This window comes from Candidatus Thiodictyon syntrophicum, from assembly GCF_002813775.1.
GTDB classification, from domain to species: Bacteria; Pseudomonadota; Gammaproteobacteria; order Chromatiales; family Chromatiaceae; genus Thiodictyon; species Thiodictyon syntrophicum.
Window position 1 is genome coordinate 2,462,170 of sequence record NZ_CP020370.1, and the last position, 55,221, is coordinate 2,517,390.

56 protein-coding genes and 2 pseudogenes (2 of these 58 cut by a window edge) are annotated in these 55,221 nt (G+C 66.6%); 31 read left to right on the forward strand and 27 right to left on the reverse strand.

What is annotated here, in order from left to right; genetic code table 11:
- The 9 genes and pseudogenes from THSYN_RS10310 to THSYN_RS33675 form a co-directional block, all read left to right on the forward strand.
- Nucleotides 1–345, forward strand: the final stretch of a protein-coding gene (locus THSYN_RS10310; protein WP_157817581.1) for a DUF2726 domain-containing protein. The gene continues 525 nt to the left of window position 1, outside the view; only the last 345 of its 870 coding nucleotides appear in the window; its start codon lies off the left edge, out of view; the stop codon is at nucleotides 343–345.
- A 283-nt stretch (nucleotides 346–628) separates the two neighbouring features.
- A complete protein-coding gene (locus THSYN_RS10315) occupies nucleotides 629–2,266 on the forward strand; it encodes a thiamine pyrophosphate-dependent enzyme (protein ID WP_100919068.1) in 1,638 nt (545 codons plus the stop codon).
- An 11-nt stretch (nucleotides 2,267–2,277) separates the two neighbouring features.
- A complete protein-coding gene (locus THSYN_RS10320) occupies nucleotides 2,278–2,775 on the forward strand; it encodes a 2-oxoacid:acceptor oxidoreductase family protein (protein ID WP_100919069.1) in 498 nt (165 codons plus the stop codon).
- A 187-nt stretch (nucleotides 2,776–2,962) separates the two neighbouring features.
- Entirely contained in the window at nucleotides 2,963–4,297 is a 1,335-nt protein-coding gene (locus tag THSYN_RS10325; protein WP_100919070.1) for a phenylacetate--CoA ligase family protein, read from the forward strand.
- 39 nt (nucleotides 4,298–4,336) lie between these two features.
- Nucleotides 4,337–4,774 (forward strand): ACT domain-containing protein, encoded by a 438-nt coding sequence (locus tag THSYN_RS10330; protein WP_100919071.1) that lies wholly within the window; start codon nucleotides 4,337–4,339, stop codon nucleotides 4,772–4,774.
- Between the two features lie 185 nt (nucleotides 4,775–4,959).
- Nucleotides 4,960–6,291, forward strand: coding sequence for a phenylacetate--CoA ligase family protein (locus tag THSYN_RS10335; RefSeq protein ID WP_100919072.1), 1,332 nt, complete (start codon nucleotides 4,960–4,962; stop codon nucleotides 6,289–6,291).
- A gap of 28 nt (nucleotides 6,292–6,319) precedes the next feature.
- A pseudogene (gene xrtH / locus THSYN_RS37230) lies at nucleotides 6,320–6,814 on the forward strand (exosortase H); the annotation flags it as partial.
- An 84-nt stretch (nucleotides 6,815–6,898) separates the two neighbouring features.
- Nucleotides 6,899–7,453 (forward strand): annotated as a pseudogene (locus THSYN_RS37235) (exosortase H-associated membrane protein); the annotation flags it as partial.
- A gap of 114 nt (nucleotides 7,454–7,567) precedes the next feature.
- Complete coding sequence (locus tag THSYN_RS33675) at nucleotides 7,568–7,741, forward strand: hypothetical protein (protein ID WP_157817582.1); 174 nt, start codon at nucleotides 7,568–7,570, stop codon at nucleotides 7,739–7,741.
- Between the two features lie 3 nt (nucleotides 7,742–7,744).
- Here the strand turns inward: THSYN_RS33675 and THSYN_RS10350 are convergent, their stop codons facing one another.
- The 3 genes from THSYN_RS10350 to phoB form a co-directional block, all read right to left on the reverse strand.
- Nucleotides 7,745–8,788, reverse strand: a complete 1,044-nt coding sequence (locus tag THSYN_RS10350; RefSeq protein ID WP_216644723.1) for an endonuclease — start codon at nucleotides 8,786–8,788, stop codon at nucleotides 7,745–7,747.
- Nucleotides 8,789–9,034: 246 nt separating this feature from the next.
- On the reverse strand, nucleotides 9,035–10,381 hold the full coding sequence (phoR, locus tag THSYN_RS10355; protein ID WP_335582514.1) for a phosphate regulon sensor histidine kinase PhoR: 1,347 nt from the start codon (nucleotides 10,379–10,381) through the stop codon (nucleotides 9,035–9,037).
- The gene (phoB, locus tag THSYN_RS10360; protein WP_100919074.1) at nucleotides 10,378–11,064 is read right to left on the reverse strand and encodes a phosphate regulon transcriptional regulator PhoB; all 687 of its coding nucleotides are present in this window, start codon (nucleotides 11,062–11,064) and stop codon (nucleotides 10,378–10,380) included. Before phoB ends, phoR begins: the two co-directional genes overlap by 4 nt.
- Nucleotides 11,065–11,218: 154 nt before the next feature.
- Between phoB and THSYN_RS10365 the strand changes: the two genes are divergently transcribed.
- The 7 genes from THSYN_RS10365 (at nucleotide 11,219) to THSYN_RS10395 (ending at nucleotide 16,083) form a co-directional block, all read left to right on the forward strand.
- On the forward strand, nucleotides 11,219–11,803 hold the full coding sequence (locus tag THSYN_RS10365) for a hypothetical protein (RefSeq protein ID WP_100919075.1): 585 nt from the start codon (nucleotides 11,219–11,221) through the stop codon (nucleotides 11,801–11,803).
- The gene (gene hemW, locus THSYN_RS10370) at nucleotides 11,800–13,059 is read left to right on the forward strand and encodes a radical SAM family heme chaperone HemW (RefSeq protein WP_418219912.1); all 1,260 of its coding nucleotides are present in this window, start codon (nucleotides 11,800–11,802) and stop codon (nucleotides 13,057–13,059) included. The genes THSYN_RS10365 and hemW overlap by 4 nt, the downstream gene beginning before the upstream one ends.
- Nucleotides 13,060–13,125: 66 nt before the next feature.
- Nucleotides 13,126–13,326: a 50S ribosomal protein L31 gene (rpmE, locus tag THSYN_RS10375; protein WP_100919076.1), complete on the forward strand. Its 201-nt coding sequence runs from the start codon at nucleotides 13,126–13,128 to the stop codon at nucleotides 13,324–13,326.
- Nucleotides 13,327–13,477: 151 nt separating this feature from the next.
- Nucleotides 13,478–13,795: a nucleotidyltransferase domain-containing protein gene (locus THSYN_RS10380; RefSeq protein ID WP_100919077.1), complete on the forward strand. Its 318-nt coding sequence runs from the start codon at nucleotides 13,478–13,480 to the stop codon at nucleotides 13,793–13,795.
- Nucleotides 13,792–14,178, forward strand: coding sequence for a HEPN domain-containing protein (locus tag THSYN_RS10385; RefSeq protein ID WP_100919078.1), 387 nt, complete (start codon nucleotides 13,792–13,794; stop codon nucleotides 14,176–14,178). The genes THSYN_RS10380 and THSYN_RS10385 overlap by 4 nt, the downstream gene beginning before the upstream one ends.
- Before the next feature lie 169 nt (nucleotides 14,179–14,347).
- The gene (locus tag THSYN_RS10390) at nucleotides 14,348–14,932 is read left to right on the forward strand and encodes a DUF2887 domain-containing protein (protein ID WP_157817583.1); all 585 of its coding nucleotides are present in this window, start codon (nucleotides 14,348–14,350) and stop codon (nucleotides 14,930–14,932) included.
- Between the two features lie 551 nt (nucleotides 14,933–15,483).
- Complete coding sequence (locus THSYN_RS10395) at nucleotides 15,484–16,083, forward strand: Lcl C-terminal domain-containing protein (RefSeq protein WP_157817584.1); 600 nt, start codon at nucleotides 15,484–15,486, stop codon at nucleotides 16,081–16,083.
- Between the two features lie 632 nt (nucleotides 16,084–16,715).
- Here THSYN_RS10395 and THSYN_RS10400 read toward each other — a convergent pair.
- Both THSYN_RS10400 and THSYN_RS10405 read right to left on the reverse strand, forming a co-directional pair.
- Entirely contained in the window at nucleotides 16,716–17,702 is a 987-nt protein-coding gene (locus tag THSYN_RS10400) for a malate dehydrogenase (RefSeq protein ID WP_100919080.1), read from the reverse strand.
- A 216-nt stretch (nucleotides 17,703–17,918) separates the two neighbouring features.
- Nucleotides 17,919–18,530 carry a hypothetical protein gene (locus tag THSYN_RS10405; RefSeq protein WP_100919081.1) on the reverse strand — a complete coding sequence of 204 codons (612 nt, stop codon included), beginning with the start codon at nucleotides 18,528–18,530 and terminating at the stop codon, nucleotides 17,919–17,921.
- A 501-nt stretch (nucleotides 18,531–19,031) separates the two neighbouring features.
- On the opposite strand from THSYN_RS10405, the gene THSYN_RS10410 reads away from it, so the two are divergent.
- From THSYN_RS10410 to THSYN_RS10440, 7 genes are read left to right on the forward strand one after another with little or no spacing between them, the layout of a single operon-like run.
- Nucleotides 19,032–20,105 carry a pilus assembly protein PilM gene (locus tag THSYN_RS10410; protein ID WP_100919082.1) on the forward strand — a complete coding sequence of 358 codons (1,074 nt, stop codon included), beginning with the start codon at nucleotides 19,032–19,034 and terminating at the stop codon, nucleotides 20,103–20,105.
- The gene (locus tag THSYN_RS10415; RefSeq protein WP_100919083.1) at nucleotides 20,105–20,677 is read left to right on the forward strand and encodes a PilN domain-containing protein; all 573 of its coding nucleotides are present in this window, start codon (nucleotides 20,105–20,107) and stop codon (nucleotides 20,675–20,677) included. The genes THSYN_RS10410 and THSYN_RS10415 overlap by 1 nt, the downstream gene beginning before the upstream one ends.
- 54 nt (nucleotides 20,678–20,731) lie before the next feature.
- Nucleotides 20,732–21,337: a type IV pilus inner membrane component PilO gene (locus tag THSYN_RS10420; protein WP_100919084.1), complete on the forward strand. Its 606-nt coding sequence runs from the start codon at nucleotides 20,732–20,734 to the stop codon at nucleotides 21,335–21,337.
- On the forward strand, nucleotides 21,334–21,915 hold the full coding sequence (locus THSYN_RS10425; protein ID WP_335582498.1) for a pilus assembly protein PilP: 582 nt from the start codon (nucleotides 21,334–21,336) through the stop codon (nucleotides 21,913–21,915). The genes THSYN_RS10420 and THSYN_RS10425 overlap by 4 nt, the downstream gene beginning before the upstream one ends.
- Nucleotides 21,916–21,935: 20 nt before the next feature.
- On the forward strand, nucleotides 21,936–24,218 hold the full coding sequence (gene pilQ / locus THSYN_RS10430; protein WP_100919085.1) for a type IV pilus secretin PilQ: 2,283 nt from the start codon (nucleotides 21,936–21,938) through the stop codon (nucleotides 24,216–24,218).
- A 50-nt stretch (nucleotides 24,219–24,268) separates the two neighbouring features.
- Nucleotides 24,269–25,162: a YdcF family protein gene (locus THSYN_RS10435; RefSeq protein ID WP_100919086.1), complete on the forward strand. Its 894-nt coding sequence runs from the start codon at nucleotides 24,269–24,271 to the stop codon at nucleotides 25,160–25,162.
- Between the two features lie 39 nt (nucleotides 25,163–25,201).
- Nucleotides 25,202–29,455 carry a PAS domain-containing protein gene (locus tag THSYN_RS10440; RefSeq protein WP_100919087.1) on the forward strand — a complete coding sequence of 1,418 codons (4,254 nt, stop codon included), beginning with the start codon at nucleotides 25,202–25,204 and terminating at the stop codon, nucleotides 29,453–29,455.
- A gap of 29 nt (nucleotides 29,456–29,484) precedes the next feature.
- Here the strand turns inward: THSYN_RS10440 and THSYN_RS10445 are convergent, their stop codons facing one another.
- Nucleotides 29,485–30,075, reverse strand: a complete 591-nt coding sequence (locus tag THSYN_RS10445; protein ID WP_335582499.1) for an NnrU family protein — start codon at nucleotides 30,073–30,075, stop codon at nucleotides 29,485–29,487.
- 509 nt (nucleotides 30,076–30,584) lie between these two features.
- Between THSYN_RS10445 and THSYN_RS10450 the strand changes: the two genes are divergently transcribed.
- Both THSYN_RS10450 and THSYN_RS10455 read left to right on the forward strand, forming a co-directional pair.
- Entirely contained in the window at nucleotides 30,585–31,628 is a 1,044-nt protein-coding gene (locus THSYN_RS10450) for an ABC transporter permease (RefSeq protein ID WP_100919088.1), read from the forward strand.
- 1 nt (nucleotide 31,629) lies between these two features.
- Complete coding sequence (locus THSYN_RS10455; RefSeq protein WP_335582500.1) at nucleotides 31,630–31,968, forward strand: cupin domain-containing protein; 339 nt, start codon at nucleotides 31,630–31,632, stop codon at nucleotides 31,966–31,968.
- 29 nt (nucleotides 31,969–31,997) lie between these two features.
- Here the strand turns inward: THSYN_RS10455 and THSYN_RS10460 are convergent, their stop codons facing one another.
- From THSYN_RS10460 to THSYN_RS10470, 3 genes are all read right to left on the reverse strand, one after another.
- Nucleotides 31,998–32,192, reverse strand: a complete 195-nt coding sequence (locus THSYN_RS10460; protein WP_100919089.1) for a hypothetical protein — start codon at nucleotides 32,190–32,192, stop codon at nucleotides 31,998–32,000.
- Nucleotides 32,193–32,509: 317 nt separating this feature from the next.
- Nucleotides 32,510–33,433 (reverse strand): LysR substrate-binding domain-containing protein, encoded by a 924-nt coding sequence (locus tag THSYN_RS10465; RefSeq protein WP_100922373.1) that lies wholly within the window; start codon nucleotides 33,431–33,433, stop codon nucleotides 32,510–32,512.
- 78 nt (nucleotides 33,434–33,511) lie between these two features.
- Nucleotides 33,512–33,739, reverse strand: coding sequence for a hypothetical protein (locus THSYN_RS10470; RefSeq protein WP_157817585.1), 228 nt, complete (start codon nucleotides 33,737–33,739; stop codon nucleotides 33,512–33,514).
- A 191-nt stretch (nucleotides 33,740–33,930) separates the two neighbouring features.
- Between THSYN_RS10470 and THSYN_RS37240 the strand changes: the two genes are divergently transcribed.
- Nucleotides 33,931–34,143 (forward strand): hypothetical protein, encoded by a 213-nt coding sequence (locus THSYN_RS37240; protein WP_100922374.1) that lies wholly within the window; start codon nucleotides 33,931–33,933, stop codon nucleotides 34,141–34,143.
- A 6-nt stretch (nucleotides 34,144–34,149) separates the two neighbouring features.
- Nucleotides 34,150–35,121 (forward strand): transaldolase, encoded by a 972-nt coding sequence (gene tal, locus THSYN_RS10480; protein ID WP_100919091.1) that lies wholly within the window; start codon nucleotides 34,150–34,152, stop codon nucleotides 35,119–35,121.
- 329 nt (nucleotides 35,122–35,450) lie between these two features.
- Here tal and THSYN_RS10485 read toward each other — a convergent pair whose 3' ends face one another.
- From THSYN_RS10485 to acnB, 6 genes are all read right to left on the reverse strand, one after another.
- Nucleotides 35,451–36,356, reverse strand: a complete 906-nt coding sequence (locus THSYN_RS10485; protein WP_100919092.1) for a TauD/TfdA family dioxygenase — start codon at nucleotides 36,354–36,356, stop codon at nucleotides 35,451–35,453.
- Nucleotides 36,357–37,142: 786 nt separating this feature from the next.
- Nucleotides 37,143–37,388: a DUF2442 domain-containing protein gene (locus THSYN_RS10490; protein WP_100919093.1), complete on the reverse strand. Its 246-nt coding sequence runs from the start codon at nucleotides 37,386–37,388 to the stop codon at nucleotides 37,143–37,145.
- Nucleotides 37,366–37,599, reverse strand: coding sequence for a DUF4160 domain-containing protein (locus THSYN_RS10495; protein ID WP_100919094.1), 234 nt, complete (start codon nucleotides 37,597–37,599; stop codon nucleotides 37,366–37,368). Before THSYN_RS10495 ends, THSYN_RS10490 begins: the two co-directional genes overlap by 23 nt.
- A gap of 253 nt (nucleotides 37,600–37,852) precedes the next feature.
- Nucleotides 37,853–38,686: a hypothetical protein gene (locus THSYN_RS33680; protein ID WP_157817586.1), complete on the reverse strand. Its 834-nt coding sequence runs from the start codon at nucleotides 38,684–38,686 to the stop codon at nucleotides 37,853–37,855.
- Nucleotides 38,687–39,004: 318 nt separating this feature from the next.
- Nucleotides 39,005–39,628: a hypothetical protein gene (locus THSYN_RS33685; protein ID WP_157817587.1), complete on the reverse strand. Its 624-nt coding sequence runs from the start codon at nucleotides 39,626–39,628 to the stop codon at nucleotides 39,005–39,007.
- 671 nt (nucleotides 39,629–40,299) lie between these two features.
- Nucleotides 40,300–42,888, reverse strand: coding sequence for a bifunctional aconitate hydratase 2/2-methylisocitrate dehydratase (acnB, locus tag THSYN_RS10500; RefSeq protein WP_100919095.1), 2,589 nt, complete (start codon nucleotides 42,886–42,888; stop codon nucleotides 40,300–40,302).
- Nucleotides 42,889–43,081: 193 nt separating this feature from the next.
- Between acnB and THSYN_RS10505 the strand changes: the two genes are divergently transcribed.
- Nucleotides 43,082–43,639, forward strand: coding sequence for a Uma2 family endonuclease (locus THSYN_RS10505; protein WP_100919096.1), 558 nt, complete (start codon nucleotides 43,082–43,084; stop codon nucleotides 43,637–43,639).
- Between the two features lie 16 nt (nucleotides 43,640–43,655).
- Here the strand turns inward: THSYN_RS10505 and THSYN_RS10510 are convergent, their stop codons facing one another.
- The 4 genes from THSYN_RS10510 to THSYN_RS10525 form a co-directional block, all read right to left on the reverse strand.
- A complete protein-coding gene (locus tag THSYN_RS10510; protein ID WP_100919097.1) occupies nucleotides 43,656–44,342 on the reverse strand; it encodes a YceH family protein in 687 nt (228 codons plus the stop codon).
- 30 nt (nucleotides 44,343–44,372) lie between these two features.
- The gene (locus tag THSYN_RS10515) at nucleotides 44,373–45,230 is read right to left on the reverse strand and encodes a secretin N-terminal domain-containing protein (RefSeq protein WP_157817588.1); all 858 of its coding nucleotides are present in this window, start codon (nucleotides 45,228–45,230) and stop codon (nucleotides 44,373–44,375) included.
- Nucleotides 45,196–45,735: a DUF7931 domain-containing protein gene (locus THSYN_RS10520; RefSeq protein WP_236848857.1), complete on the reverse strand. Its 540-nt coding sequence runs from the start codon at nucleotides 45,733–45,735 to the stop codon at nucleotides 45,196–45,198. The genes THSYN_RS10515 and THSYN_RS10520 overlap by 35 nt, the downstream gene beginning before the upstream one ends.
- A gap of 77 nt (nucleotides 45,736–45,812) precedes the next feature.
- Nucleotides 45,813–47,015, reverse strand: a complete 1,203-nt coding sequence (locus THSYN_RS10525) for a JmjC domain-containing protein (RefSeq protein WP_100919099.1) — start codon at nucleotides 47,013–47,015, stop codon at nucleotides 45,813–45,815.
- A gap of 471 nt (nucleotides 47,016–47,486) precedes the next feature.
- Here THSYN_RS10525 and THSYN_RS10530 point away from each other — a divergent pair, with 471 nt between their 5' ends.
- On the forward strand, nucleotides 47,487–48,113 hold the full coding sequence (locus THSYN_RS10530) for an OmpA family protein (protein WP_216644724.1): 627 nt from the start codon (nucleotides 47,487–47,489) through the stop codon (nucleotides 48,111–48,113).
- Between the two features lie 400 nt (nucleotides 48,114–48,513).
- Here THSYN_RS10530 and purB read toward each other — a convergent pair whose 3' ends face one another.
- On the reverse strand, nucleotides 48,514–49,917 hold the full coding sequence (gene purB, locus THSYN_RS10535; RefSeq protein WP_100919100.1) for an adenylosuccinate lyase: 1,404 nt from the start codon (nucleotides 49,915–49,917) through the stop codon (nucleotides 48,514–48,516).
- Nucleotides 49,918–50,156: 239 nt separating this feature from the next.
- A complete protein-coding gene (locus tag THSYN_RS10540) occupies nucleotides 50,157–51,911 on the reverse strand; it encodes a B12-binding domain-containing radical SAM protein (RefSeq protein ID WP_236848858.1) in 1,755 nt (584 codons plus the stop codon).
- 658 nt (nucleotides 51,912–52,569) lie between these two features.
- Here THSYN_RS10540 and THSYN_RS34840 point away from each other — a divergent pair.
- The gene (locus THSYN_RS34840; protein ID WP_172965259.1) at nucleotides 52,570–52,839 is read left to right on the forward strand and encodes a hypothetical protein; all 270 of its coding nucleotides are present in this window, start codon (nucleotides 52,570–52,572) and stop codon (nucleotides 52,837–52,839) included.
- Between the two features lie 378 nt (nucleotides 52,840–53,217).
- On the opposite strand, the gene THSYN_RS10550 is transcribed toward THSYN_RS34840, so the two are convergent.
- The 5 genes from THSYN_RS10550 to THSYN_RS10565 are packed head-to-tail and all read right to left on the reverse strand — an operon-like array spanning nucleotide 53,218 to nucleotide 54,503.
- A complete protein-coding gene (locus THSYN_RS10550; protein ID WP_100919103.1) occupies nucleotides 53,218–53,400 on the reverse strand; it encodes a helix-turn-helix domain-containing protein in 183 nt (60 codons plus the stop codon).
- Nucleotides 53,397–53,669 (reverse strand): response regulator, encoded by a 273-nt coding sequence (locus THSYN_RS10555; protein WP_100919104.1) that lies wholly within the window; start codon nucleotides 53,667–53,669, stop codon nucleotides 53,397–53,399. Before THSYN_RS10555 ends, THSYN_RS10550 begins: the two co-directional genes overlap by 4 nt.
- Complete coding sequence (locus THSYN_RS10560) at nucleotides 53,666–53,938, reverse strand: hypothetical protein (protein ID WP_157817589.1); 273 nt, start codon at nucleotides 53,936–53,938, stop codon at nucleotides 53,666–53,668. The genes THSYN_RS10555 and THSYN_RS10560 overlap by 4 nt, the downstream gene beginning before the upstream one ends.
- Nucleotides 53,939–53,970: 32 nt before the next feature.
- Nucleotides 53,971–54,174 (reverse strand): hypothetical protein, encoded by a 204-nt coding sequence (locus THSYN_RS33695; protein WP_157817590.1) that lies wholly within the window; start codon nucleotides 54,172–54,174, stop codon nucleotides 53,971–53,973.
- Nucleotides 54,171–54,503 (reverse strand): hypothetical protein, encoded by a 333-nt coding sequence (locus THSYN_RS10565; protein ID WP_100919106.1) that lies wholly within the window; start codon nucleotides 54,501–54,503, stop codon nucleotides 54,171–54,173. Before THSYN_RS10565 ends, THSYN_RS33695 begins: the two co-directional genes overlap by 4 nt.
- Before the next feature lie 108 nt (nucleotides 54,504–54,611).
- Here THSYN_RS10565 and THSYN_RS37245 point away from each other — a divergent pair, with 108 nt between their 5' ends.
- Nucleotides 54,612–54,698 carry a hypothetical protein gene (locus tag THSYN_RS37245; RefSeq protein WP_418219936.1) on the forward strand — a complete coding sequence of 29 codons (87 nt, stop codon included), beginning with the start codon at nucleotides 54,612–54,614 and terminating at the stop codon, nucleotides 54,696–54,698.
- Between the two features lie 3 nt (nucleotides 54,699–54,701).
- Here THSYN_RS37245 and THSYN_RS10575 read toward each other — a convergent pair whose 3' ends face one another.
- A protein-coding gene (locus THSYN_RS10575; RefSeq protein ID WP_100919107.1) for a Uma2 family endonuclease crosses the window boundary here: on the reverse strand, nucleotides 54,702–55,221 show its 3' portion. Its footprint extends 344 nt past the window's final position; 520 of the gene's 864 nt are visible here — the last part of the coding sequence; the start codon falls outside the window, past its right edge — the gene reads right to left on this strand; the stop codon is at nucleotides 54,702–54,704.

Here is a 55,221-nt window from a genome sequence, read left to right on the forward strand (position 1 = left end):
CCGGTGCGTAGCGCGCCGCCGCCGCGCCGGGAGGCGGCGCCGGACCTGCATACCCTCTCCGAGGTGGTGGTGGAGGACGCGCGGGAGCCGCGGCTGCGCTCCGTCGCCGCGCGCCCCCGGGCACCGACGCCGACCGCGGTGCGGGTCGCCGCCGTCGCGGTGGTCCCGGTGCTCCCTGCCGCCCCTGCCGCCCCGGCGGTCCTGCCGGCCACGCAGCCCCCGCGCCGCGAGCCGACCCTGGCGGGGCCCGGGGACCTGGACCCGGGGCCGGCCTTCCAGGTGAACGGCGGCCTGGAAGAGGAGGACGACCAGGACGGCCGCCCGGCGCGCGCCTGGCGACGTTGAGCCGGACCCGGGAGCCTTACCGAGAAGGTCCGGCCGGGACCCGGTGGGAGGGGCTTTACCCGCGATGCAACCGCGCAAGCGGTCGTGGCCTCGTCGCGGGTGAAGTCGTTCCCACGGACGGCTTTCATCGTCCGGGGTAGCTGATGTCCTTTCCAGGGCCGTCAGCCGGCCCGCGAAGTCCGCGCCTGGGACCCGCGCGGCACGGCGCGCCTTGCTGCGCCGCAACAACCCGGTAGATAATGATCTACTACCCATCTCCGGCCGCCTGAGGGGCTTACGACGAATGAGTGATTCACCACAACTCTTAAGCGGGGACGAGGCCATCGCCTTGGCCGCCCGCCACGCCGGGGTGCGCCTGGGTACCGGTTATCCGGGCACCCCGTCCACCGAAATCCTGGAGACCTTTGACCGGCTTGGCGGGCGCGCCCAGTGGTCTCCCAACGAGAAGGTGGCGCTGGAGGTGGGCCTGGGTGCCGTCTTCGGCGGGGCGCGCACCCTGGTGACCATGAAGCATGTGGGGCTCAACGTGGCGGCGGACCCCCTGTTCACCGCCGCCTATACGGATCTCGCCGCCGGTCTGGTGCTGGTCTCCGCGGACGATCCGGGCATGGCCTCCAGCCAGAATGAGCAGGACAACCGCCACTATGCCCGCGCCGCCTCCCTACCCATGCTGGAGCCGATGGACTCCCAGGAGGCCTACGACTTCACCCTGCTCGCCTATGAGATCTCCGAGCGCTGGCACCTGCCGGTGATGCTGCGCATCACCACCCGGGTCTGCCACTCCAAGACGATCGTACGTCCCCACGATGCGCCGCTCCCCGGGCAGGCGATCGGGCCCGAGCCCGGCTTCCGCCGGGACATCCCGGCGCGGGTCATGATCCCGGCCTACGCCAAGCCGGCCCACCGGCGACTGCGTCAAAAGCTCGCCGAGATCGCTGCCTGGAATGACGCCGAGGGGCCTAACCGGGTCTTCGCCGGCCATCCGCAGGTGGGCCTCATCGCCACCGGGATCGCCGCCATGCACGCACGCGAAGCGGCACCCCAGGCCTGCCTGCTGACCATCGGTCTCACCTATCCGCTGCCGCTGGAGACCATTCGCACCTTCGCGGCCGGGTGTGAGCGTCTGGTGGTGCTGGAGGAGGGGGACCCGGTGTTGCTGGACGCGCTGCGGGCCGCCGGCATCCCGGCGCAGGGCAAGCCGGAGCAGTACCGCTTCGGGGAACTGACGGTCGCGCGCGTGCGCCGCATCCTGGCCGGGGACGAAACCGCGGAACCGGCACCGCCCAAGGGCAAGCCGCCGGAACTGTGCCAGGGGTGTTCCCACCGGGGCGTCTTCGAGGTCCTGCGCGATATGAACTGCATCGTCGCCGGCGACATCGGCTGCTATACGCTGGGCGTCCTGCCGCCCTTCCAGGCCATGGATACCTGTGTTTGTATGGGGGCGAGCATCGGGGTGGGGCTGGGCCTGCGCCATGTGCTGCCGGAGGAGGAGGCGCGGCGCGTGGTGAGCGTGATCGGCGATTCCACCTTTGTGCACTCAGGCCTCACCGGCCTGGCCGAGATGGTCTACAACCCGCCCGCCACCGGTCATGTCGTCCTGATCCTGGACAACGGCACCACGGCCATGACCGGGCAGCAGGAGCACCCGGGCACCGGGCGCACGCTCAACCATGATGCGACCGGGCGCATCCACTTCGAGGACCTGGCCCGCGCCATGGGCGTGACGAACGTCCATGTGGTGGATTTCCAGGCGGCGGACGGCACCCTGGAGGGACTGCTCAAGGACTTGCTGACCCGCTCGGAGACCTCCCTGATCGTGGCCCGCCAGCCCTGTGTGCTGGCGGCCCCCAAGATCCGCTTCTATGAGAAGGCCGCGGCCGACCGGTCCACGGCCTGCCCGTCGCAAGTCGTTGACGACTGAGGTCGAGCCGCATGAACAGCATCTATAACGTGGTTATTGCCGGGCTCGGCGGTCAGGGCGTACTGAAGGCCTCCGACATCCTCGCCGACGCCGCCTTTCGCGCCGGTTACGATGTCAAGAAGAGCGAACTGCACGGGATGAGCCAGCGCGGCGGCTCGGTGAGCAGCGACGTGCGCTTCGGCCCCCAGGTCTGGAGCCCCATGGTCCCGACCGGGGAGGCGGACGTGTTGGTGGTGCTCGATGAGACACAGGTGGAGGTCAACCGCGCGGTATTGGCCCCGAACGGGGTCCTGATCGGCCCCGACCGGCTCGACGCGGCGGCGCTCAAGAACAAAAAGAGCCTGAATGTGACCCTGCTCGGGGCCCTGTCGGCGCACCTGCCGATCGCCTCCGAGCACTGGCTCGCCGCCATTCACGCCAACCTGGCGCCCAAGCTGCATAAGCTCAATGAGCAGTCGTTCGCGCTCGGGCGTGCCGCCGTGGCCGTGCGCGAGGCGGCTGCCGTCTGAGAGTAAGTAACGAGCCAAGAACAGGTTAAACACAAACGCAATCGTTGGGGATTTCGTTGTCGTTGTCGTTGTCGTTGTCGTGATCGGAGAAGCGATGCAATTTGGGTGCGGGAGAATCTGCGGCGCTACGATAACCTCGATTACGACAACGACGACGACAACGACAACGCTGACCGAGGGGGTCACGATGCAGACCGAGCTGTGGAACGACGCGGCGGGGGGCTTTCACCCCGTCAGCGCCCCGGATTTCCTACCCGCGGCGCGCCTTGAGGAGGTGCAACTGCGGCGCCTGCGTGCCGTGGTCGCGCGCGCCTTCGAGCATGTGCCGCTGTTTCGCCAGCGTCTGGAGAAGCGGGGCCTGACCCCGGACGTGATCGGCAGCCTGGCGGACATCGCCCGGCTCCCCTTCACCGTCAAAACGGATCTGCGCGACACCTATCCCTTTGGCCTCTTCGCGAGCCCGATGGGGGACGTGGTGCGTCTGCACGCCTCCTCCGGGACCACCGGCAAGCCGATCGTGGTCGCCTATACCCGTGAGGACGTGGACGTGTGGGCGGAGGTCATGGCGCGCACCTTCGCCGCCTGCGGGCTGCACCGCGGGGACATCCTGCAGAACGCCTTCGGTTACGGGCTCTTCACCGGCGGTCTGGGCGCCCATTACGGGGCTGAGGCCCTGGGGGCTACGGTGATCCCGGTTTCGGGGGGCAATACGGAGCGCCAGCTCATGGTGCTGCGCGACTTCGGCGTGTCCGCGCTGTGCTGCACCCCGAGCTATTTTGTGCACCTGATCGAACGTGCCAAGGACGTGGGTGTGGATCTGAAGGACCTGCCGCTGCGCGTGGGGGTCTTCGGCGCCGAGCCCTGGTCGGATGCCATGCGCCAACACATCGAGTCTGAGGCCGGGGTCAGGGCCTACGACATCTATGGTTTGTCCGAGATCATCGGCCCCGGGGTGGCCAGCGAGTGCGCCGCTCAGGACGGGCTGCATGTGTTCGAGGACCACTTCTATCCGGAGATCATCGACCCGGACACCGGGGCCAGCCTCCCGGACGGGGAGGAGGGCGAGCTGGTGCTGACCACGCTCAGCAAGAAGGCCATGCCGATGATCCGCTATCGCACGCGCGACATCACGCGGATCATCGGTGAGCCCTGCGTTTGCGGGCGGACGCTGCGGCGCATCCGGCGTATCGGTCGGCGCTCCGACGACATGATCATCATCCGCGGAGTCAACGTCTTCCCGTCCCAGGTGGAGGCTGCCCTGTTGCAGGTGGAGGGCACGCTGCCGCATTATCGGATCATCCTTACCCGCGAGCGCGGGCTGGATCAGATGGCGGTGGAGGTGGAGGTCACGCCCGAGGTCTTCAGCGACAAGATCCGCGCCCTGGAGGAGGTACGTGCGCGGCTCGCCCAGGCCATCGAGCAGATCTGCGGCATCCGGGTCGACCTGCGCCTGGTGGAGCCGCGCACCATCGAGCGCAGCGAGGGCAAGGCGCGGCGGGTCATCGACCAGCGTAACCTTTGAGTCGGCGGATTCGTTATCTCACCAGGGGAGTAAAGAACCATGAAGCTACAGCAACTCTCGCTCTTCCTCGAGAACCGTCCCGGGCGCCTGGGCGCGCCCCTGGAGGCGATCGCCGCGCAGGGCATCAATCTGATGACCCTGTCGCTCGCGGACACCGCGCAGTTCGGCATCCTGCGCCTGATCGTGCGCGAGTGGGAGCAGGCCCGGCAGGTGCTGGAGAAGGCCGGCTGGGTGGTCAATCTTACCGAGGTGGTGGCGGTGGACGTACTCGACCGCCCCGGCGGTCTGGCCCAGGCACTGAAGGTGCTGGAAAGCGCCGGGCTCAATATCGAGTATATGTACGCCTTCTCGCTGCGCCGCGGTGACAAGGCGATCCTCATCTTCCGCTTCGAGGACCCGGACCAGGCCATCGCCGTCCTCACTGCCGCCGGTCTGCATGTGGTCGATGCCGAGGAACTCTTCAGTCACGTCTCGTAGCGTCGGGCCGTAAGAAGGGGGAAGAAATGAACGCAAATAGGTGAGGGCTGGCCCGTCACGCGGACGGGTCTGGGGCGTCAGTGCCGCGACTTGCCGGGATACGCCTCAGCGATATTCATTCTTCTTCATTCGCGTTCATTTGCGTTCATTTGCGGACAATCATTCTTCCTACGAGCACCTGATCTATGCCGACCCCCGGCTTTGCCATCGAAAACCGCGTCTTCGACCCCGCGGAAACCCTGCCGCGTCCGGAACTGGAAGCCCTGCAACTGGAGCGCCTGCGCGCCCTGGTCGAGCGGGTCGCCACGGTTCATTTCTATCGCGAGCATTTCCGCCTGCACGACATCACCCGGCGCAGCATCCGCAGCCTGGACGACATCCGGCGGCTGCCCTTCACCACCAAGGAGGACCTGCGCCGCCATCAGCCGCTCGGGTTCCTCGCGGTGCCGCGCAGGGACGTGGCGCGAATCCACGGATCTTCCGGCACCACCGGTCGGCCCACCTTCGTCGCCTATACGGCGCAGGACCTCAAGACCTGGTCGGGGCTGTGCGCCCGCTTTCTGGTGGCGGGGGGGCTGCGGCCCGAGCACACGGTGCAGATCGCCTTCGGCTACGGGCTCTTCACCGGCGGCTTCGGGCTCCATTACGGGGTCGAGCGGGTCGGGGCGGCCATCATCCCCGCCGCCTCCGGCAATACCCGCCGCCAACTCGACATCATCCATGACCTGGCCCCCGAGGTCCTGGTCTGCACCCCGAGCTATGCCCTCACCATCGCCGACGGCGCCCGCGATCTGGGGATGGACCCGCGCTCACTGCCGCTGCGCTTCGGCCACTTCGGCGGCGAGCCCTGGACCGAAGACATGCGCCGCGAGATCGAGGAGCAGCTCGACATCCTCGCCTTCAACAACTACGGTCTCTCCGAGATCATCGGCCCCGGTGTCAGCGGCGAGTGTGCCGCCCGCAACGGGATGCACCTGCAGGAGGACCACTTCCTGGTGGAGTGCATCGACCCCGAAACCCTGGAGCCGGTACCGGAGGGCGAGCCCGGGGAGTTGGTCATCACCACCCTGACCCGCGAGGCGGTGCCGATGATCCGCTATCGCACCCGCGATATCGCGCGGCTCTATCGCGAGCCCTGTCCCTGCGGGCGTAACACGACGCGCATGGGCCGGGTGGCCGGGCGCAGCGACGACATGCTGATCATCCGCGGCGTCAACGTCTTCCCGTCCCAGATCGAGGAGGCCCTGCTGCGCGTGGAGGGCACCACGCCCCATTATCTGATCGAGGTGGACCGCCCCGGGACCCTGGATCAGGTGACGGTCAAGGTGGAGATCCGCGCCGAGATGTTCTCCGACCGCATGGACCGGATGCAGGCCCTGCGCGAGCGCATCGCGCGCGAGATCCACGCCGTCGCCGGCATCCGTGCGGAGGTGGACCTGGTGGAGCCGCGGCGCATCGAGCGCTTTGCCGGCAAGGCGAAGCGGGTGCTGGACAAGCGCGCGCTGTCGGACAGTTGAACGGCCCGCGGCGCCCGAGACCACTTCAATGACCCGCTTTTTCCTCGTTTTTCTGCTGATCGTCGCGGTGCTCTTCACCGCAGAGCTACTGCCATGGACGCAGCAGGTCCTCGTGATTCCGTTCACCACCGGCATCGCGACGCTGGCCGTCGCCCTGATGCAGATCTGGGACAGTGAGATCGCGGCCCAGGGCAAGGTCATCTGGAACACTGCCAACGGCTTCGCGGTCTCCATCGAGGCCGGCTGTAACGGTGTCGAGGCAGGCATCATCCTGGCCGCTGCCATGCTGGCGTTCCCCGCCTCCTGGGTGCAGAAGCTGCTCGGCATCGCCATCGGCCTGGTGACGGTTCAGGTGCTCAATCTGGCGCGTATCATCACGTTATTCTATATCGGTCAATGGCATCAGACGGCGTTCGAGTGGGCGCACCTCTACATTTGGCAAGCATTGATCATGCTCGACGTGCTCGTCGTGTTTATGGTCTGGCTGCGGTGGGTCGCACCGCGTTCGAGCCTGCCCCGCCCCGGCGTCGGGCCGCGGCGGGATCCGCTGCGCCAGTTCTTGCTGCGCGTCCTGTTCTGGCTGCCGGTGTGTTTCGCGGGTTGGTACTATTTCTCGATCCTCTTTACCATCCCACTCGCCGCCCTGGTCGATGCCCTCATGACCTGGAGCTTTCCCAATCTTGTCGAACAGGTCGCGCAGCAGGGGAATGCGCTGACAGTGGTTACCGCGGTGCCGGCGCAGACCACGGTCAAGGGGGTCGCCCGGATGGGGACGCTGGTGTTCGAGGTCAATCCGCTGAAATATGGTTACTGCGTGCCGCTGTACACCGCGCTGCTGCTGGCGACCCCCGCCTCGGAAGCGGCGAAGGTCATCGGCTGGCTCGTCGCTATGCTGCTGCTGACGGCCGTTCAGGTCTTTGGGATTGCCACCGAAATCCTCAAGACGCTGGCCTTTCAACTGACCCCGGAGGCGCAGGCACTGCTCGGATTTACCAACCTGGGCTATGAGGGGCTGGCGTTGGCTTACCAATTCGGCTTCCTGATCCTCCCGCCCGCGGTACCTATCGTGCTTTGGTTCGCCCAGTTCCGTCCCGCGGTGTCGGGCCTACTGGACCGCAAATCTCACCCGGGGGTTGAACAGGGGCCGTCCATCGATGGATAAGGGGCCGGCGCTCGGGCCCGGGTATTTGCCCCGGCGGTACGCAAGGAGCGCCGGGCTGGTGCGTAGTGCCCTATTCTTCATCAGTTCAAATGGCACTACCGCACCCTTGCGTCCTTGCAGGACTATCTGCTGGTCGCGCAGACCGAGTGCCGGGTGGAGCACGACGTCCGCGCGGCCGCCGGCCGCCGGCTGCTGACCGACGATGGGGATCGCGACGACACGATCGACCTGGCCGCGCTGGGTTGTCGGTTGCGCCGGCGCGATATGTACGAGCGGGTGCCGTTTTAGTCGTCACTGCCGCTGGTAGTCCTCGACATAGCGGTTGCCGCGCCCTTGGAGGCGGCCGATCCGCCGGTCGCGTTCCAGTTCCCAGGCGTCGGGCGGGTCGGCGTTGTTCCACGCGGCGTAGAGTTGCGCGTCCTGGCGGCTGAGGTTGAAGCCGTAAGTGTCGCGCATGTAGAGCATGATGCGGGCGATGTCGCCGCGTACCGCGGGCGGGGGTTGGACGCGGCGGGTGCCGGCGTCGATGCGGATGGCGCAGGTGCCGTATTGGTCGCTGCCGCTGACCAGACCCCAGTTGTAGTCGGAGCGCTGGCCGTTGATGGTGCCGACCGCGGGGACCAGGTTCTGCAGGTCGTTGTGGGCGGCGGCGAAGAGCGGGTCGACCTTTTCACAGCATTGGCGCCGGGTCGGCGGGCGGGCGCCGGTTTGGGCGCAGGCCGGGAAGGCCGCGGGGTCGCGCCAGCAGGGGCGTGCCTGGCCGAACTGGGCGGCGGGGAAGACGTGGTCGGCCTCGACGCGCTGCGCCCGTTTCTCCCCGGCCAGGGCCGCGAGTCCGCACCCGCCGAGATCCGTGCGGTGCTGCGCATCGAAGGCGCAGCCGCAGTAGAAGCTCAGGCGGTGGTCGGCATAGACCTGGTCGTAGAGCCGGCGCTTGGCGGCGCTGAAGCTGGCGGCGACGTGCGGCAACTCCGGGGGCGGCAGCGCGGGCACCGGTCCTGGCGTGCGTCCCCCGGCGGGTGTCTGCGCGGGCACTGGCGGTGCGGGCGCCGGTACCGGTCCCAGGCCCCTGATCAGCCCCGCGGCACCGGCCGCGCTGTCCAGTATCACATCGTGCAGCAGGACCCGGATGTCGTGCGCGATGGCCAGGGCGCGCAGGGCCTGGGCTGACCAGCCGTGGGTCACGGACGCCGGCAGATAGGACAGCGCCGAGATCAGCGTGAGTCCCAAGGTCAGGTCGCGCAGGGCACCGAGGGTGTAGCGGGCGAAGGTCTGGAAGCTGGTGAGGGAGGCGGCGGCGGGTGAGGGGCGGGAGCGGCGTGAGCGAGGGGGCATCCGGACACTGGCGGGCGGGCGTGGCGAGCACGGCCTGGCACTGTAACAGAGCGGGCGACCACATTTTGAAGACGCTTCTCGCGATACCGCGCGGCGCTTGGGCAAGCATTCGCCCGGGACCCGCTCCAGGCCCGCTCCGTCGGCTGGGTGGAGCGCGGCAAAACGCGGCAAGCAACGGCTTGGTTTCCTGCAAGCGATGGGTTTCGCTGCGCTCTATCCATCCTACGGGGGAGGTACGAGAGAGACCTAGCTAATTGACGCGCAAGCTTCCTCGCGGCTACCTACCGGGACGCCGCGCGCGGCCGGGAACTGGCAGGCGAAGCGGGTGCCGGTGCCCAGGGTGCTGGCGATGACAAGCCGGGCGTCGTGGCGGTTGAGTACGTGTTTGACGATGGCGAGCCCGAGCCCGGTGCCGCCGACGGCGCGCGAGCGGCCCTGGTCGACCCGGTAGAAGCGCTCGGTGAGCCGCGGCAGGTGTTCGGGGGCGATGCCCTCGCCGTCGTCGGCGACGCTGAACAGGGGGCCGTCCGCGTCCTGCTCCCAGCGGATGTGGATGCTGGTGCCCGGCCTGGTATGCCGCACCGCGTTGTGGATCAGGTTGGACAGGGCGCTGCGCAACTCGACCTGATTGCCGAGGAGCCGCAGGGTCGGATCGATCCTGGTCTCGATGCGGTGCTGTCCGTCGCTTAAGGCCTGGGCCTCGTGGACGATCTGTTCCAGTTCGGCGGCTACGTCCACCGGCCCCTGACGGGTGTCCTGGTCGTCCATCTCCAGCCGCGAGAGGGTCAGCAGGTCTTCGATGATGGAGCGCATGCGCTGCGCCTGGCGCTGCATCAGTTCCAGCGGCCGGCGGTGGGCGGGGGGGGTGGCGGGGGCGTCCGCCAGGTTTTCCAGGAAGCCGGCGATGACGGTGAGTGGGGTGCGCAGTTCATGGGAGGCGTTGGCGACGAAGTCACGCCGGATCATGTTGAGGTGATAGAGCTTGGTGATGTCGCGCGCCACCACCAGTCGCTCGCCCTTGTGCTCGCCGAAGGGGGCGATGCGCAGCGAGAGCATGAGCGCGCGGTGGTGCTCGGGCGTGATCTCCAGGGGGCGCAGGTATTCGCCGACTTCGATAAAGGGGGCGAGATCCGGTTGGGCGAGCAGTTCGGACAGGCGCCGGCCCTCGTCGCGCGGCCAGTGGACGTCGAGCAGTGCGGCGGCGGCCGGGTTGGCCCACTCGATGCGTTGCAGCTTGTCCAGGATCACCAGGGCGTCCGGCACCGCGTCCGCGGCCTGGCGGAAGCGGCGGCTGAAGCGTACCTGGCGCTTGCGCCCCTTGCGTCCGCGCTGCTGGTAGCGGGCGATGCCGCGGTAGACCTCGCCCCAGGGACCCCGTGGGTAGGGCGGAGTCAGCCGGTGCCGACGGCGGATCAGGCGCACCAGCCGCAGCAGGAGATAGAGATGGCGCAGCAGGTAGGGCAGGGGCACGAGCGGCCAGACCCAGGCCGGCGCCGCGCCGAGGAGGACCAGCGCGACGCCCAGGGCGAGCGTGAGTGCGAGTGCGGCGAACTCGAAGATCAGTGGATACCCCCTGAAAGCCGTTGCGCTCAGGGCTTGGCCGAGAAGCGGTAGCCGACCCCGCGCACCGTCTGCAACAGGCGATCGTGGTTGCTTGCCTCCAGGGCCTTGCGCAGGCGGCGGACATGCACGTCCACCGTGCGCTCCTCCACATAGACCTGATCGCCCCAGACCTGATCGAGCAACTGGGAGCGACTGAAGGCGCGCTCGGTGTGGGTCATGAAGAAGTGCAGCAGCCGGTACTCGGTCGGCGCGACCTCGACCGGCTGGCCCCCGACGCTGACCCGGCGGCTGATGTGATCGAGGTGCAGCCCGTCCACCTCGACCGCATCGGCCGCATCGTCCGGCCGGGTGCGCCGCAGCACGGCGTTGACGCGCGCGACCAATTCCCGGGGGGAGAAGGGCTTGGCGATATAGTCGTCGGCCCCGGTGTCCAGCCCCTTGATGCGGTCCTCCTCCTCGCCGCGGGCGCTGACCATGATGATGGGCAGGGCCCTGGTCTTGGGGTTTTGCTTGAGCTGCTGGGCCAGTTCCAGGCCGGAGCGCCCGGGGAGCATCCAGTCCAACAGCATCAGGTCCGGTTCCTCGGCGGCCAGGAGGCGGCGCGCCTCGTCCGCGTGGCCCGCCTCCAGGCAGCGAAAGTCCGCGCCCTCGAGCGCGAAGCGGATCACCGCGCGGATGTCGGGCTCATCGTCGACGATCAGGATGCTGGCCATGGTGCTTGGGTCCCCGTGGGGTCCGGTTGGGTGCGGTCGCGTTGGCGCAATTGTATTTCCGGGCGGTTACGGTTCAATGACGGCGTGCAGCCCACCGGCACGGCGTCCGGCGTCTTGACCACGCGTTTGGCGAACGCGCTACAATCGACGCCTCATGAACGGTAAGCGCCTGATCGAAATTACCCTGGCCCTGGTGCTGTGGTACTTCCTCGCCGGTCTCGTCTTCGAGCGCGTGCTCGAGGTCCTGCCGCCCGGATACGACCGTGAGGCCTTCTTCCTCGCCGGTGCGGCCCTGCCCTGGTCGGTGCTGCTGCTCGGGTTTCTGGAGCCGCCCCATTCGGCGCTCGGCGGCGTGGTTCAGCAGGCGCTGTTTCTGGTCCTGACCGGGTTCGCCATCGCGCTCAATGCCTGGCTGGTCGATCAGGTGGTGGTACAGACCTGGCGCCTGGTCCGCATCCGCACGGCCGCGGGGCGGCGGCGCGACACTCGCAAGCGCACGACGCCCCTGCCGCCCGGCGGCGTCCCGCCTGAGCGCACGGTGCCCTCGCCACCGCCCGGGCGCGGCCTCCCGCGCGTCCCAGCACCATCCTCCCCCGCAAGTCCGCAAAGGACGCGGCAAGATACCATGAGACCTCGCGCATTCATCCAGGACCTGCCGGCCGACGACCGGGCGCACCAGACCCGGGAGAGGGGCGATCACGCGGCGCTGAGCCGGCCGCCCGCGCGCGACCAGACGTGAACCCGCGGGACAACCCCGCGCGCGGTCCGCGGCCGCGGCCCGCGGACCTCCCCGGTGGGCTGCGGACTCCACCCCTGGCGCTCTATATCCACACCCCCTGGTGTCTGCGCAAGTGTCCGTACTGCGACTTCAACTCCCACCCCGCGGGTGTCGCGCCGCCCTTCGCGGACTATGTGGCACGGCTGCTGGCGGACCTGGAGCAGGACCTGTGCGACCCCGCGGCCGGGCGCCCACTGACCAGCATCTTTATCGGCGGCGGTACCCCCAGCCTGTTTCCCGGGACGGCCATCCGGCGTCTCCTGGACGGGGTGCGCGCGCGCACGGTGGTGGCGGCGGACTGCGAGATCACGCTGGAGGCCAATCCCGGCGCGGCCGATGCCGCGCGCTTCGACGCCTACCGGCAGGCCGGGGTCAATCGTCTGTCCATCGGCGTCCAGAGCCTGGATGCCGGGATGTTGGAGCGCCTCGGGCGCATCCATGACCCGGCAGCGGCGCGCGCCGCCATCGGTGCCGCCCGTGCCGCCGGTATCGACAACCTGAACCTGGACCTGATGTTCGCCCTGCCGGGGCAGACCCTGGCCCAGGCCGCGGCGGACCTGGCGGCCCTGATCGAACTGGCGCCCGCGCACATCTCCTACTATCAGCTCACCCTGGAGCCTGACACCCCCTTCCACCGCGCCCCGCCGCCGCTCCCGGACGGCGACCTGGCCGCCGACATGGCCGCCGCCGGGCGGGCGCGGCTGGATCAGGCGGGGTACGCCCAGTATGAGGTCTCGGCCTACGCCGGCCCCGGGCGGCAGTGCCGGCACAATCTCAACTACTGGCGCTTCGGGGACTATCTGGGGATCGGGGCCGGCGCCCACGGCAAGCTCACCGACCCGTGCTCCGGGACCATCCGGCGCACCGCCAAGTGGGAGCGACCGGCGCTTTACCTGGGGTCAGCGCCGGCAGCCTTGTGCAGCAGCACGCGCGACCTGAGCGACGCCGACCGGGTCTTTGAGTTCGCACTCAATGCCTTGCGGCTCACGGCGGGGTTCGAGCGGGGGCTCTTCACGGCCCGCACCGGGTTGCCCTGGTCGCGGATCGAGCCGCTCGTCGCCGCGGCGCTGTCCGATGGGCTGCTGGCGGTGACCGCCGATAGCGTCGTACCCACCGAACTGGGCTGCGCCTTCACCGACGACCTGGTGATGCGCTTCCTGGTCGAGGACAGCCCCGATCAGGGGCGCGGCATGGTTGCGGGACAGCACGCAGGGTGATATCGTGTCGCGTTCGGCGTTCCCCCCAGATATATAGCGAGCCCGTGCAGGGCGAGAAGGGTCATCATGAAAGAAGGAATCCACCCCGCCTATGGCGATGTGAAGGTGGCGTGCAGTTGCGGCAACGAGTTCCAGACCCGCTCCACGCTGGGTAAGGACGTGCATATCGAGGTCTGCTCCGCCTGCCATCCGTTCTACACGGGCAAGCAGAAGATCGTCGACACCGCCGGACGCGTCGACCGCTTCCGCCGCAAGTACGCGCGCTAGACGGCGCGCGTTCCCGCGCGCGCCGTCTTCTGGTGCTGCGCACAGCAACGCAAGAGGGAGATGCCAATCTGCTTGGCATCTCCCGTTTTGCTTGCTCAAGATAACGGCACAGAACGGCAAGTCGAACCCACACCATACCGGAAGCCAACCCATGGCCGCCGCTGACCCGCTGGTGACATCTAAGCTGCGCGCCGCGCTCCAGACCCTTTACGGGGATCGCATCGAGCGCCTGGTATTGTTCGGCTCGCGCGCCCGCGGCGATGCCCGCAACGACTCCGACTACGACGTCGCGGTATTTCTCAGTGACCTGCACGACCGCTGGGCCGAGGCCGACCGGATCGCACTGGTGGCCACCGACATCCTGGGGGAGACGGGCGCTGTGATCCACGCGATGCCCTATCGGGCCGGGTCCTACCGGGAGCGGACCCCCCTGATGCACGAAGTGCGGCGCGAAGGTGTGGACCTGTGACGCCGGAATCCGCGCTGCACCTCGCCAAGGCGCGTCAATGCCTCGCGAACGCGCAGGTGAGTCTCGGTGTGGCGCTCGTGAACGACGCCGGTCGCGGCGCTTACCTCGCCGCCTTTCACGCCGCTTCGGCCTTCATCTTTGAACGCACCGGAAAGTTCACGAAGACCCATCAAGGCGTGCAACGCGAGTTCCATCGGCTGGCCAGGGGCGAGACGAGACTTGATGTAAGCTTCCCGGCGTTTCTGAGTCAGGCCTACAATCTGAAGGCCGTGGCCGATTATGAGCTCGGTCCGGATGCCGACATCCCCGCCGAGCGGGCCGCCGCGGCGATCGAGACCGCGGGGCGTTTTGTCGAGCGGATCGCCGATTTGATTGGCCCCTGATGCCGAAGAGCGGATGCCCGCGGGAGCCCACGGGCGGATGCCCGCAGGGCGATCCGCCACACTGCCCGGGTCCCGGCCTGACGTTTACAGTCAAGTCGTGGACGCCAGCCCCGCCGGCCGGACAGGGCCTCTGATTGCGCTATCCTGAAGCCATGGGCGGCATCGGGGTATGCTCATCTTCCTGCGCGCTGGCGATGATCCCAGGATGCCGCCGGGCGCCGGAACGCCTCTGTGCTCGGTCGCGTACCTGGACGAGGGCCTGCCCCGGTGGCTGGAGCTTGAGCCGGACAACCCCTATGTTGCGGCGCTGGTCCCGCTGATTATCCCGCGCGCCGAGGACCTGCGGGTCCGCGCACCGCAGGCTTGGCAGGTGATCCGTGCGGCACCCCTGGCGCCGCTGATCCGCGCCACCCTGGAGCGGATGCTCGAATGTTGGCTGATGGAACGGTTTCCATTACCCACCGATGATGAGTTGCGCACCATGTTTCCGGTACTGGTTCCCCTGGAACAAACACGCGCCTATCAGGATATCTTTGCCAAGGGCAAGGCCGAGGGCGAGGTCAAGGGCAAGGCCGATGGACTCAAGCGATTGCTGAAGCGCCGCTTTGGTGTCCTGCCCCGCTGGGCCGTCGTGCGTCTGGACGCGGCCGCCATGGCTCAGTTGGACGGCTGGCTGGAAGGGATCTTCGAGGCCCAGAGCCTGGAGGACCTGCTCGGTCCCAGGCCGCGGCGCGGCGTGCCGAAGGCGCCCTGACGCGCGACGGTGTAGGCTGTTGCGCGGTGCCGTAGGGCGGACGCCCGCAGGGCGATCCGCCATGGCGCCGACGCCGAAGACGGCCGAACCGTTGCGCGTTCCGCCCTACGGGCGTCTCTGCGTCTCTGCGTGAGATTTTTTAAGAGGGTTCACGCAGAGGCGCAGAGACGCAGAGGCGGTGACCCGCGACGCTCGGGTAACCCGCGAGGTCTCGTCGCGGCTGAAGCCGCTCCCACAGCGTCGCTGCGCGACTTTCAAGGTAAAGATGATGGAACCGCTGCGCGTCCTGCGCGCCGGACTGATGCCGCCTGTCGGATCAGGTGTCTTGTCGTTCTCACCCTCCCCCACTAAGGTAGAATCGGGGTCGGCAGCACTCGTCGCCCGCGCCGCAAAGAAACCACCGGGCTCCGCGTTGCCGAAACCTTTATTCAACCGATAGGCCGGAGGCAAGCGATGAAGACGACACTGACGGGCGCGGGGCTGCTGGCGGGGGCGCTGCTGGGGGCGGCGGTGCGGCTCAGGCGGAGCTGCTCGACTACACGGCGGGCGGCGTGGACCTGGTCTGGGACAACGACAATGGTACGACGGGATTGACCTGGCTGAAAAACGCCAACCTGGCCGACACGGTGGACTTTGGCGTGACCGGTATCGCGGCCAACGGCACCATGACCTGGGCCGTGGCTCTGAACTGGATCACGGCGATGAACGCGGCCAACTACGCGGGCACCAACGACTGGCGGCTGTGGTCGGCACGAAATAGCGACGGTACCGGCCCTTGTGTCGGCTACAACTGTGCCGGAAGTGAAATGGGGCACCTGTTCTACACCGAGGGCGGCCTGAGCGACAACCAAAGCATCACTACCAGCGCGACGCTAACTCAACATTTCACCAACATGCAGGTACCTGTGTACTGGTCCGGCACGACATATTCGGTGAATGCACTCTACGCCTGGGATTTCTACACCGTAAACGGCGTCCAAGAACTCGGCAGTAAGGACAACAGCCAGTTCTACGGCTGGGCCGTGCGCCCCGGACAAGCCGCCGCCGCCCCGCTACCCGCGACTGGCCTGCTGATGGCACTGGGCCTGCTGGCGCTCGGTGCTACCCGACGCGGGCGGCGAGCGACTTGGGTTATTCGGTCATGCGGATGATTCAGCGCTTACCATAAAGGTCGCGCGGCGACGCCGTGGGAGCGGCTTCAGCCGCGACCAGGCCTCGCAAGCGCCCGCCACGTCGCCGGTTACCGCGGCCTCGCAGCGCTTCTGCTAGCCGCTCCCAGGCAAGCTTTCATCGACCTGGGTGGCTGAGGTTCCTTCCACGGTCGTTAGAGGGGGATGAGGGGGGATACTTCCCCCTGCTCGCGCGCGCATCGCGTGTGGGGCCTTGACTATAATGCCCGCCCCTGCGTTGTCCGCGAGGTCGCCGGTCCGCGCAGCGGACCCTACGGCGTGGCCAACCCGTCGGGTCCGCGGTGCGGACCGCTACTGGCCTTCTTGCCGATCGAACGGTTTCCCTGACGGCCGAAGGCGCTCGCGCGGCGGTGCTTGCGCCACGCCATGGGTGGACGTGCGCCCGGAGTCCAAGGCTTCAGCCTTGGCGGGGAGGGCGCCAAGGCTGAAGCCTTGGACTCCAGCCTGTCCAGGCCTGCCTGCCGGACGATGGCCACCGGCGCCGCTTCCCTATTCAGCCGTCTCTCTTTACCAAGCGACGGGCCGACGCGACCTCTCATGTCGCGCTACGCCGCGGGCCATCCCTGGCCTCACCGACAAGCGAAGGCCCGTCGCTAAAGCATGGACTTCACGGCTTCCGCCTCGTCCGTCAATTCCTTCAACGTGATATTGATCTTCTCGCGGCTGTAGTCGTCGATCTCCAGGCCCGGGATGATCTTGAAGGCGCCGCCCTTGCACTCGCACGGCATGCCGAACACGATGCCGGCGGGGATGCCGTAGGAGCCGTCGGAGGGCACGCCCATGGTGACCCACTCGTCGGAACCGAGCACCCAGTCACGGACGTGGTCGATGGCGGCGTTGGCCGCGGACGCGGCAGACGACAGGCCGCGGGCCTCAATGATGGCGGCGCCGCGCTTGCCGACGGTCGGCAGGAAGGTGTTGTTGTTCCAGGCGTGGTCGTTGATCAGGGCCTTGACGTTGTCGCCGTTGGAGGTCGTATAGCGGTAGTCCGCGTACATGGTGGGGGAGTGGTTGCCCCAGACGACCAACTGCTTCAGGGACGAGACTGGACGCCCGATCTTGGCGGCCAGTTGCGACAGGGCGCGGTTGTGGTCCAGGCGCAGCATACCGTGGTAGTTGTTCGGGTCGGTGCGGCCGACCTTGCGGGCGGTGTTGCCGGCGATGTACGCGTTGGTGTTGGCGGGGTTGCCGACCACCAGGACCTTGACGGCCTCCTTGGCGTGGGTGGCGATGGCCTTGCCCTGCACGGTGAAAATGGCGCCGTTGGCGCTCAGCAGATCGGCGCGCTCCATGCCCTTGGTGCGCGGGCGGGCGCCGACCAGCAGGCAGACGTCGGCGTCCTTGAAGGCGACGTTCGGGTCATCGGTGCTGATCATGCCGGCGAGCAGCGGGAAGGCGCAGTCCTCAAGTTCCATCATGACGCCCTGCGCGGCGAGCTGCGCCTGCGGCAGGTCGAGCAGCTGCAGGATGACCGGCTGGTCGCGGCCAAGCATGTCGCCCGAGGCGATACGGAACAGCAGGCTATAAGCAATCTGGCCGGCGGCGCCGGAAACGGCGACGCGCATGGCGGGTTTGGACATAGGTCACTCCGGTAGGACAGGGCGTGGTGGGAATGGTGCGATAGCGGCGGCCGGTGCCGGTCGGATTCCTCGGGGAAGATAACAAGCGCCGGAAAACCAAGATGTTAAAAGTTCCTGGTGGTGCTGTCAATGCATCATTGTGCAGCATTGGCAGGACCGGAAAATGGCTGATCCAACCCGATGAGACGCGGGAAAATACCGAAACCTCAATACTGTCTATTCGCCATTCTCGGTTAGCAGACGTTCCAGTTCGGCGCTGTCGAGTCCCCGTTCGGGCCGCTCGGTCACCGGGTCCAGCGGTGGGTTGCGCAGGGCCTGGCGCGGCAGCACGACGAGTTCGATGGGGGTTTCGCCGGCCACGAAGCGCAACGCCGGGTGGGTGCGACGCTCCCCGTTTCCGTAGCGAAAACTGCGCTCACGCTCGTGCCAGGGGATGTGCGCCTCGATCAGCGCGAACACCACGTCCTCCGGGCACTCCGCGTAGAGGCATAGTTGCACGCCCGCGGCGGCCTGGCCTGACCCATGCAGCAGGGGGCCGATCAGGCGGGGGCTGAAGGCGCTGAAGCGGCGCATGGCCTGGAGCGCGTCGCCGCGCAAGCGCCGCAGCGCCGCGGCCTGCGCGGCGCCGGGGAAGAGTCGGCGTTGGGTCGAGAGCGCCTCCTGGATCGCCTCGTTGGTCGGCCAACTGCGCCGATCGAGGATGCCGATGCGGGCGGCGGCCTTGCGGCGCGCCCGGTCGAAGTCCGACAGGTCCTGCTCTACCATGATGCGGGCCGCCTCGTAGGCGATGCGCCAGTGCGCCGCGTTTAAACGGTCTCGTCCTGCCATGAGTTACCTCCGTTCGCGCCGCCCCGCAAGGACCGTCCAGCCGCACGCGGACGCAAGCCAGCCCGCGGCGTCAAGGTCGCGGGTGGCCTGCCGGGCGGTTGTTCGGGGTTTGCGCCCGTGGCTTCCAACCAATTGAATAATGACAGATTATTTGCGTTCATGGGCGGCAATCGAGCCGTTTCGGGCGCCCGCGTGGCGCAGCGCCTCACATGGGGCTCGCGGCGGCGCTGCGATGCAGGCATAGTGACGGGCGGCGAGGGTTAGCCGAACGTTAACATGCACGCCTGGTCGGCGCATTTTTTTGCAGTCGCGATGCGGCGGCCGCTCGCGGGTGCCACGGGTCCCCGGCGGGTCGGCCCTCTGCACGCCACTAATATGGGGGTTGCAGGTTTCGGGTTCCAGGTTCTCCCACAAAACATTCTCGGTTTGATATAGTTAGCGAGCCATTGCGCGGTCCATTGTAGGTCCTCCGCGCAAGCTACCAGGTTTTAAGAGAATCCCATGTTCGGTCTTCGCCGCAAAAACAAGGCCATGCTGGGCATCGACATCAGTTCGACCGCCATCAAGCTGATCGAGTTGTCACAGAGCGTCGGTTCGAGCACGGCCCTGTATCGGGTCGAGACCTTCGCCATCGAGCCCCTGCCGAGCAACGCGGTGGTGGAGAAGAAGATCGCCGACGCCGAGGCGGTGGGCCAGTGCATCCAGCGGGCGGTGCTGCGGGCCGGCACCAAGACCAAGCGCGCCGCGGTGGCCGTGTCCGGGTCCGCGGTCATCACCAAGGTGATCTCGATGTCTGCCGCGCTGAGTGACGCGGAGATGGAGAACCAGATCCAGTTGGAGGCGGACCAGTACATCCCCTATCCGCTGGAGGAGGTGAACATCGACTTCGACGTACTGGGGTCGTCCCAGGCGAGTGCGGACATGGTCGACGTCCTGCTCGCCGCCTCCCGCCGCGAAAACGTGGACGACCGCGTGAACGCCCTGGAGATTGGCGGTCTGACCGCCGCGGTGGTCGATGTCGAGGCTTACGCCATGGAGAACGCCTGCAGCCTCATTCTGGGCGGCCGCGGCGACGAGCACACGGAGCAGACCGTCGCGGTGGCCGACGTCGGCGCCTCCACGACGACCCTGCATGTGCTCCACGAGGGCCAGGTGGTGTACACGCGTGAGCAGAATTTCGGCGGCCAACAGCTCATCGATGAGGTGCAGCGGCGCTATGGGTTGCCGCGCGACCAGGCCACCCAGAAGATCCTCGACGGCGACGTTGCCGAGAACTACGACACGGAGGTATTGAGTCCCTTCAAGGAGGCACTGGCCCAGCAAATCAGTCGGGCGCTCCAGTTCTTTTATTCCGGTTCCACCTTCAGCCGGGTGGATCAGGTGATCCTGGCCGGCGGTGCCGCCAGTATCCGCAAGATCGATGAGTTGGTCGAGGAGCGCCTGGGTCTGCCCACCATGGTGGCGAATCCCTTCACGCAGATGTCGCTCTCCCCCCGGATCAAGGCCCAGGAGCTGATGCGCGAGGCCCCCGGACTGATGGTTGCCGTGGGTCTTGCGTTGCGAGGATTCGACTGATGGCCCGGATCAATCTACTCCCTTGGCGTGAGGCCGAACGGCGGCGGCGGCGGCGGGAATTCGCTATCGTTGCCGGGGTCGCGCTGGGGGCGGCCTTGCTGAGCGCGGTCGGGGTGCATTTTTGGTTCGAGTCCAGGATCGCGGCGCAGCAGGACCGCAACCGCTACATCGACGACCAGATCAGTCAGCTCAACCGCCAGATCAAGGAGATCCAGACCCTGGAGGAGACCAAGGCCAAGCTGCTTGCCCGCATGAACATCATCCAGCAGTTGCAACAGAGCCGCCCGGAGGTGGTCAGACTCTTTGACGAACTGGTGGCGGCAATTCCCGAGGGGGTCTATCTGACCAAGCTGGAGCAGACTGGACGCAACATCGTGTTGGAGGGGCGCGCCCAGTCGAACGCCCGGGTCTCGGCCTTCATGCGCAGCGTCGAGGGGTCCGCCTGGCTCGGCAACCCGCGCCTGCTGCTGATCGAACACAAGGACAAGACCGGGACCGGCTTGAGTCATTTCCGCCTGTCATTCGACCAGATACAACCCGTCGCCGGCCGCGACGGTAACAAACCGTCGTAACAGTGCCGCGACGCGGCACCCGCGACCAGAACGAACCTTCCGGATCAAAGCCCCATGGACCTGCGTGACCTGCGCGAACTCGACCTGAACAACATCGGCGAATGGCCGCTGCTGATCAAGGCGTTTGCCATACTGCTGTGCTGCGGCGCGGTCGCGGCGGCCTTCTATTACCTGGACTGGGAGTCTCAATTGGGCCGCTGGAAGGAGGAAGAGGCCAAAGAACTGGAACTGCGCAAGACCTTCGAGACCAAGCAGCGTAAAGCCGCCAATCTCAATGCCTACCGTCAGCAGCTTGAGGAGATGAAAGAGTCCTTCGGGGCCATGTTGCGGCAACTCCCGGACAAGACCGAGGTGGCGGGCCTGCTGGTGGACGTGTCCCAGACCGGGTTGGCGGCGGGATTGGAATTCGAGCTATTTCAGCCCGAGGGCGAGCAGTCGAAGGATTTTTATGCGGAATTACCGATCAACATTCGGGTGACCGGCCGTTATCACGAATTCGGGCGCTTCATCAGCGGACTCGCCGCGCTGCCGCGCATCGTGACCATCCACAACGTCAAGATCAGCAATCCATCGGGTGAACGCGGCGCGGCGGACTCCAAGCTGATGCTCCAGGCGCAGGTGAAGACCTACCGGTATCTGGATGAGGCCGCGACCAAATGACCAGGCGCGTCCGCCCGCGGTCCGGAGCCATTGCAGTACCCGCGCGGGGGCGGCGTACCGGCTGCCTGCCGGTGCTGTCGGCGATGCTCCTGTCGGCCTTGCTCGCCGGGTGCGGCGGCGCGGACCAGAGCGAATTGGAGGACTATGTTCGCAAGGTCAAGGCCCGTGACCCGGGGGCCATTGAGCCCCTTCCGGAGATCAAGCAGATCAATACCTACGTCTACGAGCCGGCCGAGCGGCGGGACCCGTTCGTGGTGGACGCACGCGGGAGCGACCAGCCTGCCACCGCGCCCGGGAACAGTTTGGCCCCCGATCCCCTGCGTCGCAAGGAAGAGCTTGAGGGGTTTGCCTTGGATGCCCTGCGCATGGTCGGCACCCTGGAACAGAATCAGACCAAGTGGGCACTGATCCGCAGTCCGAATGGCATCCTGCATCGGGTGCGGGTCGGCAACTACTTAGGGATGAACAATGGTCAGATCGTCAGCATCAGTGATGAGTCGATCCAGTTGACCGAAATCGTATCGGAAGGCCCCGGCGAGTGGCGCGAGCGCCAAGCCACGGTCGCGCTCACCCAATAACCCGTGGAGGGCAAGCCGCGATGATGAGCCCAAGTTACCCCCGCCCGCGCCGGTGCGCGCGCGGCGCCCGTCCCGCGCCGCCAAGGTTCCTGATCGCAGGGTTGACCTGGTGGCTGCTGCTCGCCTGTGCCGTCGGCGCCGCCCCGACCCGGGCCGTTGATCTTCAGAACGTGGAGTTTGCCGCCCTGCCCGGCAACCGGGTCGAGATCCAGCTGAGCTTCTCCGGACCCGTCGCCGCCCCCACCTCCTTCGCTACCGAGTCGCCGGCGCGTATCGCGCTGGACTTCGAGGGGGCCACCAGCAAACTCGATCGCAAGGCGATTCCAATCAATGTGGGTGCCGTCCACAGCCTGATCGCAGTGGAGGCCAGCAATCGCACCCGGGTGGTGGTCAACCTCAACGATTCGGTTCCCTATGAGGTCGCCGCCAACGGCAATAAGGTCACGCTCAAGATCAGCACCCAGGACGCCCCGGCGAGCGTTGCGCCGCCGCCCCGACCCGTGGAGCAGCCCGCCCCCATGGCTGGCCCCGCGGCTGGCCAGGGTGCCGGCGCGCGGCCCGCGTCCGCGAGTGGGCCGGCCGCTCCCCCCCGTTCCGCCGGCGCGGGCGGGGCGGTGCGCGACATCGATTTTCGGCGCGGAACCGGCGGCGAGGGGCGGGTCGTAATCAAACTGCCCAGTGCCAAGACCCGGGTGGCCGTGCGCGAACAGGCCGGGCATGTCTTCGTTGACCTCTATGACAGTTCGTTGCCCCCGCGCCTGTTCCGGCGCCTGGACGTGACTGATTTCGCCACCCCGGTGACCGCGGTGGAGTCCAAAGCGAGCGGGCGCAACGTCGTGCTCGATATCCAGACGGGTGCCGAGTATGACTACCTGGCCTATCAGACCGATGATCTCTTCACCCTGGAGTTCCGGGCCCTGACGCCGGCGGAGAAGGAACAGAACGAGAAGAAAAAGGTCGTTTTTAAAGGTGATCGCCTCTCGCTGAATTTTCAGGACATTGAGGTGCGCGCGGTCCTGCAACTGCTGGCCGACTTCACCGGCCTCAACCTGATCGCCAGCGATAACGTGCGCGGCAATATTACGCTGCGCCTGAAGAACGTACCCTGGGATCAGGCCCTGGACATCATCCTGAAGAGCAAGGGGCTGGCGATGCGTCAGACCGACAACGTCATCATGGTGGCGCCGAGTCAGGAGTTGGCCGCGGCGGAGAAGCTGGAACTGGAATCTCAAAAGCAGATCGAGGAGCTGGCCCCCTTGCGCACCGAGTACATTCAGGTCAACTACGCCAAGGCGGCCGACCTCGCTAATATGCTCAAGTCCGACAAGAGCAACCTGCTGACCAAGGATCGCGGCAATGTGACGATCGATGTGCGCACCAACACCCTGCTGGTGCAGGACACGACGGCGAAATTGGAGGACATCCGGCGCTTGGTCGGGCGTCTGGACGTGCCGGTGCGTCAGGTTATGATCGAGTCGCGTATCGTGATCGCGAACAATGATTTCGCGCGTGACCTGGGCGTGCGCTTCGGGGTCTCGGGGGCCACGGGAAGCTTGTCGTCAACCCAGATGATGACCGCGGGCGGAATGCCGGGCAACCTTGCCATCGCCGGGTACGACAAGGGTTCGTTCGGCCTCGACGTGAGTAAGACGCCGGTGGTGCCCTTTAACGCGGGGATCGTGAATCCGGCCGGCTCCGGCAACCAGTCCCTGCTCGTCAACCTGCCCGCCGTTGCCCCGTCCGGTGCGGTCAATTTCCTGATCGGCAAAGTGGGCTCCTATCTGATGCAACTCGAACTCTCCGCCATGCAGCTGGAGGGCCGCGGCGAGATCATCTCCAGCCCCAGGGTCATTACCTCCGACGCCAAGAAGGCCACGATCAAGATGGGCCAACAGATCCCCTATACGACGAGTGCCGGGGGCGGCGGCGGGGCCACCACGACCGAGTTCAAGGACGCGGTGCTCCAACTCGATGTGACGCCCCAGATCACCCCGGACGACCGTGTCATCATGGAACTGAAGGTCGACAAGAATGCTCCGGACTGGACCAGGGTGACCAACTCAGGCGTTCCTATCAATACCCGCTCGGTGGAGACGACGGTACTGGTGGACAATGGCGAGACCGTGGTCTTGGGCGGTGTCTTCGAACGGGAGAAGGCCTACAACAAGGAGCAGGTACCCTGGTTGGGCGATGTCCCTATGCTCGGGCGTCTGTTCAAGAAGGAGGCGCGCAAAGACAACAACTCCGAGTTGCTGATCTTCGTCACCCCAAAGATCCTGAAGGGTGAGGCGGTGCGCAACTGACTCTGAACCAGCGCCCTTGGGCGCTGGTTGCGGTGCGCAGCACGACGGCTATGACGATCTACCTCGCTCTCAAGACGCTGTTGTTGCCACCGGGGCTCATTATCTTGCTGCTTGTCGCCGGGTTCCTGCTCGTGCGCGGGGCCTGGGGGCGGCTGCTGGTGTTCATCGGGACTGCCATCCTGACTCTGCTGTGCCTGCCCGTCGTCGCGACGCTGCTGATGGCGCCTTTGGAGCCCTATCCGCCCTTGGACCTCCAGCAGCCGCTGCCGACCCAGGCCCAGGCCATTCTGGTGCTGGGCGCCGGCTTTGCCACCACCGGGGGCGAGTATGGGGGCCCCACGTTGGACGGTTTCAGCCTGCAACGGGTGCGCTACGGGGCCTGGCTGCATCGCGCCACCGGTCTGCCGATCTATGTCACCGGCGGCGGGCTCACGGAGGGTGATCCGGCCGTGGGCGACCTGATGGCGCGGACCTTGCGAGAGGAGTTCGCGGTCCCGGTGGCCGGCGTGGAGAACCGCAGCCGCACCACCTGGGAGAATGCGGCCTACTCCAAACCGATGCTCCAGCGTGCCGGGGTCTCCGGCGTGCTTTTGGTCAGCGACGCCTGGCATCTGCCGCGGGCGGTGGAGGTCTGCGAGCAGGCCGGCATCGGCGTGATTCCGGCTCCCACCGGCGCTGTTTCCATCCCGAACTGGCGACACGGGCTTGGTCTGGGCGACTGGCTGCCCACGGCGCGGGCCTTCCCCATCAGCTATTTTGCTCTGCATGAGCATCTGGGGCGGCTCTGGTACCAGGTCCGTCAGTGGGTGCAGGGCGTGCCGCGGGTCGCGCCCGGGGCGGATCAGGCGCGGCTCGAGGACCTGTCGCCGACACGCTTCAGCGCGGCCGTGCCGCAGGCCGTTGCGCCGAACGCCGCCGAGGGCATCCGAGGCGATGCACCTTGAGCCCCCCTCCCGAGCTGCCTTGCTCAGGTTGAGGCCGCAATGATCGCTCCGGCCTTGCTCGGCCTGATCCATAACGCCGCCCTGCTCCTGGCCCTGGCCCTGGTCCTGGACCTTTTTATCCGCGGCGCCGGGGATCGCGGGTCTGTATCGGCGCGCCTGCTCGCCGGCGGCCTCATCGGGGCCATCGGGGCCGCGATCATGCTGGCGCCCTGGCCCCTGGTCCCCGGGCTCGTCTTCGATACCCGTTCGGTCCTGCTGGCCGTGAGCGGGCTTTTCTTCGGTGCCGTGCCGACCCTGGTGGCCATGGCGATGACCGCCGCCCTGCGGCTCTACCAGGGCGGCCTGGGGGCGCCGGTCGGGATCGGCGCGATCCTCGCCGCCGGGACCCTCGGCATCGCTTGGCGGTACCTGCGCCCGGCGCCGGAGCGTCTGCCAATGCTGGAATTTTACCTGTTCGGGGTCCTGGTCCATGCCGTGGTACTGGTCTTGATGATGATCATGCTGCCGCCGTCGGCCGCGGCCCTGGTGCTCCAGCGCATGGTCTGGCCGGTGCTCGCGATCTTCCCGGTGGCCACCCTCTTCCTGGCCGCCCTGATGGCCGCCCGGGTGCGCCGTCAGCAGCGCGAGTCGGCCCTGCGCCAGGAGCAGGCGCTGCTGCGCCATACCCAGGAGATTGCCCGACTCGGCGGCTGGGAATACGAGGTCGCGACCGGGCAGCGGCACTGGACCGAGGAGGTCTACCGCATCTATGGGCTTGGCCGTGACTACGACCCCAGCGACACCGAGCGCAACATCGCCTTCTATGTCCCGGAGGATCGCCCGCGGATGGCCGCGGCCTTCCAGCGCGCCCTGGATCTCGGTGAGCCCTATGACCTGGAACTGCGGCTCATTACCGCGCAGGGCGAGCGTCGCTGGGTGCGTGCCCGCGCCGAGGCCGAGGTGCGCGGCGGCCGGGTGGTACGGCTCTTCGGCAGCCTCCTGGATATCACCGATCGCCGTCAGGCGGAGGAGCAGGTCCGTGCCGCCCAGGCCGAGACGGCCCAACTGCTCGCCGTCTCGGACCAGGCGCGCGCGGCCTTGTTGAGCCTGCTGGAGGAGCAGGAGCGCACGGCGCAGACCCTGCGCGAGAGCGAGGAGCGCACCCGCCTGCTCACCGAACAGGTGCCGGTCATCCTCTACCGGGCCTCCCTGGACCCCGGCAGCCCAAAGCTCTATGTCAGCCCGCGGATCGGCGACCTGGGCTACACGCCAGAGGCGCTGACCGCGGCCCCTGAACTGTGGATGCGGCTGATCCACCCCGACGACCGCCAACCGGTCCTCGATGCCTTGGCGGCATTGCCCCAGGGCGGCGGTGCCTTGGCCATGGACTATCGCCTGGCGACCCGCGACGGTCGGTGGCGGCATTACCACGATGCGGCGCAGGTGGTGCGCGATGGCGAGGGTCGGCCGCGCTACCTCCAGGGGGTGATGCTCGATGTGACTGAGGCGCGGCTGGCGGAGCAGACCTTGATCCTGCAGGCACGCCGCGCCACCGCCCTGCTGGACCTGCCGGGGGCCGCCGAGCGCCTGGACGAGCGGGCCTTCATGCAATACGGACTGGAGCTGGCAGAGGGGCTCACCGGGAGCCGGATCGGGTTTACCCACTTCGTCCATGATGACCAGGAACAGGTCGAGATGGTCGCCTGGTCCAGGGCCACCCTGGAGCATTACTGCCAGGCCGCCTATGACCGTCACTACCCCGTCAGTGAGGCCGGCATCTGGGCCGAGGCCCTGCGGCGGCGCGCCCCGGTGGTCTTCAACGACTATGTCGGCGCCCCCCAGGAGGAGATCGGCCGGCGCGGGCTCCCGGCCGGTCACGCGGCGCTCGCGCGCCTGGTCAGCGTGCCGGTCCTGGAGTCCGGACTGGTGCGGATGATCGCCGGGGTCGGCAACAAACCGGAGCCCTATACGGACCTGGACGTGGAAACCGTCCAGCTCCTGGCCAACGAGGTGTGGCGGATCGTCCGTCAGCGCCGCGACGAGGCCCAACTGCGTAAGCTCGCCCAGGCGGTGGAGCAGAGCCCGGAGAGCATCGTCATCACCGACCTGGAGGGCCGGATCGAGTATGTCAACGAGGCCTGCGAGCGTGCTACCGGCTACGCTCGCGCCGAGTCCATCGGCCAGAACCCGCGCATCCTGCGCTCCGGCAAGACCCCGGCGTCCACCTACCGGGCACTGTGGGAGGCCCTGACCCAGGGCCAGCCCTGGCTGGGCGAGTTCATCAATCGGCGCCGCGACGGCAGTGAGTATACCGAGCACGCCATCATCACCCCGCTGCGCCGACCCGACGGGTCCATTACCCACTATGTCGCGGTGAAGGAGGATATCACCGAAAAACAGCGGGTGGCCGAGGAACTGGACGGCTACCGTCACCACCTGGAGGAACTGGTGGCGAGCCGGACCCTGGAACTGTCAGCGGCGCGCGCCCGGGCCGAGGCCGCCAACCAGGCCAAGAGCGACTTCCTGGCCAACATGAGCCACGAGATCCGCACGCCCATGAACGCCATCGTCGGGCTGACCCACCTGCTCGCGCGCACCCCGGTCACGCCCGCCCAGGCGGAGCGGCTGCGGCGCATCGACGGCGCCGCCCGGCACCTGTTGGCCATCCTCAACGACATCCTGGATCTGTCCAAGATCGAGGCGGGGCGCCTGGAACTGGAGGGTTGCGATTTCGTCTTGGGCCGCGTCCTGGACCAGGTCCGGTCCCTGGTCGCGGAGCAGGCCGCCGCCAAGGGGCTCACCCTGGAGGTGGAACGCGACGTCGCGCCCCGGTGGCTGCACGGGGACCCGACGCGCCTGCGTCAGGCGCTGCTCAATTATGCGGCGAATGCGGTTAAATTCACCGAGCGCGGCGGGGTGCGGCTGCGCGCCCGGATACTCGAAGAGGCGCCCGCGGGGCTCTTGGTGCGCTGTGAGGTGCAGGACACCGGTATCGGCATCGCCGCGGAGCAGCTGCCGCGCCTGTTCGGCGCCTTCGAGCAGGCGGATGCCTCCACGACCCGCCGCTACGGCGGCACCGGCCTGGGGTTGGCGATCACCCGCCGGCTGGCGCAGTTGATGGGTGGGGAGGCCGGGGCCCAGAGTGTGCCGGGGCAGGGGAGCACCTTCTGGTTCACGGTGCGGTTAGGCCGTGGTCAGGGCGAGTCGGTCGATCAGGACCAGGAGGCAACCCCGGGCGGGGCCCCGGCCGCCCGCGATGCGGAAGAACAACTGCGCCGCCGCCACGCCGGGGCGCGGCTCTTGCTGGTGGAGGACAACGTCATCAACCGGGAGGTGGCCCTGGAACTGCTGTGTGGGGCCGGGCTCGCGGTGGACACCGCGGCGGATGGTCGCGAGGCGGTCGCGATGGCCGCGGTCAGTGCCTATGACCTGATCCTGATGGACGTGCAGATGCCGCTCATGGACGGCCTGGCGGCGACCCGCGCCATCCGCCGCCTGCCGGGGCGCTCCGCCACGCCCATCCTGGCCATGACCGCCAATGCCTTCGACGAGGACCGGGAGGCGTGCGTCGAGGCCGGCATGGATGGCCATGTGGCAAAGCCGGTGGACCCGGCGGCCCTGTTCGACGCCCTGTTGCAGTGGTTGTCCGAGGATCCGACGACGACCCTCCCGGCGCCGGCGGCGTCATTGGCCGCGGATTGGCCTGCGGCGTCGGGGCGCACTGAGGCTGCACCAGCGCGGCTCGGCGCCGCGGCCCCAGTTCTTGGCGGGGCGCGCCCATGGAGCGCCGACACCCGCCGCTACCTGCGCACCTATGCCCTGGGCCACGGGCAGGACATGGCCGAGCTGCGCCGCCGCCTCGTCGCGGGCGAGCGGGACCAGGCCCGGTTCATCGTCCACACTCTGCGGGGGGTCTCGGGCACGCTGGGTGCGACGGCGGTCCAGCACGCGGCCGCGGCCCTGGAGACGGCGCTGCGCACCGGCGCGGACGCCGCCGCCTGCGAGCCCCTGATCGCGGCCGTGCAGCGGGCCTACACGGCCGTCGCGGGCGACATCCTGGCTCAGTTGCCGCAGGACGAGTTCACGCCGCCGGCCGCGACCCCCGACGGCGCCGGCCTGCGGGACCTGGTGCAACGCCTTGACGCCCTGCTGGCGGTCGGTGACATCGCCGCCGGGCACCTCTTCCGTGAGTCCGCGGGGGCGCTGCGCGCGGTGTTGGGCGAGGACCTGGGGCGGCTGACGCGGCAGCTCGACGCCTTCGACTACGACGGGGGGCGCGCTACCCTGAGCGCCATCCGGTGGCCGGATGCGTGATCCATCGTTGTCGTTGTCGTTGTCGTTGGCTAGAGGGCGCCGCTGCCCAGGGGCGAGACGCCGAACAGCCAGGCGTGCGCCCAGAACAGGAAGACACCATAGAGCGCGAGCCCGGCGACGACGGCGATCAGGTCGTTGAACTTGCCGGGGGGGGCGCCTTCTACCGGCGGGGCGGGGCGGTACTTGAGGGAGATCAGGTCGGCCACGGCCCAGATGAGGAAGGACCAGAACAGGAGCAGGTCCGCCAGGTTGCCGTTGGCGAGCAGGTGGGCGAAGGCCCACAGGGCGACGGCCACCAGGGTCGGGTGGACGACGGCGCTCTGGAGGCGCCCGGGGAGATAGGTGGCGAAGAGCAGCGGGAAGACCGGGACCATGATCAGGAGGCTCAGGTGCCGCGTCCAGGTCGCCGGGGCGTAGAACGGGATCGGTTCGACGCGGGCCAGCGAGTACCCCAGGCCGATCAGGATGAGGCCGACGAGGCTCGCCAGGGCGACGACCCCGCGCCAGCGGGCCTCCCCGATGGCGTCCGACACCTTGGCCCGCGTCTTGCGGGCGAGAAAGCCGAGCGAGTGGGCGCTGATGAAGAGGAAGAGTCCAAGGAGCAGGATCAGGATGGGCATGGGGGCTTTCCAGTGGTGTGAATGGTCGCAGTCAAGGGGTGGGGGCGCGCCGGGTGCGATCAGAACTGATGTGTTAACGCACATGTCGTAGGGTACGCATCGCGTACCCTTTCGCTACCCGACGTTCTCACGGACCGGGCGTCGTTGTCGTTGTCGTTGTCGTTGTCGTTGTCGTAATCGTGGTCGGATTATTCGATTACGACAACGACAACGACAGGGTACCCGGGACCTCGGTCACCACATCAGTTCTGATCGCACCCGGGCGCGCCGCTGGCGGTCCGCGCCCGGACTTGGGACAATGCTACCTTAAGCGGACCCCAAATGGGCCTTCCCGATCGTCGGGTCCGCTGCGCGGATCGGCGACCCCGCGGCAGCGACCGCGCCGCGTCGGGTCCGCTGCGCGGACCATTGCCCGCGCGTCGACCAAACCTCCAAGGCCCCATGCCCCCGGCGCACCGCCGCGCCTTCCAAGGACCAACCAGTCGGGCCAAGCCCCGGGAGACCCAACCATGTGGCGCCGCATCCTGGCCGTCCTCATCGCCCGTAACCGGGAGTTCTACCGGGACCGTGCCGGTCTGGGCTGGAATATCTTCATGCCGATCCTGATGGTGCTGGCCTTCGCCTTCATCTTCAGCGGCGATCCCCAGGACCAGTTCAAGGTCGGGGTGCTGAGCGCCGACGGGTCCTTGCCGCGGGCCGCGGGCGGGTTCCTGGCCCTGGAGTACATCAGGTTCGTGCCGCTGACCGATCCGGGGGCGGCGCTGACCAAGGTGGATCGCCATCAGCTCGACCTGCTGATCGACCCGCGCACCGACCCGCTGACCTATTGGGTGAACCTCAAGTCCCCCCGCGGCTATCTGGCCGAGCGGCTGTTGCTGGGGACGCCGTCCGCGGCGGCGGCCATGCCGGGGGCGGACGTGACGACACCGCAGCGCCGGACCCTGTCCGGCGCGGCCGTCAGTTATGCCGACTGGGTCCTGCCCGGGATTCTGGCGATGAACCTGATGTTCTCCAGCCTCTGGGGGGTGGGCTGGGTGATCGTGCGTTACCGCAAGAACGGCGTCTTGCGGCGGCTGAAGGCGACGCCGCTCTCGCCGTTCGAGTTCCTGAGCGCGCAGGTGCTCTCGCGCCTGCTGGTGGTGATGTCTGCCACCACGGTGGTGTACCTGGGTGCGGACCTGGTGCTCGGCTTCCCCATGCGCGGGTCCTATCCGGCCCTGGTCCTGGTCTTCGCGGCCGGCGCCCTATGCCTGATCAGCCTGGGGCTCGTCGTCGCCGCACGGCTACGGACCGAGGAACTGGCCGACGGTATCCTGAACCTGATCTCCTGGCCCCTGCTGCTGCTCTCCGGGGTCTGGTTCTCCATGGAGGGTGCGAGCCTGGGGGCGCGCCTGCTCTCCCAACTCTCGCCCCTGACCCACCTGGTGGACGCGGCCCGCCGCATCATGATCGACGGGGCCGGGGTCGTCGAGGTCCTGCCTGAGGTCCTGCTGCTCGCGGCCCTCGCCCTGGGGTTTCTCAGCCTGGCCGCCTGGCTGTTCCGGTGGGACTGAGATGCCGCCGCGCTCGGGAAACCTGTTCATCGACACGCTGGCGCCGCCGACGGGCGAGGTCTTTGAAGACCTGTTGCGATTCGATCTCAAGGGGGCACCGCCCGGGGGGCGGGTGCGGATCGAGCGGATCATCAGCAGCGCAAGCCCGGAGCCGGTCCTCTATGACCAGCCCCACGATGAGTGGGTGGCCCTGCTCCAGGGCCGGGCGCGGCTGTGGGTGGATGGGGCGGAGCGGGTCTTAGGTCCTGGGGACTGGATCTGCATCCCCGCCCGTACCCCGCATCGGGTGGTTGAAACCACCGCCAGCCCCCTGTGTCTGGCTGGCGGTGCACCTCGGTGAGCCCTAGGCCCTAAGCCAGGCCCTAAGCGTCAGGCGGTCTCCCCCCGGCGGCCGACCTCCCAGTTGCACTGCTCGATCAGGGCCTCGACGGCGCGGGCGATGCGGACCTGGGACTGGAGCTTGAAGTGCAGTCCGCGCTCCCAGCGTTCGGCGGCCTCGTCGGCCAGCAGCGGCAGGCCCTGGCGGCAGAGTTCCCAGACGGCCTGAGTTTGTGTGAAAGTCATCGTAACCTCCTCGTGGTCTTTTTATGGGTCCGGGGTTGGCAACCCCGCGTGTCGATCGCGCCGGCCCGGCGTCCGGCCGTCCCGTTTCAAGGCACAAGATTCTGTTAGATAACAGGATTATCTGTCGGCGCCCGGCAGTTGCGATGCACAGTGGGAAGCATAGACCTTGATTGCATGTCTGTAACGACTAACTGCGGTTTCGTTGTCCTAGATCAACCAAAAGACAATTTGTCAATGAAAATTGTCAAGTTATATTAACAATTGGATTTTCTGGTCGCGGCGCCGGGCGGCGGTGCGGCGGCGGTGCACGACGGGGCTCAGGTCGGCGGAAGCGGCCGGACCGTATTGGGCAGATGCTCCCGCACCACCTGGGCGAAGGCCTCCAGGGCGGCGCGGCGGGGGAAGCTGCGGCGATAGTAGAGCGAGATGCGCCGGTAGGCGTCCGGCAGGGCCAGCGGGCGGGCGATGATGCCGCTGTCCGTCATCCAGCCGCCGCGGATGGTCAGGGCCGGGACCAGGGTGCAGCCGAAGCCGGCGCCGACCAACTGGAGCAGGGTCTCCAGGCTCGCGGCCCGCAGATCGGCCATCTCGCCGTGGCTGGGGCGCTCCGCCAGACGGCACAGGTCCATCACCTGCGTGGTGAGACAATGGCCGTCGGCGAGCAGCAGCAGTTCGAGGGACGCAAGGTCGGCGGCCTCGATCTCGTCCTTCTCGTAGAGTGGGTGATTGCGCGGGTGGGCGAGCCAGAAGGGTTCGTCGAACAGCGCCATGGCGTCGAGGTCCAGGTCGTCGGGCGCGGTGGCGAGCAGGGCGGCGTCCAGTTCATGGCGATGCAGGCGGGCGAGCAGTGAGTCCGTGATCTCCTCAGAGAGCACCAGGCGCAGCTTGGGGTAGGCGCGCTTGAGCGGCACCAGCACCAGTGGCATCAGGTAAGGGCTGAGCGTCGGGATGGCGCCGACCCGCAAGGGGCCGTCGAGCGGGTCCTGAAAGGCGCGGGCGACCTGCTCGATGGTGTCGGCCTGCTCGACCGCCAGGCGGGCGTGGGCCAGGATGGTCGCGCCCACCGGGGTGACCTCCACCGAGCGGTTGGTGCGCTCGAAGATCACCACCCCCAGTTCATCTTCCAGTTTCTTGATCTGCCCGCTCAGGGTCGGCTGGCTGACAAAGCAGCGATCGGCCGCCCGACCGAAATGGCGGGTGTCGGCGACGGCGAGGATGTAGCGGAGGTCGCGCAGATTCACCGGGGTATGATAGACCAATTCTCGCCGAATAAAATCGGCGGCTGGGGTTTGCGGATGTCGGCGGCGCGGTCTATGTTGTCAAGTAAGCCTGAACGCAAGAGAACAGCCGTGTTGCCGCAACCAGCAGTCGTAGATGGTTTTGAGCACATCACCCGTTATTTCGATGCCGGGAATCATCGCTTTGCCGCCAAGCTCCTGCCTGGGCAGTATTATCTGAGCCGCGACGAGACCATCGTCGCGGTACTCGGCACCGGCGTGGCGGTCTGTATCCGTGATCGCGCCCAGGGTCTCGGCGGGGTGGCCCATGTGCTGGAACCGCAGACGCCCCAGGGGACGGGGTCGAGCCTTGCACTCCCGGCGCTGCGGACCCTGCTCGAGGCCCTGCTTGCCGCGGGCGCGCAGCGCGGTCAACTGGAGGCCAAGCTGTTCGGGGGGCCTGCCCGCGCGGTGAGACCGGCGCCGGCGGTGCCCGTTCGCTCGCCCTCGCCCGTGCCTTCCTGCGCGAGGCGGGGGTCCCCATCGTCGCCGAGGACGTCGGCGGCGGCTACCCGCGCAAGATCGACTACTGTCCGGCGGATGGTCGGGCGCGTATCAAGCGTCTGCGCGACCTGCGCAACGCCACGATTGCCGAGCGGGATCAGTCCTTCCTGGGGCAGTCGGCGGACGGCCTGCCGACGCCGCGTTACTGCCAACCAAGCCGACAAGAGTGACCATCGATGAACATGCTGGAACAACTCAAGACCATGACCAAGGTCGTGGCAGACACCGGGGACTTCGCCTCGATCGCCGCCTACTTGCCTCAGGACGCGACTACCAATCCGTCGCTGTTGCTCAAGGCGGCACAGATGCCCCAGTACCGCGCGCTGGTGGAAGACGCGGTGGACTTCGGCCGGCAGCGCGGCGGCGCCGACCCGGCGGCCCGAAGCCAGTGGACCATGGATCGGCTTGCGATCAACTTCGGCATTGAAATCCTAAAGATAGTCCCAGGCCGCGTCTCGACTGAGATCGACGCGCGCCTCTCCTTCGACACCGCGGCGACCATCCGTCGCGCCGAAGGGCTGGTGGAACTCTACCACCAGGCCGGTATCGACCCCGGTACCCGGGTCCTGTTCAAGATCGCCTCCACCTGGGAGGGCATCCGCGCCGCCGAACGGCTGGAGGCGCGCGGTCTGCACTGCAACCTCACCCTGCTGTTCGGCTTCGCCCAGGCGCTTGCGTGCGCGCAGGCTGGCGTGACCCTGATCTCACCCTTCGTCGGGCGCATCCTGGACTGGTACAAGAAGGACCAGCAGGTGGCGGGCTACCCGGCGCACAGCGATCCGGGCGTGCTCTCGGTGACCCGGATCTACAACTACTACAAGCGCCATGGGTATGAGACCGTGGTCATGGGCGCCAGTTTCCGCAACGTCGGTGAGATCCTGGAATTGGCCGGCTGCGACTACCTGACCATCGCCCCGGCCCTGCTGGGGGAGTTGGCGGCGCTGCCGGGCGACCTGGTCTGCAAGCTGGACGCCGAGCGCGCCCGCGCCATGGATATCCCGCGGGTCAACTGCGACGAGCAGTCCTTCCGCTGGGACCTCAACGAAGACGCCATGGCCACCGAGAAACTCGCCGAGGGCATCCGCCAATTCGCCGCCGATACCCGCAAGCTGGAGAAGTTCGTGCTGGAGGTCGGCCGCGGGAGCTAGCAGAGGAGCCGGGGCGTCCCGCCCCGGCATTCACCACGGTCGCACCCTGCGCGCGGGACGGGGTTGGAAACCCCATCCCGAACGTTTTCTTCCGGCCCCGATCACCGGTGTGAGTCGGCAGTCCCGGAAAAAACCTTCCGGACGGGGCGACCGCCCCGTCCGGCCCTTGCGCGCGAATGCCCCGTCCCCGCCCTTGGGACCCGGTGGGAGCGGCTTCAGCCGCGACGCGACCGCCCAAGCCGCTCCCACGCACGCCTGGAGTCCAAGGCTTCAGCCTTGGAGCCAAGCCCGAGGCTGAAGCCTTGGACTCCGGCACAGGTCCCGACCGCTCAGGTCCCCGCCAAGCGGTCGTAATAGCGCGCCCGGTAGATGAGCCGCGGGACCGGCCCCTCGGTAAACCGCGTGCGGGTGTGCAGGACGTTGTTGCAGATCAGGCCCCAGCCGGGCTCCAGGCGGCCCTCGAGGTGCCAGGGGCTGGGGCTGTGCAGGATCCGCTTGAGACACTCGACCGCCGCCAGGCTCAGTGGGTCATCGCGCCAGACGATGTTGCGGGCGCGGTTGGTGTAGCGCATGTGCAGGTGCCCGTCCGCGCGGATAGAGAAGACCGGACCCGACTGTTCCGGGCGCAGTTCGGCGCCCTCGTCAGCGCCATCGCCCGGGTTGGCGGGGATGGTCATGCACTGCGGGTGCATCAGGGCGCGGATAAAGTCCGGGTCCTGGTCGCGAACCAGGCAGTAGGCGATCTCATGGTCCAGGAGTGCATTGGCCCCGCCGGCGGCGGCCGGGTGGACACAGTGCAGCAGCAGGCCGTGGATCTGACGCTCCGGGGTATTGTAATAACCGTCGGTGTGCCAGGCGATGGGGCGGTCGGTGTAGGGGATATAGCCGGCATGACGGGCGTCGGTCTGGACCCGCAGCGAGGTGATGGCGTCCTCGTCCGCACCGCGGTTGTGATCCAGACGGTGCAGACCCAGCCGCGCGCCCAACAGCGCCGGGATGGCCTTGTCCGGGTCGTCACCGGTCTGGCCGACATAGATCGCCATGTTGGCCCGGCGGCAGCGCCCCAGGATGGCCTCGATCTCCGCCGCGGTCAGGTCGCGCGGGTCGCGGACCGTCACGATGAGGTCGGCGAGACTGGTCGGGGCCGCGGCGAGGCGGGCGTCGCGCCAACGTTGGTAGGCGTCCGGGTCCGTGAGGGCGAAGGGGCTGAGCGGTGGGGCTTGCGGGGTAGTCAAGGGTTGCTCCGTTTCGTTGTGTCTGCTTGTGTTCAGTTCGCGGTACCGCGCAGTGGTCTTGATTGGTTCCGGCCGCCGGGAGACAGGACGCTGAGGCTTCAGCGGGTCGACCTCTTATCTGCAAGGTAATCATCGGGATCGCGCAGCAGGGCCGGGGAATCCTCAAACGACACTGTACTGCCGCGAGGGGTTGGCGACGGCTCTTGCGAGGCCAAACCTGCTCTCCTTCCAATGCCGTTAAGTCAAGCGCGAGGCGGTCCGGCGGGCGTCTCGTTCCCACGCAGGAGCACTCCACCTTATACAGAAGTCCGTAAGTATCTGTTTTTACGAGCTTCGTCACGCGTATCAAAAAGTGCCGTCACATCATATAATCATAGACTTACGTTGAGCCGGTGACACTTGTGTATAACGAAGAGCGCAGGAGCGTGGGAGCAAGCGTGGCTTAACTTGACGGCATTGGGTTTCAAGCCACAGCTTCCACAAAATTTTAAGAAAGACATTTCGTGGGGATACCGTAGGGTCTGTCCAGAATAGCACTGACTTAAGCCGCGGCACTGACAAATTAGCCAATTACAGAAGGGTCGACAAGCAGCCACGTGGGCGGAGGCGGCATTGTCGCGCTGTTTCCCAGCTCTTAGCCGGTCCGGAGCTGGTTTTTCGCTCGCATCTCCGCATCGCAACCGATTGTTTCTATTAAGCTTGCGGCTTAAGTCAGTGCCATTCGGTACTGACCCCTTTTCCCCCCTTTCGATTTTTGGCGAGATCGTGGCTATTGCAGACTCGCAACTAGGCGGCTTGTCTTTCAGAATGAAAGGCAAGCATGCTTTCAATGCTCAAATGGTAGTCCAGATCGGGCCACTCGATGCCGGTGCCATGACAGATGAAGACACAATTCTTCAGTTCACGCATGGTCGCCGACTGGAGATCGGTATACCACAGCATCGGGGTCGAGATGATTCTGCCATCCTCCAACTCGACATGAAGGAAGCGATCATCGAAGTGGACAGCTTTACCTTTGACGGAACCAGTCATCCCATGTTGCCTCGAATGCATCGTTGTTTTCTCGAATGATCTGAAGGGCCTTCATCAGGTCTTGCGGTTTCATGAAGTTGCTGACGACGCGAAAAGTTGAAAGTTCAACTTTCGCATAGTCCTCCGCCTTCGCCACATGGACATGCTTCGGCTCGTGCTCGTTGGCATAAAAGAAAAACTTGAAGCCGTCTCTTAGAAGCAATGTCGGCATAGTCTATGGCTCACACAGAAAAGGGTACTGACCCGAATAGCACTGACTTAAGCCGAAAGCATCGCAGAAACAATCGGTTGCGATGCGGCGAAGCGAGCGAAAAACCGTTGCGGACCAGGCCGGAGCGAGGAAACATCCCGGAAAATGGCGCTTCCACTCAAGCGACTGCTTGGCGACCATCCTGTAAACCACTGAATTGCAACGCCGCAGCTTAAGTCAGTGCCATTCGGTACTGACCCCTTTTCCCTCCAGGTTATGTGGCCTGAACTATATCAGGCAAAGTACCTTCATAGCGATCTACGATCGTCTTAAGATGTGCTTGATGTTCTTGAAATCTTGGATCAGAAACCGGATAAATATCGCCATAGCAATCAAGATAGATAAATCTCAAATAGTCCAACATCAACTGTTTCGGAACGCAGTCTGGAATTTGACAATTAATTCCAATGCAGAACAACACGAAAGGATACTCATGTGCGCTTTCCGACATTGAGACTTTTGGACACTGATATTCAAACTGAAACTCTCGAGCTTTGAGGCCAAACGAGCTTGCGCTCTGCTTAAACAAGACACGCCGTGCTCGGCGCTCTGAGCGATCAGCTCTTGGGGTAGTGGCATCAAAGCCCTGTAGGTCATAAAATAGAACATCGCAGAGACGCCCCTTGACGAGGATGTCTTTAAGTCTGGCAAGCAGTTGGCGCGCTGCTTTCAGGCGGGCCGCAGGGATTTCCTTTTTTATTGCGAAGTAACTGATAATCGCTTTTCGTCTCTGGGGGTAGAGATGACAGAAAATGAAGCCGACCACTTCACTTCGTAGAACGGCGGCAAGGGTAATATTCTCGACCTCGACATGGTGCGTCGCTTCAAATTTAGCATTGAGTACGTCAATGATCTCTTCGAGGCTATTGTTTACTCCTTCCTCGTCTGGGAATATGATGCGATAGAGGTCAAGCAGCCCCTCAGCGTACTCATGAGTCGATGACTTGATGCGTTTCACGGAAATTCGCTCAACAATTCGGTTTTGCCAGTAGTACAAGGCGATACCACCAACAACCGTAACGAACATCCCTATCAATAACTCGATCATGCGTGTTCCCCGAGGTGCGTAACATTCTTAATGGATAGGCGTCTAAGTTGGACGCGTCAGACGGATTCTACGTCTGTGGTGTTAAACTTAGATTCCTCGACCGCGCCGGTCGGCGCCTCCATCGCCCACCGGCGGACCAGGGCGCAGCTGGGCGCGGTTCCCGCTGAACTTAGAGCATTTCCAACGGATAAGGGGCCAGGCTCAATAGAATATGATTGCTCGGTTCCTGCGTTATTGAGCCTGGCCCCTTTTCACTTTTCAGTCGGCCCCTTTTCAGCCAAGCCGCACTGTATCCTCTTACCTGTACCCTATTACCTTCTAGGGGAAATACTTAGACAAAAATGGAAATTGAGGAACACAGGCGGACTTGATACTGCCTGCAATACTCTCATCTCCTGCACTATGAGACCAAACGCCCAAATAATAGTTGCCGTCATCTTCTCTTGCGAACACAATCCACTCACCCGTAAGTTTGTCGCGGCTACCTCGCTCCTCCATGGAGTCAAACACAATCCTGTGGGAAAGCTCTTCTATCATTTCTCTTGTAATTGTCGGGTTCCTAGCCGGATCACATACCTCCTTAACAATCTTTTCTGCTCCATTTTTCCCAAGATGGTTCAGAATATTGTTCGCCATCACGCTTGGCAGGGCGGGCATAAAGTGCTTGTGCCAAAGTCCCCCAAGGTGCTTGCCTGTAAAGACGGATGCAGGTTTTGTTTGAAGAGAAGGCCGCGCGCCCTCGAGAACCTTCATCTCTTCTATGACCTGAAGTGGGTCAACGCCGTTGATCTGTTCTAGCAACATCAGATTTAGGACGAATAGAAAGCTGTAACGGCCTTTAGCTACATTATCCAAGCCGTATAAGGAAGCGAAGTTTGTTAGCTCTTGTTGGTCGACCTGCCGGATACCACTGCCCGTATGGACATTAAACGTAAAATTCATTTATAAAACCCTAATCGAAATCACAAAAAAATCTATTATAGAGACGCTAGACGGATTCCAAATCTGCGGTACGAAACGATTTCCGTCTGATTTCTCTGCTGTCACGGTCTGCGGCCCCACCAAGTGGCCACCGATCAGTTGCCTTCCGCGTATGCCTCCCACCGAACATAGAGCATTTCCGTCGACTCGTCAAGGGACCGTGAAAGAGCGTTCTGCGTTCGGTTACCCGTGCCTGGAAACAGCCGGAGAACGAGGCGTCCAGGCCCTTTTTTGGCAGTTGCATCGTGCGCCGTGGCTCGCACTATCTTGTTTCCCATACCCGTGCCCAGGCCCGTGTCGATCGCGGGTTGGCGAGCAGGATCCACGCGAGGTCGGTACACCATTGTAGAGTTAAGCCGCGATTTCTCTGCTCCAAAGGGTTTCGGTTGGGACCAACGCACGAATCGCCATTGGTGTGGGCTGGTGGCTATCGGCTGAAGCCTCGTTCAGCGATCTTTTCGTGGGCGGAGAGGGGCGGGGGACAGGGAACCTGGCCAAGGCTGAAGCCTTGGACTCCGCGTGACACCGGCACGTCATTCGCGTTGTGCGAAGGTTGATTCTTTAGAAAACACAAAAGCAAAACGGCCCGCCGGGCAGCCCCCAGCGGGGGCTGCCCGGCGGGCCGTTTTGCTTTAGGCCACGCCCTCCGCCACCGTCGCATATTCCTCAATCTGGTCAAAGTTCAGATACCGGTAAACGCTCGCCGCGTCCGCATTGATGATTCCCATCCCGGCCTGATACTCGGCCAGGGTCGGAATCCGGCCGAGCTTGGATGCAATCGCGGCAAGCTCGGCCGAGGCCAGATACACGTTGGTGTTCTTGCCCAGGCGGTTGGGGAAGTTGCGGGTGCTGGTGGAGACGACGGTGGCGCCTTCACGGACCTGGGCCTGGTTGCCCATGCAGAGGCTGCAGCCGGGCATCTCGGTGCGGGCACCGGCGACGCCGAAGGTGAAGTAGTGACCTTCCTTGACCAATTGGGTCTGGTCCATCTTGGTCGGCGGGGCGACCCAGAGCTTGACCGGGATGTCGCGCTGGCCGTCGAGCAGCTTGGCGGCGGCGCGGAAGTGGCCGATGTTGGTCATGCAGGAGCCGATGAAGACCTCGTCGATCGGGGTTCCGGCAACGGCGGAAAGCGGCTTGGCGTCATCCGGGTCGTTCGGGCAGCAGAGGATGGGCTCTTTGAGTTCATTGAGATCGATCTCGATCACGGCCGCGTATTCGGCGTCTTTGTCCGCTTCAAGCAGGTTGGGGTTGGCGAGCCAGGCCTCGACCGCCTTGATGCGGCGCTCGAGCGTGCGTTTGTCCTGGTAGCCGTCGGCGATCATGTTCTTCATCAGCACGACGTTGCTGGTCAGATACTCGATGATCGGGGCCTGGTTGAGCTTGATGGTGCAGCCGGCGGCCGAGCGCTCGGCGCTGGCGTCGGACAGCTCGAAGGCCTGTTCGACCTTGAGATCCGGCAGGCCCTCGATCTCCAGGATGCGCCCGGAGAAGACGTTGATCTTGCCGGCCTTGGCAACCGTCAGGAGGCCCGCCTTGATGGCGTACATCGGGATGGCGTGCACCAGGTCTCGTAGCGTCACGCCGGGCTGCATCTGGCCCTTGAAGCGGACCAGGACGGACTCGGGCATGTCGAGCGGCATGACGCCGGTGGCGGCGCCGAAGGCGACGAGACCCGAGCCGGCGGGGAAGCTGATGCCGATCGGGAAGCGCGTGTGGCTGTCGCCGCCGGTGCCGACGGTGTCGGGCAGCAGCAGGCGGTTGAGCCAGGAGTGGATGACGCCGTCACCGGGGCGCAGGGCGACACCGCCGCGGTTGCTCATGAAGGCCGGGAGATCCCGGTGGGTCTTCACATCGACCGGCTTGGGGTAGGCGGCCGTGTGGCAGAAGGACTGCATCACCAGATCCGCGCTGAAACCGAGACAGGCGAGATCCTTCAACTCGTCGCGGGTCATGGGGCCCGTGGTGTCCTGGCTGCCGACGGTGGTCATCCGGGGCTCGCAGTAGGTGCCCGGGCGCATGCCCGTGCCCTCGGGCAGGCCGCAGGCGCGCCCGACCATCTTCTGCGCCAGGGTGAAGCCGCGCCCGGTGTCCGCCGGGATCGCGGGCAGGCGGAAGCTGGTCGCCGCGGGGAGGCCCAGGAACTCGCGCGCCCGGGCGGTCAGGCTGCGGCCGATGATCAGGTTGATGCGCCCGCCGGCCCGCACCTCGTCGAAGATCACGTCGCTTTTCAGCGCGAACTCGGCGACCGTGGCGCCGTCCTTCACGATCTTCCCCGCGTAGGGCAGGATCTCGACCACGTCGCCCATCTCAAGCCTGGACACATCGAGCTCGATCGGCAGCGACCCGGAGTCTTCCTGGGTGTTGAAGAAGATCGGGGCGATCTTGCCGCCCAGGGTCACGCCGCCGAAGCGCTTGTTCGGGACGTATGGGATGTCCTGGCCGGTGGCCCAGACCACGCTGTTGGTCGCGCTCTTGCGGCTGGAACCGGTGCCTACCACGTCGCCGACATAGGCGACCAGGTGGCCCTTTTTCTTCAGGTCCTCGATGAAGGCGATGGGTCCGCGCTTGCCGTCTTCTTCCGGCTTGAAGGCGGCGTCGGGGCGGGTCATCTTCAGCATCGCCAGATAATGCAGTGGGATGTCCGGGCGGCTCCAGGCATCGGGGGCGGGCGACAGGTCGTCGGTGTTGGTCTCCCCCGGCACCTTGAAGACGGTGACGGTGATGGACTCGGGCACCTCGGGGCGGCTGGTGAACCACTGCGCCTGCGCCCAGCTCTCGATGACCTCCTTCGCCTTGGCATTGCCGGCCTTGGCCTTGTCCGCCACGTCGTTGAAGAAGTCGAACATCAGCAGGGTCATCTTCAGACCCTCGGCGGCGACTGCGGCGACCTCGGCGTCGTCCAGCAGTTCGATCAGCGGGTGTACGTTGTAGCCGCCCACCATGGTGCCGAGCAGTTCGGTGGCCTTGGCCTTGCTGATCAGGCCGACCTTGAGGTCGCCGTGCGCCACCGCGGCCAGGAAGCTCGCCTTGACCTTGGCCGCGTCGTCCACGCCCGGGGGCACCCGGTGGGTCAGCAGGTCCAGCAGGACGTCGCCTTCACCGGCCGGCGGGTTCTTGATCAGCTCGATCAGGTCGGCGGTCTGCTGCGCGGTCAGCGGCAGCGGCGGGATGCCGAGCGCGGCGCGTTCGGCTGCGTGCTGGCGGTAGGCTTGTAACATCTTGTAATCTCCAGTGGAACGATGGCGGTAAGGGGGTGGCGGGCGGGGGCTTGCGGCAGCGGCGGCCGGTCTGCGGGCCAATCCACCATTTTAGGTCTTATGTAGGCATTGCCAAGCGATTTGCAGCCGACTTGACGCCGCCCGGCCGCCGCTCTAGCGTTGCGGCTTCCCCGGTCAGGCCCTGAGTACCACCATGTCCCCCGCGTCCATCCTGCCCCATGTGAGCCCCCGCGACTACCTGCTGGGCGAGCGCGACGGTGCGCAGCGCCACGAGTACCTGAACGGGGAACTGGTCGCCATGGCGGGCGGTTCCCGTGCCCACAACCTGTTGGCGACGCGGGTCGCCCGCCTGCTGGGTAATCACCTGGAGGGCGGCCCCTGCCGGGTCTTCCAGTCCGACATGAAGGTGCAGATCGCCGCGGCGAACCGTTTCTACTATCCCGATGTCATGGTCTGCTGCGGCCCGCTTGAGGCGGAGCCGGACCTCTACTACGAGACGGCGCCGCGCCTGATCGTCGAGGTCCTCTCCCCGCGTACGGCGGCGGCCGACGACGGGGAGAAGCGCATCAACTACCAGACGCTGGGATCCCTGGACGAATACCTCCTGCTCGATCCGGACACCGGTGAGGGCACCCTGTACCGTCGCGGCGAGGCCTTCTGGACGCGCATCCGGCTCGATCGCAATGACGCCTTGGAACTTGGGTCCATCGGATTGCGCGGTACCATGGCCTGGCTCCTCGGCGGCGGCTAAGGTGCGCGTCCCGGGTTCATTCCTGCTGCGCTGCCAACCCAGTCAATATCCACAGCCGATCCAACTCCGCGCGCAGTTGCGCGACCTGCGCCTCCAGGGCCTCGATGCGGCCGTCCGCGGCGCCGCCGCCGGACAATGACGCGGCCATGGGCACCGCCGCCGCCGCGGCGCTCATGGCCGCGAGTTCGGCCGGGTCCGGCGCGCCGCACAGCAGGTGCAGATAGCGCTCCTCGCGTTTGCCCGGGAGCCGCGGCAGTTCCATCACCAGGGCCGGCCCCCGGTCCATGAGCGCGCGCACCGTCCCGGTCACGGCCGCCAGGTCCGGGAACTCGGCCAGGCGGGCGCTGTTGGTGCGCAGTTCGCCCAGGGTCTGGGGTCCGCGCAGCATGAGCACGGTGAGCACCGCCTGTTCCTCGCGGCTCAGACGGTAGGTGCCGACCATCTTATGGTCATAGCGTTCCGTGCGCCCGGAGAAGGCGGCGTGGACCAGCCCCCGGCCCCGTAACTGGTTGACCTGGTGGCCGACATCGCCGGGCTCCAGGCTCATCACCGGCTGCCGGCTGCTCTTCTGGTTGCAGGCGTTGACCAGGGCGTTGAGGGTCAGCGGGTATTGTTCCGGGGTGGTGCGCTGTTTCTCCATCAGGCAGCCCAGGATGCGCGCCTCGATGGGGTTGAGCAGGGGTTCGTTCAGGTCGACGGTCATGGCTAGAGGCTCGCGTGGTGGAGGGGCCGCTCAGTCGAGCGGCAGGACCCGCAGTTCCACCCGTGCCTGGGTGCTGCGTTGTCCCTGCTCAGCATACAGGGTGCCGCTGCCGCGCACGGACGCGGTGTCGTCATGCAGTGCCACCGGTATCCAGTCCCCGAGGCGGCCCTGCACCCGGGCCTCGACGTCGCTGGTCTGAAGCGAGCCATGGGCCCCCAGCGAGTCGGCGCGGGTCGCGACCTCGATGACCACCTGGTCGCCCTGGACCCGGGGTACCACATAGAAGCCGCTCTCGCTGCGCTGGTAGGTACTGCCCTCGCGGATGACGGCGCCCCCCGGTCCGGCCGCCAGCTCCCGGTAGGCCAGGGGCCGCTCCTGGCCGATAGCAATGAAGGCCGGGTGCCCGTCAAGGGCGCGTACCTCCTGGCTGAGGTCGCGGCTGGCGGACCGGTGCCTGGCACCGACTCCGATCCGGCCGGCGCCCGGCCCGGGTCGGCCGGCCCGCCCCTGGTCAGTGTCCCAGGCGTCGCCGCGCACCGCAATGCCGGCCCCGGTGGTCGCGTCGGCGCGGTCCTGGCGGACCTGGATCAGCAGGCTGCGCGCGGGCCGGTCCAGGGTGGTCAGGGCGCGCCTGATCTCGGCCAGGTGCGCGGGGGAGGCGCGCACGAAGAGTGTGTTGTTGGCGCCTACGACGCTCCCGTCCGGCCCGGCCAGGGGGGCGAGGATCGGTATCAGTTCCTCGGGAAAGCGTGCGCGCAGCTCGATCATCTCGAGCGGATAGTCCGCCGCCGCGCCGCCGCAGAGGCTGGCGAGGAGCAGACCCGGGACGCCCCACCGGCCGGCCCAGCGCCGGCTAAAGATCGATGCGGCGCAGTTCAATGTCTTCATTACTGTGCTCCCAGATCGCGTCAAAGTCGGCGCGCAGACGCCGCGCCGCGCCGGGTGCCCGCCACTCCACCAGGGCCGCGTGGCGGTCGGCGAGTCGGCGCAGACAATAGCCAGTGCCGTCACTGATGAGAAAGGCGTCCATCCGGGTGCGGAAGTCCTCGGCCACGCGCCGGATGGCGATGCGCGAAGGCAGGCGGCGGCTCAACCCGATCAGGCGGTGCCCGGCGCGCACCGGGGCCAGTGGCTCGAACACCAGCACCCGCACCGGGAACTGGGGCCGGGCCAGGGCGAGATGCCGCACCGCGTCCAAGAACGGGACTTGATCGTACAGGTCGGGGTCCAGGTCGCGGCTGAAGAGCAGCAGTTCCCGCTGTGTGTCCACGGCAAGACGCAGGCACGCCTCCCGGATCGACAGGAGGTCGGTGAGTCGCAGCGCGGTGCCGCCGTGGGGCCGCAGCGACGGCGTGGGCCAGGCCGGGGCGGGGGGCGGGGGAGGGTGTTGCACGGTCATCTCCTGTCCGGGGCAGTGGAGCCAGGGTTCGGATCATCACCAGAAAGAGCGGTCATCTGTGGATTTTATGGTTATTGCAACGGCGGCCGCCCGCAGCCAATGATCCCATAGTGCCCGTGATTGTAGAGGGTACAGAGGACCTCCAGGCAGGCGGGTTGATTCAGCCAGGGGGCCAACTGCTCCCACTCGAGGGTGTGCGACTCGCACAGCAGTTGCGCGAAACCGTGGCACGCCGACGGCAGCCGGTGGGTTTCGCCGCCGACGAACAGCAGCAGCGGCGCCTGGTCCAGGGCGCTGAACAGGACCCGCGAGGGCCCGCGCGCGAGCCCCCCACGCCGCTCGATCAGGGCGCGCAGGCCGAGCGCCGTCAGGGGAACCGCCGCCGCCGCGACCGCCAGGTGCTCCTTGGGCCTGCTCAGGTGGGCGCCGAACCAGGCGGCGAAGGCCTCGTCGTCGGCCCCGCCCAGGGCCTCCTCGATCCGGCGACGGATATGCGTCAGCACGCTCGCGGGAACCTCGCCGCGATGGTGATGCGGTTGCGGGTCGGGGTCCCGGTAGCGGGCTTGGGGCAGGCGGGTCCTGATGGCGTGGTCGCACCAGGCGCCGGCCAGTTCCTGCCAGAGCGGCGCGCGCAGGGCCACCGACCAGGTCAGGCCGGGACCCTCGGCGATCCCCCAGTGAGGCACCCCGGCGGGCAGATAGAGGCAGTCCCCGGGCGCCAGCACCCACTGGTCCTGCGCCTGGAAGTGCGCCAGGATCGGTAGATCCAGGCCGGGAACGCAGGGGGCCGCAGGGTCCGGGTGGGGATCGATACGCCAGCGGTGGCGGCCCTCGGCCTGGATCACGAAGACATCGACGGCATCGACTTGGGGCCCCACCGAACCCTGATCCGCGGCGAGGCTGAACGTGATGTCGTCCAGCCGCCACAGCGGCAGGAAATCGAAGTGATCGAGCAGCAGGGCGACCTCCGGGACCAGTTTGTCGACGTCGCGCACCTGCAGGGTCCAGTGGGACTCGGGCAGGGCGGCGAACAGGGCCTCGTCGAAGGGGCCGTGGCGCACCTCCCAGGGGCGCACACCCCGCTCGAGGACGAGGCGCGACTCCACCCGCGGTGCACCGGCCAGCCCGGCCAGATCGGCGCCGCGCAGGGGCGAGCGCAGGCCGGGCAGGGCATCGCGCATCAGCAGCGGCCGCCGTTGCCAGAACTCGCGCAGGAAGTCGGAGGCGGTCAGTCCGGGCGGAAATTCGAGTCGCTTCGGTATGGTGCTGGACATCGGGCTTACTGATCAGGGCAGACTAAGGGTTGACGGGGCCTGGCCGACCCGCGGCGGGACCGCGGAGGCTCCGGGTCACCGCCCATCGGGGGACCGCTACAATGCGGTTCTGTGTCGAGAACACAACAGTCAAACCCCTCTGGTAGGGCCGTACCTGGTCGAATAACGGGCATTTTGCCGACCCTCCTGTTGCGTCTGCAGCTCATCCGTTGCAAATATGCTGCTGCGAGGAAAAAAAGTTGCACTTTTGTCTGCGTGCTGGGCTAAAATCTCAGCGTCCGAATGTTCAGTCCGCAGACCTTGCCCAGGTCCAACCCATCGCAACTGCCGTGTCGGGAGTTCGGTGAGGTGGCAACCGAGGTAGCGCGGCGCCGACGGCCAGGTCCGGTGTGGCTTTTTCCCGGCCTGGTGTGACCGCCAAGCCGCATTCTCGACCGAACTCCCTCAACTGATCGCAACAGGAAACACAAGATGCGCAAAGACAAGAAGACCTTCCGCGTCGTCGCCCTGGCCGCCCCGCTGGTCATGGCCACCATGCTGGCAGCCCCGGTCAGCGTCAACGCCGCCGATTCGATTGGCCTTTACTGGAAGGCCGCGCCGACCAACACCGCCTGGGTCAACTCCGTCGGCGAGTGCTGGCAGGGGCAGGACGGTGAAAAGCTGCCCCCCTGCACTGACACCTTCGTGCCTCATGCCCCGCTGGTCATGCGCCTGCTGTTTGAGTTGGATCGGTACCAGCTCAACCAGATCCGCAATCCCCAGGAACTGCGCAAGCTCGACGACCTGATCAAGGAATTCCAGGCGACCCCGCGTGAGGAGCAGGTCACCATCGTCGGTCATACCGACAAGCTGGGCAGCCTGCCGCACAACCAGGTACTGAGCGAGAACCGTGCCGCCACCATCAAGCAGTACATGATCGACCGCGGTTACCCCGCCTCGGCCATCCGTGAGGTCAAGGGCGTGGCCTGGGAGGGCGGCAACGATGTCGCCGCCGACGGCGCCGTCATCGATCTGGGTCCCCTGGAAAACAATCCCCTGCGCCGCCGCGTGGTCGTGACCGAGCTCGGCCCGGAGGCGCTTCAGCAGTACTCCCAATAGTCGTCCGGTCCCGGATCGGTCCCAAGGGCGCCGCTCCGGAGCTGTCTAAGGAATCCACCGCTGCCGGGCGCCGCAAGGTGCCCGCGCCCCACTCGAACCGAAACCTGTCGCTGACCCTGTTGGTTGCGACACTGGTTCCTGCGGTTGGAAGAAAGGGATGACACCCCGCCAATAAGCCTCATCCCCCCCGACGGAGGCTTAAAGGACGACCGGCCCCCGGGTTTCCCGGGGGCCGGTTTTTTTTGCTCTTCGCGTCCACTGTGGTGCCATCTTCGTTGTCGTTGTCGTTGTCGTTGTCGTTGTCGTAATCGAGATTATCGTAGCGCCCCGGATTCGCTTGTACCCCAAAGTACATTGCTTCTCCGATTACGACAACGACAACGACAACGATTGTGTTTAGTCAGTCGGCACTCGGCAGCGCAATGGCCCGCGCCTGCTCGGCCGCGTTGCCGATATAGGTGGCGGGGGTCAGGGCCCGCAACTGCGCCTTGGCCACGGCGGGGATCTCGAGTGTGTTGATGAAGTCGGCCAGGGCCGCGGCGCCGATGCGCCGACCGCGGGTCAGTTCCTTGAGCCGCTCATAGGGCGCGGCGACGCCGTAGCGGCGCATGACGGTCTGGATGGGCTCGGCCAGCACCTCCCAGTTCGCCTCCAGGTCCGCCGCCAGGCGTTGCGGGTCCGCCTCCAGCTTGCCGATCCCCTTCAGCGCCGATTGCAGCGCGATGCTGGTGTGCGCGATGCCGACGCCTAAATTGCGCAGGACCGTGGAGTCCGTCAGATCCCGCTGCCAGCGCGAGATGGGCAGCTTGCCGGCCAGGTGTTCGAGGATAGCATTGCCTAGCCCTAAGTTACCCTCGGCATTCTCGAAATCGATGGGGTTGACCTTGTGGGGCATGGTGGACGAGCCGATCTCCCCCGCCACGGTGCGCTGCTTGAAATAACCGAGCGCGATGTAGCCCCAGAGGTCCCGACACAGGTCCAGGGCCACGTTGTTGAAGCGCACCGTCGCGTCGAACAGCTCCGCCATGTAGTCGTGGGGCTCGATCTGCGTGCTGTAGGGGTTCCAGGTCAGCCCCAGGGCCTCGACGAAGGCCCGCGCGAAGGCGGCCCAATCCAGTTCCGGGTAGGCGACCAGATGGGCGTTGTAGTTGCCGACGGCACCGTTGATCTTGCCGCGCAGAGCGACCGCCGCGACCCCATCGCGCTGGATGCGCAGGCGGTGGCAGAGGTTCGCCATCTCCTTGCCCAGGGTGGTCGGGGTGGCCGGTTGACCATGGGTGCGGGCCAGCATGGGCAGGTCCGCGTAGCGCAGCGCCAGGTCGCGCAGGGCCGCGATCAGCGCATCCATCAGCGGGAGCAGGATCTGGCCGCGGCCCTCCCGGATCATCAGGGCATGGGCCAGGTTGTTGATATCCTCCGAAGTGCAGGCGAAGTGGATGAACTCGCTGACCGCCACCAACTCGCGATTGCCTTTGATGCGCTCCTTCAGGAAATACTCCACCGCCTTGACATCATGATTGGTGGTGCGCTCGATCTCCTTGATGCGCTGCGCATCCTCCAAGCGAAGGTCCCGCGCGATGCCCTCCAGCAGGTCGAGGGCCTGGGCGGACAGTGGCGGCACCTCGGGGATCGCGGGATGCCGCGCCAGGGCCTGGAGCCAGCGCACCTCCACCAGCACGCGGTAGCGGATCAGCCCGTACTCGCTGAAGATCGGGCGCAGGTCCGCGGTCTTGGCGCCGTAGCGCCCGTCCACCGGGGACACGGCAGTCAGCGCGGATAGCTCCAGGTTCAGTGCTTGGGTCATCGATGGCTCCGGTGTCGAAAAAAGAGTTTTGTCCGCAAATGAACGCAAATGAACGCAAATAAAGAAAATTCATGTAGCTGGGCGTTGCGAAGTCGGCGCGATACTGTTCCTGATCATGGCGTCCTGTGCCATTGCCGTGGTCTGGCGCATCTTTGCGCCTGCCGGGGGCTTGCGTCAACGCGCTTCAGAGCGCCAACGCAGCGTCTTATTTGCGTTCATCTGCGTTAATTTGCGGACAATCACCCTTGGCGTCGCACCGCTTGGGCGTGCCGCAGGGGATCTGCCGCGGCCGATTCGGTTGCCGCGGCGGGTGCGGGCGCCTCGCTGACGGGCTCCAGCGCCTGATCGAAGTAGCTGTAGCCGGGACGCTCCAGGTCCTTTCTCACTTTCCGGTAAAGGCGCCAGACCCGCCAGGCATAGGCAAGCAGCCCGGTGTAGGTGCACCACATCTCCCCGACCCGTCGTGGGTAGAAAACCCAGGGGCGCTCGCGGGGCAGTCCCGGCCGGCGCTCGGTGCGGACCTTGCGCCGCAGAAACCCGCCCTGGAGCGGGTGTACGCGCTCGAACTTGAAGCAGCCGTAAAACTCGAGTGCGATCTCCATGATACGCTTGTGGTTGCGGTCGAAGGCCGCGGCACGCCGCATCAGGGTCTCCAGGTGCGCCATCGAGTAATAGCTGTCCCAGGCCGCCCGATAAACCCCCTGCCATTGCGCCTTGGTCATCCGCGGGTGGGTGGTGCAGACGTGCTCCAGGTCATAGATGTTGAGGTCCGGGTCCAGCGGCGCGCCTTGCGCGTGCAGTGCCTGGTGGTCGGCCGAGCCGGGCAGGGGGGTCAGGCAGAAAAACTCCAGGATGTCGAGCGGCAGTTCCCGTTTGATGGTCTCGATATCGGCCAGGATGCTTTGCGGCGTATCATCCGGAAAACCCAGGATGTAGCCGCAATAGGTGGTCACCCGCTGCCGCTGCCAGGCGAGCAGCATGGCGCGGTAGTTGGCGATCTTGTTCTGTTTCTTGTTGGCGGACTTGAGATTGGCCGGATTGATGTTCTCCAGCCCCAGGAAGACCCGGGAGACGCCTGCCGCCCGCGCCTTGGCGACGAAGCCCGGCAGGGTGTGACACATGGTGTCCACCTGGATCGTGAAGTTGAATTTGACCCCGAGTTCGCGCCGCACCGCGGCGATGCGATCGAAGATCGGCTCCCAGTTGCGGTTGCGGGAAAAATTATCATCGGTGATGAAATAGTGCCGGATGCCGTGGGCCAGGTTGGCACGCAGCAGGCGCTCGATGTCGTCCGGGTCGCGGAAGCGTGAGGTGCGCCCCTGGACATTGATGATGGTGCAGAAACTGCACAGGAAGGGGCAGCCGCGCCCGGCGTCGAAGGTGCCGGGCATGGGGGCATAGCGCCGCGCCACCTCCGGCGGGAGATAGGGCAGGGACTGGCCTTGCAGTTGCGGCAGTTGATCCATGAAGTTGTAGAGCGGCGCCAGGCGCCGCTCATAGGCCGCCCGCAGCAGGTCCGCGAAGTGCCCCTCCGCCTCGCCCGCGAACAGGGTGATGCCGAGCGCCATCGCCTCGCGCAGTTCCGGGGGGACCTGCGGCAGCATGGCGAGCACGCCGCTGACATGAAAGCCCCCGAGCGCGACCTGGACCCCCGCGGCGCGAAAGCGGCGCGCCAGGTCCATGGCACGGGGGAACTGGTTGGACTGCACCCCCACCAGACACACCAGGCCCCCGCCGGGGTTACGCTGGAGGCGGCGGACGATCTGCGCCACCGGCACCACCGTGTTGGTCTCGTCGTAGGCGTTGATGAGGATTTCCACGCCCGCGCCCAGGGCCGCCGCCTGGTTGGCATTGCGCGCGAGACCGTAGAGGCTCGCCAGCGAGTTGGATGGAATCCACGCCTTGACCCACTGAATCACATAGCCGTCATCGTCGTAGTGGGATGGCTTGATGAGCTCGACCTGAAAGCGCGTGGTCGGCCTGGTGCTGTGCATGAGAGACCCCTGTCGCTGCGGCGGCATCGTGGCCGCTGTGCCGCCAGCCAAACGCGCATCATAGGCCCGCCGCCCTGCCAGAGAAACCCCGTCCCTGTCTGCGCCGGCGACGCGTAAGAGAAGACGCCGACTCGCCACTGGGAGTTGGCGAATCAGCGTCTTCTCGGTCCTGCGTCTGCGGCGACCCGGTGCGTCCCTCGGCGGTCCTCTGCGTCCCTCGGCGGTCCTGGAGTTTTTTCGGTTTGGTGCTGACTGTGGCCTTCGGCGCCTGCTGGGGGTTAGTGCTGCCTGTCTGTGCGTTCTTCGGCATTGCCTCTTTTCCGTCACCATAGTCGAAGCACTCGTCGTGCCAGATACTCAGGCCAGCAAAACCATAGGGTTGCACCCTGTCTAAGCACAAGGTGACGAAGCGCGCGGTCAACAGGTGACGCGTTTGGTTAGGCGCCGGCGAGGGTCGCCGCACGCGCCGCGGCCGGCCACCGCAGAAATTGCCGCAAAGACCGAGAACATTGCCGCAATGCCCTGGTGAGACGCGCCGCCCTCGCTTAGCCTGGTGCCAGGCCGACGGACGCCCTCGGGTGCCGGTCCGTCATCACGCGGCACGGCGGTGCCGGAGTCCCCGCCCGCGGTCCTCGGGCCTCCCGACACCAGGTAACCCATGACGCCAAAGCCCCGTTCAGTGACCGCCATGCTGGTCGCCGCCTTGCTCCGGCCCGCCCAGGCGGTGGACCTGTTGCCGACGGGCGTGATCGCACCCCCGCCCGGTATCACCATGGTCCAGTTGTCCTATCTGTCGAGCCGCCGCGGCGATCTGTACCGGGACGGGGTACGCCAACCCCTCGACACCAGGCTGACGCTCGATCAACTGCAACTGCGCGTGGGGCGGGCCTTCGCCTGGCGCGCCCACCCCTCCTATGCCTATGCGTAACTGGCCGAGCGGCGCCTGGAGCCCGGCGGCACCCTGTCGTCTCTGGAGCGCGGCTCCGGTCTCGGCGATCTGACCTTGGTCCTGGCCACCACTGCACCGCCTCGCTGGGCGTTACCCTGTTCAATGGCAAGGACGGCACCGCCGAGGACATCTTCAGACAGGCCGATCTGGCGATGTATCAGGGCAAGGCGAATGGTCGCGACCAGGCCCGGGTCTATGCCGCCGCCGGTGCCGAAGTGGCATAGTCGGTTCCTCACCGATAGTCCCTGGCACGGGATTGCGGATTGCGGCCGCCTGCCGAGGCATTGGTAACGAATCGAGAACAAGTTAAACACATGCATCGGCCGACGCGCCGTATCGCGCACCCCAAGGCCGGGATCAGGCGACCTTCGACAGTGCGCCCGGGCCGACACCGAAACGCTGCTTGAAGGCCCGGGCGAGGTCCCGCCCGTCGTAGCAGTCGACCGCCGCCGCGGCGGTTTCGACGCTATGGTGGCCCTGCTCCAACAGGCCGCGCGCCCGTTGCAGGCGTTGCTCGCGCAGGTAGCCGAAGACGGTCATCCCCAGGTGTTCCCGTCGAGCCCGGGCATCCCGATATCGAGCAGGATCAGGTCCGGTCGCAAGCGTCCGGCGATGTGCAGCCCGGTCGCACCGTCGCGCGCACTCAAGACCCCCAGACCGTGCTCGCGCAGGATCTCCAGCGCGAGGCGCAGGTTATCCGGCTCGTCGTCGATGACCAACAGGGTCCCATCGTCGGTGGCGGGGATCATCTCAGCGTCCTGGGCGTCGTTGTCGTTGTCGTTGTCGTATTCGCTTTCCCGCCGGGTCATTGGCCTGGCTCCTGCCCGGTGCCCCCGGCCTGGGCCTCGATCAGCGCGATGATACGCGCGTGCTCGAAGGTGTGGGCGAGCGTCAGGACCTGCGCCGCGAAGGCGGGCCTGTCCCCGGGGCCGGACCAGTGTCGGCACCAGGCCTCGATGCGGGTGGTGCGGCCCAGTTCGGCCAGGGCGCGGAACTCCGCCAGGGCCTCCGGCGGGGGCGGGGCCGCCGGCGGCGCAGGGGCGGGGGTCGCGGTCTCCTCGCACTCTGGGTCGGCCATGGCAGCCCCGGCGCAGTCGGCAGCGCGCGCAATCAAGACCGCGGGCAGTGGGCCCAAGTCGCCGACGCAGTCGCGGAGCAGGGCGGGCAGGGCCGTGGGGTGCGACCTGAGCGCCAGACGACCGCGCTCCAGGCGGCTGAAAAGGCCAGCGCGAGCTCGATGCGCTTGCGCTGGTCGATGTCCACCAGCACCAGGACCGCACCCGCCCCCGGTGCCGCGGGGTCGAGTGGGCTCAAACTGGCGTGGGTCCACAGCAAGGTCCCGTCGCGACGGCGCAACTGGATGTCCTCGCTGTAGGCACCCGCGGGTCCGGGTGGTGCGTAGCAGCGGGCGGCGACCGCCGCGAAGACCAGCCCGCGCGGGGGCTCAGGAACAGCACGCTGAGCAGCACGTTGAGGATGATCACCGCCTTGGCGTTGGCCACCGGGCCGACCATGGTCAGGGCGTTGATCGCCAGGCCCCACAGACACAGGATGAAGAGGACCGCCTTGCACCGGTAGGAGAGCCGCCGGCGCGCCAGGACCAGTGACCACAGGAGCGCCGGCGCGATCAGTAGATTGACCAATACCAGCGGATTCCAGTCGATGACCAGGTTGCGGTAGAAACCACGGATGCCACCGGGCTCTTCCTCGACTTCAGGCCCGCCGCTGCCCCCGCGCCCGCCCCGCTGGCCCTGCTCGCCCTGGGGGCCGGTCTCCTGGCGGCGCGTCGCCGCCGTGTCGGTGCGCTATCGGAGACGGTGATACCGGCGACAAGGTAGCCGTCAGCCCGCGGCGCCGGGGTCGATGCCGAGTGCGCGCAGGCGCTCGGCAAGCTGCTCGGCGCGAGCGTCGGCCTGCTCGGCACGGGCGCGCTCCTGCGCGGCGCGAGCGTCCGCCTGCTCGGCACGGGTGCGCTCCTGCGCGGCGCGAGCGTCCGCTTGCTCGGCACGGGCGCGTTCCTGCTCGGCGCGTACATTTTCCTGCTCGGCACGGGCGTGTTCCTGCGCGGCGCGCGCAGCGGCCTCCCGCGCCTGCTCTTCGGCCTCTCGCGCCTGCTTCTCGGCCTGCCGGGCGCGGCGGGCCAGTTCGACCGGGCTCAGGAAGGGCCGGCCGGCGGGGTCGAAGATCTCCAGGGTCTCGGCGCGCAGGGCAAAGCGGATGCCGAGCCGGGGGCTGGTCCAGCCGTTGACGTAGGCCACGGGGGCGAGCCGCCCGTCCTGGCGCAGCCAGACCTCCAGACGGTTTCGCTCGGGGTCGTAGAGGTAATACTCGGCGGCGCCGTGGGTGTCGTAGAACTCCAGC

Coding starts and splice junctions, on each gene's coding strand:
- THSYN_RS10315 (WP_100919068.1), top strand. CDS start 629: ATGAGTGATTCACCACAACTCTTAAGCGGGGACGAGGCCATCGCCTTG.
- THSYN_RS10320 (WP_100919069.1), top strand. CDS start 2,278: ATGAACAGCATCTATAACGTGGTTATTGCCGGGCTCGGCGGTCAGGGC.
- THSYN_RS10325 (WP_100919070.1), top strand. CDS start 2,963: ATGCAGACCGAGCTGTGGAACGACGCGGCGGGGGGCTTTCACCCCGTC.
- THSYN_RS10330 (WP_100919071.1), top strand. CDS start 4,337: ATGAAGCTACAGCAACTCTCGCTCTTCCTCGAGAACCGTCCCGGGCGC.
- THSYN_RS10335 (WP_100919072.1), top strand. CDS start 4,960: ATGCCGACCCCCGGCTTTGCCATCGAAAACCGCGTCTTCGACCCCGCG.
- THSYN_RS10350 (WP_216644723.1), bottom strand. CDS start 8,788: ATGCCCCCTCGCTCACGCCGCTCCCGCCCCTCACCCGCCGCCGCCTCC.
- phoB (WP_100919074.1), bottom strand. CDS start 11,064: ATGGCCAGCATCCTGATCGTCGACGATGAGCCCGACATCCGCGCGGTG.
- THSYN_RS10365 (WP_100919075.1), top strand. CDS start 11,219: ATGAACGGTAAGCGCCTGATCGAAATTACCCTGGCCCTGGTGCTGTGG.
- rpmE (WP_100919076.1), top strand. CDS start 13,126: ATGAAAGAAGGAATCCACCCCGCCTATGGCGATGTGAAGGTGGCGTGC.
- THSYN_RS10380 (WP_100919077.1), top strand. CDS start 13,478: ATGGCCGCCGCTGACCCGCTGGTGACATCTAAGCTGCGCGCCGCGCTC.
- THSYN_RS10390 (WP_157817583.1), top strand. CDS start 14,348: ATGCTCATCTTCCTGCGCGCTGGCGATGATCCCAGGATGCCGCCGGGC.
- THSYN_RS10400 (WP_100919080.1), bottom strand. CDS start 17,702: ATGTCCAAACCCGCCATGCGCGTCGCCGTTTCCGGCGCCGCCGGCCAG.
- THSYN_RS10405 (WP_100919081.1), bottom strand. CDS start 18,530: ATGGCAGGACGAGACCGTTTAAACGCGGCGCACTGGCGCATCGCCTAC.
- THSYN_RS10410 (WP_100919082.1), top strand. CDS start 19,032: ATGTTCGGTCTTCGCCGCAAAAACAAGGCCATGCTGGGCATCGACATC.
- THSYN_RS10415 (WP_100919083.1), top strand. CDS start 20,105: ATGGCCCGGATCAATCTACTCCCTTGGCGTGAGGCCGAACGGCGGCGG.
- THSYN_RS10420 (WP_100919084.1), top strand. CDS start 20,732: ATGGACCTGCGTGACCTGCGCGAACTCGACCTGAACAACATCGGCGAA.
- THSYN_RS10425 (WP_335582498.1), top strand. CDS start 21,334: ATGACCAGGCGCGTCCGCCCGCGGTCCGGAGCCATTGCAGTACCCGCG.
- pilQ (WP_100919085.1), top strand. CDS start 21,936: ATGATGAGCCCAAGTTACCCCCGCCCGCGCCGGTGCGCGCGCGGCGCC.
- THSYN_RS10435 (WP_100919086.1), top strand. CDS start 24,269: ATGACGATCTACCTCGCTCTCAAGACGCTGTTGTTGCCACCGGGGCTC.
- THSYN_RS10440 (WP_100919087.1), top strand. CDS start 25,202: ATGATCGCTCCGGCCTTGCTCGGCCTGATCCATAACGCCGCCCTGCTC.
- THSYN_RS10445 (WP_335582499.1), bottom strand. CDS start 30,075: ATGCCCATCCTGATCCTGCTCCTTGGACTCTTCCTCTTCATCAGCGCC.
- THSYN_RS10450 (WP_100919088.1), top strand. CDS start 30,585: ATGTGGCGCCGCATCCTGGCCGTCCTCATCGCCCGTAACCGGGAGTTC.
- THSYN_RS10455 (WP_335582500.1), top strand. CDS start 31,630: ATGCCGCCGCGCTCGGGAAACCTGTTCATCGACACGCTGGCGCCGCCG.
- THSYN_RS10460 (WP_100919089.1), bottom strand. CDS start 32,192: ATGACTTTCACACAAACTCAGGCCGTCTGGGAACTCTGCCGCCAGGGC.
- THSYN_RS10470 (WP_157817585.1), bottom strand. CDS start 33,739: ATGGGCCACCCCGCCGAGACCCTGGGCGCGATCACGGATACAGACCGC.
- tal (WP_100919091.1), top strand. CDS start 34,150: ATGAACATGCTGGAACAACTCAAGACCATGACCAAGGTCGTGGCAGAC.
- THSYN_RS10490 (WP_100919093.1), bottom strand. CDS start 37,388: ATGACTGGTTCCGTCAAAGGTAAAGCTGTCCACTTCGATGATCGCTTC.
- THSYN_RS10495 (WP_100919094.1), bottom strand. CDS start 37,599: ATGCCGACATTGCTTCTAAGAGACGGCTTCAAGTTTTTCTTTTATGCC.
- THSYN_RS33680 (WP_157817586.1), bottom strand. CDS start 38,686: ATGATCGAGTTATTGATAGGGATGTTCGTTACGGTTGTTGGTGGTATC.
- THSYN_RS33685 (WP_157817587.1), bottom strand. CDS start 39,628: ATGAATTTTACGTTTAATGTCCATACGGGCAGTGGTATCCGGCAGGTC.
- acnB (WP_100919095.1), bottom strand. CDS start 42,888: ATGTTACAAGCCTACCGCCAGCACGCAGCCGAACGCGCCGCGCTCGGC.
- THSYN_RS10505 (WP_100919096.1), top strand. CDS start 43,082: ATGTCCCCCGCGTCCATCCTGCCCCATGTGAGCCCCCGCGACTACCTG.
- THSYN_RS10510 (WP_100919097.1), bottom strand. CDS start 44,342: ATGACCGTCGACCTGAACGAACCCCTGCTCAACCCCATCGAGGCGCGC.
- THSYN_RS10515 (WP_157817588.1), bottom strand. CDS start 45,230: ATGAAGACATTGAACTGCGCCGCATCGATCTTTAGCCGGCGCTGGGCC.
- THSYN_RS10525 (WP_100919099.1), bottom strand. CDS start 47,015: ATGTCCAGCACCATACCGAAGCGACTCGAATTTCCGCCCGGACTGACC.
- THSYN_RS10530 (WP_216644724.1), top strand. CDS start 47,487: ATGCGCAAAGACAAGAAGACCTTCCGCGTCGTCGCCCTGGCCGCCCCG.
- purB (WP_100919100.1), bottom strand. CDS start 49,917: ATGACCCAAGCACTGAACCTGGAGCTATCCGCGCTGACTGCCGTGTCC.
- THSYN_RS10540 (WP_236848858.1), bottom strand. CDS start 51,911: ATGCACAGCACCAGGCCGACCACGCGCTTTCAGGTCGAGCTCATCAAG.
- THSYN_RS34840 (WP_172965259.1), top strand. CDS start 52,570: ATGACGCCAAAGCCCCGTTCAGTGACCGCCATGCTGGTCGCCGCCTTG.
- THSYN_RS10550 (WP_100919103.1), bottom strand. CDS start 53,400: ATGACCGTCTTCGGCTACCTGCGCGAGCAACGCCTGCAACGGGCGCGC.
- THSYN_RS10555 (WP_100919104.1), bottom strand. CDS start 53,669: ATGACCCGGCGGGAAAGCGAATACGACAACGACAACGACAACGACGCC.
- THSYN_RS10560 (WP_157817589.1), bottom strand. CDS start 53,938: ATGGCCGACCCAGAGTGCGAGGAGACCGCGACCCCCGCCCCTGCGCCG.